This is a genomic window from Citrobacter sp. R-1.5.2 (assembly GCF_035064245.1).
Taxonomy (GTDB): Bacteria; Pseudomonadota; Gammaproteobacteria; order Enterobacterales; family Enterobacteriaceae; genus Citrobacter.
In genome coordinates, this window is the sequence record NZ_JASEYC010000001.1 from 687434 (window position 1) to 745104 (window position 57671).

Consider the following 57671-nt stretch of genomic DNA (forward strand, 5'->3'; position numbering starts at 1 on the left):
GACGTTGATTTTCACGAATAAACAGATCGACGCCAAGGTCCGCTTCAAGCTGGCGAATACGCGTGGTGAGGTTGGACGGCACGCGATGCACCTTCGCCGCTGCCTGCGTGATGCTGCCGGTCTCTGCGACGGCATTGAACATTTCCAGTTGCGTCAGGTCCATAATTTTCTCTATTCGTGAATGGTATGGTTAATATTATTCATTTTTCAGAAAGAGTAAACCTGCGCATGATATAACCATACCTTGCGAGAAAGAGAGGCACTTATGACCATCACAGCAGCAACACATGCTATTTCTGTTGACCCGACCTGTGGCGAAATGCTGACGGCAATGCCGTGGGCCAGCGCCGATGAGATTACCCACGCGCTGAATCTGGCGGCGACGGGATTCAATGAATGGAAACGCACGACCGTCGCCCATCGCGCACAGATGTTGCGTCGGGTCGGACAGGCGCTGCGTGGCCGCGCCGAAGAGATGGCGCAGTGTATCTCGCGTGAAATGGGTAAGCCTGTCAGGCAGGCTCGTGCGGAAGTGGCAAAGTCTGCGGCATTATGTGACTGGTACGCTGAACATGGGCCAGCGATGCTCAGTACCGAGGCAACGCAGGTTGAGAATAACCAGGCCGTGATTGAGTACCGTCCCCTGGGGACTATTCTGGCGATCATGCCGTGGAACTTCCCGCTCTGGCAGGTTATGCGCGGCGCCGTACCGATTTTGCTGGCCGGAAATGGTTATCTGTTAAAGCATGCACCAAATGTGACCGGCTGTGCCGCAATTATCGCCCAGGTGTTTAGCGATGCGGAAATACCGGCTGGGGTATATGGCTGGGTTAATGCCGATAACGCCGGGGTTAGCCAGATGATTAATGACCCGCGTATCGCCGCGATAACCGTGACGGGCAGCGTGCGGGCAGGGGCTGCGATTGGCGCTCAGGCCGGTGCTGCACTGAAGAAATGCGTGCTTGAGTTAGGAGGTTCCGATCCGTTTATCGTGCTTAGTGATGCAGACCTTGATTTAGCCGTCAAAGCAGCAGTGGCAGGGCGTTATCAGAATACCGGGCAGGTTTGTGCCGCAGCGAAGCGCTTTATTATTGAACAGGGTATTGCCGCAGAATTCACCCAACGTTTTGTGGCGGCAGCCAGCGCACTGAAAATGGGCGATCCGCTAAATGAAGAGAACGATCTCGGCCCAATGGCACGTTTTGATCTGCGGGATGAACTGCATCAGCAGGTTGAAGCCTCACTGGCGCAAGGGGCGCGCTTACTTCTCGGCGGGGAAAAGATCGCCGGTCAGGGTAATTACTATGCCGTGACGGTGCTGGGTGATGTTACGCCGGAAATGACGGCATTTCGTCAGGAGTTGTTTGGCCCGGTTGCGGCGATTACCGTCGCGAAGGATGCTGAGCACGCATTAGCACTGGCTAATGACAGCGAGTTCGGCTTGTCGGCCACGTTGTTTACCGCGGATGAGGCACTGGCACAAACTATGGCGGCCCGTCTGGAGTGTGGTGGCGTGTTTATTAATGGTTACAGTGCCAGTGATGCTCGTGTTGCTTTTGGCGGCGTGAAGAAAAGCGGTTTTGGCCGTGAACTTTCTCACTTTGGCCTGCATGAGTTTTGCAATGTGCAAACCGTCTGGAAAAACCGTCTCTGATAGCCAGGGTGCCTCAGCAGGGGCACCCGTCTTATTTCTGCCATAAATTTGTCATTTACTCTGCGTAAACTCGCGTCTAACGCTTTGATACAGAAGAGTAATATGAACATAACGCAAATTTTTCGTCGCCTGATCCCCCGTCAGTTTGGTCTGTTAACCGGTATTATTTGTATTATTGCGCTGTTCTCTGTTTTGCAGATTGCATCCTCGCTTATGCTCTCAACCTCTGTCAGGGACGCGCAGATAAATGAACAGCATAACCAGCAAGTGCTCTTGCAACAGTCGAAGATCGATCAAGCAAGGGTGGCGTTGTTATCGGCCAGCGACTTACTTAATCGTGCCGGCGTTTACTTTATGCAGGATGCGGCTACTGGCTCGGAAGGGAGCTGGCATCCGTTAATGGAAGAGGCTCAGCATGCGTTAACGCAGTCAAAAACGGCGTGGGATGCCTGGCTTGCAATGGGGCCGCATCAGGCTGCCGACTTGATGGAGAGCTATCAGCGTTTTTATAGCGGTATTCAGGAGCAGGCAGATGGATTAATGCAATCCAATAGTATTGATGCATTTTTTGCCGTACCTGTGCAGGCGTTTCAGACAGACTTTAATGAAAATTATGCACGCTTTCAGCAAGACAGTGGCCAGCAAGCGGAAAAAGGGCGAGAGCAGCTGTTGACCAGTCTTGAACGTTTACAGCAGCTCTTTTTATTTATTCCTCTTGTGCTGGTGGCGATTGCGGTACTGGTCTGGCGCAGTATGTCCCGCTGGGTCATCGCGCCACTGAGACGGCTGATCGATCATATTGATGTGTTAGCGGCTGGCGATCTTTCCCGTCCGGCCCCCCAGGTGAGCCAGTTTAATCGTGAAGTGACACAACTGAGTTCACGTATTGACGCGATGCAGCAGGGGCTACGTATGCTGGTACAGCAGGTGAATGACGCGACTACCTCAATGGTGGGGAATATCACTCAGCTTACGCAAAGCAATAAACAGTTGTATCAGCAATCCGCGAAACAAAGCGATGAGCTAAATACGGTGACATCACATATTTCGTTTCTGGAAACACATGTTGAGGATAACAGTGGGTTTGCTCAACTGGCGAATCAACGCGCCGTTCAGGCGCGGGATATTGCTGCGGGTGGCGACCGGATGATGGCAACGGTAAATGCGTCGATGCAGGCGATTGTTGCCCGTTCATCAGAGATGCGCGGGATCATCTCACTGATTGACAGCATCGCGTTTCAGACCAATATTCTGGCGTTAAATGCGGCGATTGAAGCTGCGCATGCTGGTGAACAAGGGCGTGGATTTGCGGTTGTTGCAAAAGAAGTTGGATTGTTAGCGAGAAAAAGCAGTCAGTCCACGCAGAATATTCAGGCGCTGATTCATCATTCCTTAGCGGGTATAGATGAGGGCTTTCATGCGGTGAACGGACTCGATGACAACCTACAACAGGTTATATCGCTGGTGGAAAATCTTGGTGCCTTATTGAATGACATTTCTGCTGCGACGATGAATCAAGGAACGCGTATTCACGAGTTGACCAGTCAGCTTCAGGCTCTGAATAACGAAGCCCGACAGACCAGCGATCTGGTGAACGCCGCATCTGATTCCTCCCTACAGTTACATCATGAATCTCATCAGCTTATGCAGGCCGTTGCCAGATTCCGTCTTCCGGCCTGACGCTGTGTATTCAGCTCTGTTATACTCGCAGGCCTTTCATACCTGCGAGCAAGGAGCATGTTGTGGCCAGGGCCATGGACAATTCAATTTTAGAGACCATTGTGCAGCAGGTTCGTCCGCTGATTGGTCAGGGAAAAGTCGCCGATTATATTCCTGCATTAGCCTCCGTCGATGGGTCAAAACTGGGTATTGCCATTTGCACCGTTGATGGTCAGCACTATCAGGCGGGGGATGCGCAAGAACGTTTTTCTATTCAGTCGATTTCAAAGGTACTTAGCCTGGTTGTCGCAATGCGTCATTACCAGGAAGACGAGATTTGGCAACGTGTTGGCAAAGATCCTTCCGGTCATCCGTTTAACTCGCTGGTACAGCTGGAAATGGAGCAGGGTATACCGCGTAATCCCTTTATCAATGCCGGGGCATTGGTGGTTTGCGATATGTTGCAAGGTCGGCTGAGTGCCCCACGGCAACGAATGCTGGAAGTGGTACGTGCATTAAGCGGCGTTTCAGATATCGCTTATGATGCGACGGTAGCTCGCTCTGAGTTTGAGCATTCCGCCCGCAACGCGGCAATTGCCTGGCTGATGAAGTCCTTTGGCAATTTTCATCACGATGTGACGACCGTTCTGCAAAATTACTTTCACTACTGCGCGCTGAAAATGAGCTGCGTGGAACTGGCGCGGACCTTCGTATTTCTGGCGAATCAAGGGAACGCTTTCCACCTCACCGAGCCGGTGGTGTCTCCGATGCAGGCGCGGCAGATTAACGCGCTAATGGCGACCAGCGGTATGTATCAAAATGCCGGGGAATTTGCCTGGCGGGTAGGTCTGCCGGCGAAATCGGGTGTCGGTGGTGGAATTGTGGCGATCGTGCCGCATGAGATGGCGATTGCGGTCTGGAGTCCGGAGCTGGATCCCGCAGGGAACTCGCTGGCGGGTATTGCGGTACTGGAACAATTAACTCAACAGTTAGGGCGCTCGGTTTACTGATGAACACGCTCGACCCGCTTTTTGCCCGGCTGGCGAAATCGACTTTTCGATCGCGGTTTCGTCTCGGTCAGAAAGAAAGACAATATTGTCTGGAAAAAGGTGCGCCGGTCATTGAACAACATGCGGCCGATTTTATTGCTAAGCGATTGGCACCCGCGTTTCCGTCCAATGATGGAAAGCAAACGCCGATGCGTGGACATCCGGTGTTTATCGCTCAACATGCCACGGCGACGTGCTGTAGGGGATGTCTGGCCAAATGGCATGATATACCACAGGGGCAACCGTTGAGCGAGCAACAGCAACGTTACGTTGTCACTGTTATCTACCACTGGTTAGTGCTGCAAATGAATAAGCCATAGATAACATAATCCTATGATTCGACTCCTTGTGTTATGTAATTGTTAATTGCAGTATGAAGGGGTCAATCTAAGGAGACCAAATGGCTACCAACACTCCCTGCTTTATACTGAGCGCGGAACAGATCCTGTCGAGAATCGACGAGCTTAGTGATGTCCTTGAACAGTGCGTGAACGATGGCGCATCTGTCAGTTTTATGCTTCCTTTTAACCGCGATAAGTCACGGCCTTTCTGGACGCGTGTTGCGCAAAGTGTCTCTTGTGGAGAACGCATTGTTCTGGGGGCTGAAAATGCGCAAGGGACGCTCATTGGGACCGTTCAGCTCATTATCGATCAACCCGAAAACCAGCCTCATCGTGCAGACGTTGCCAAACTCCTGGTTCATACCTCTGCACGGCGGTGTGGGATCGCCAGGGAATTGATGAATACACTGGAAATTTGTGCACGTCATGAAGGGAAAACCCTCCTGGTTCTTGATACGTCTACAGGCAGCGCCGCCGAGTTGTTCTACCACAATTGTGGATGGCAAAAAGCAGGGGTCATCCCTGGCTATGCAAAAATGCCCGATGGAACACTGGCCGGGACCACACTTTTTTATAAAACACTCTAATTTGTCACCGGGGATTGATCAAAACAGGGTTTCATTGTATTAAAGTTTGCTAACCTATTGGACCAATTCAATCAGGTTGTATGACTAATAAAAAAGGGAACCCATTGTGCAAACACTAAATCGTCGCGATTTTCCCGGTGCTCACTATCCTGAACGCATTATTCAGTTTGGTGAAGGAAACTTCCTGCGCGCCTTTGTTGACTGGCAAGTTGATCTGCTGAATGAACATACCGATCTGAACGCTGGTGTGGTCATTGTTCGTCCTATCGAAAGTACCTTCCCGCCGTCACTGAGTACCCAGGATGGTCTCTATACCACCATCATTCGTGGTTTGAATGAAAAGGGCGAGGCCGTCAGCGATGCCCGTTTAATTCGTTCGGTTAACCGCGAAATCAGCGTCTATAGCGAATACGATGAGTTCCTGAAGCTGGCGCATAATCCTGAAATGCGTTTTGTTTTCTCTAACACCACGGAAGCGGGTATCAGCTACCACGCGGGTGATAAGTTTGATGACGCGCCAGCGGTGAGTTATCCGGCTAAACTGACCCGACTGCTGTTCGAACGCTATAGCCATTTCAATGGTGCGCTTGATAAAGGCTGGATTATCATTCCTTGCGAGCTGATTGATTATAATGGTGAAGCGCTACATGAACTGGTTCTGCGTTATGCTCAGGAGTGGGCGTTGCCGGAAGTATTTGTACAGTGGCTGGACCAGGCAAACGCATTTTGCTCTACGCTGGTGGACCGTATTGTTACCGGCTACCCACGTGATGAAGTTGCGAAGCTTGAAGCTGAACTGGGTTATCATGATACGTTTCTTGATACCGCAGAACACTTCTATCTGTTTGTTATTCAGGGGCCAAAATCATTAGCCACCGAACTTCGCCTCGATAAATACCCGCTGAACGTTCTGATTGTCGATGACATCAAGCCGTATAAAGAGCGTAAAGTCGCCATTCTCAACGGTGCGCACACTGCACTGGTACCGGTCGCCTGGCAGGCAGGGCTTGATACCGTGGGTGAAGCAATGAATGATGCTGAAATTCGCGCCTTCGTTGAGAAAGCCATCTATGAAGAGATTATTCCGGTGTTGGATTTGCCGCGCGATGAATTGGCTTCATTTGCCAGTGCGGTAACCGGCCGATTCTGCAACCCGTACATTAAGCATCAACTATTGTCGATTGCGCTTAATGGCATGACCAAATTCCGCACCCGTATTCTGCCGCAGCTGTTGGCAGGGCAGAAGGTCAGCGGCCAACTGCCGCCGCGTCTGACATTCGCCCTGGCAGCCTTGATTGCCTTCTACCGAGGTGAGCGTAACGGTGAATCTTATCCAGTTCAGGATGATGCACACTGGATGGAGCGTTTCCAGGTGTTGTGGGCTCAGCATCGTGACCGCCAGATTACGACCGAAGTACTGGTCAACGCGGTATTGGCCGTAAAAGATCACTGGGAACAGGATCTGACACAGGTTTCCGGCCTGGTAGAACAGGTTTCTGCTGATCTGGATTCTATCCTGGCAAAAGGCATGCGCGAAGCTGTTAAGCCACTGTGCTAATACGTTAACCCGGCTCAGGCCGGGTTTTTTTATCGATCTCACTTAGTTACAACATACAAAGTGCTATTTTAAAATACCACTCATCTGTAGCTTCAGTGCAGAGTAGGGTCAGCAGGAAAAGATGTTGAGATAGTGTTGCTATAAGCTTGCAACATTGATCGCGATCACGTTTAATGTCCCGGCTTTCACATTTTCCGAAGATAACCATGATCGTTCGCCCCCAACAACACTGGCTACGCCTGATATTCGTCTGGCATGGCTCGGTATTATCCAAAATCTTTTCACGCTTGCTGCTGAATTTCCTGCTCTCCATTGCCGTTATCATCATGCTGCCATGGTATACGATGCTGGGTATCAAATTTACCCTGGCACCGTTCAGCATTCTCGGTGTCGCAATTGCAATTTTCTTAGGCTTTCGTAACAACGCCTGTTATTCACGCTATGTTGAAGCCCGACATTTGTGGGGGCAGTTGATGATTGCTTCCCGTTCACTTCTGCGCGAGGTGAAAACGACCTTACCAGATGATGCCGAACTGGGGCAGTTCGTTCGTTTGCAAATCGCATTTGCCCATTGCCTGCGTATGACGTTACGTCGACAACCGCAAGCGGAACCCCTGACGAAATACCTCAGCGAGAGCGATTTACAGACCGTCTTTGCGTCCCAATCTCCGGCAAACCGCATTCTGCTGCTGATGGGTGAATGGCTGGCCGTTCGCAGACGAAATGGGCAGCTATCTGATATATTATTTCACAGTTTAAACAACAGGTTAAATGATATGTCGGCAGTGCTGGCAGGTTGTGAGCGTATCGCGAACACGCCAGTCCCGTTTGCTTACACCTTAATCCTTCATCGCACGGTATATCTGTTTTGTATTATGTTGCCGTTCGCGTTAGTGGTGGATTTACACTATATGACACCATTCATCTCGGTGCTTATTTCCTATACCTTTATCTCGCTTGATACGCTAGCCGAAGAGCTCGAAGATCCGTTTGGTACAGAGAATAATGATCTACCACTCGATGCGATTTGTAATGCAATTGAAATCGATTTGCTGCAGATGAATGATGAAGCCGTTGTACCAGCGAAACATATGCCAGATAAGCATTACCAGCTGACATAACATCCGGTAGAGCTGGTCGCGCGACCAGCCCTCATTGTTTCACGGAAGGAACAGGTAAGACTTGATGCGCCGGGCAGTGCGGCTTTAGCCGAATTCTCTTTGCCACCACGCAGGCTGCATATCGGTAAATGAATGAAACTCGGGGGCCAGATCTTCATCATTGGGATCATCAAAAACGCCTGCTAATAGCGCAATTACCGGAGCGTCATCAATGGCACCAACTGAACTTCCACATTGAGGGCAAAAAGCACGACTGGAGGTTTCTGAAGAACGCCAGGTCGTCGGTTTACCCGCTTTTCCCGTCCATTCTACATTTTCAGCATTAAATTCAATCCAGACGACAGTCGGTGCACCGGTATGCTTGCGGCAAATATCACACGAGCAGGTATGCGAATTATTAGGGCTCGTCGCGGTAAAGCGAATAGAGCCACACAGACAACCGCCAATGTAGACTTTAGACATGACACCCCCCGTCAGTTAACGTTCTCAGACACTAGCAGATGACTGGCTTCATCACTAGATCCTCATCGTAAAAAGGCGAGGGCGCGCATGGGGAATTCACAATAATTATCAGCCCCTGGTATAAAGAGGCTGATAATTGACGGTCAGTGATTAAGAATTGTGTTTAGCAACGACAAACAACCGCGGAAACGCCAGCAGTATTTTCCCATTCTCTTGCAGCGGATATTGCTCCTGCAGCAATGCATGGTAGCGCGCCAGATAGCGATGCTGTTCGCTTTCACTCAGGTCCTGCAACCATGGACGCAACCCCGTCGAACTCACCCAGTCGATAATTGCCTGGTGTGAATCCATAACGTGATAGTAGGTTGTACGCCAGATATCAACATCACAGCCCACGTCAGTCAAAATATCATAATACGCATGCACTCCGGGAAGAGGTGCGCGGCCGCGATCGGGGTAACCCAGCTCATAGGCGACTTCACGCATCAGAACATGCGTTGGCTCCAGCCAGTTATCCGGCATTTGTACGGCCAGTACGCCATCTTTGCCCAGCAGAGAGACCAGGTGGGGAAACAGCTGATAGTGATCAGGAACCCATTGCAAAGATGCGTTTGCATACAGCAGATCGACAGGCGCTTCTGTCTGAACTGCGCTAATATCCGCTTCGATAAAATGACAGCCAGGCAACGCGTTACGCGCTTCGCTCAGCATTGCCGGTGAAGAATCCACGCCTGTTATTTTTGCTGATGGCCAACGTTGATGTAGCAATGCGGTGCTGTTACCCGGGCCGCAGCCGAGGTCGACGACTGAGCGGACATTCTCCAGCGCGACTCTGCTGAGCAATTCAGCTGCAGGTCTTGAACGTTCGGTCTCATATTGGAGATAAAGCGAAGGGTTCCAGTCAGCCATGTTTCTGTATCCTGTATGCGATGAAATAGTAGGATTCTGAGCCAGCAATTTCCATCACGCCCTCAGAATCAATGATTTTTGTTCCTTCCCAGCATAGTAAGTGTAGCTTTAAAGGGTAAAAATAGGACAAATCGCATTACAAAAGATAATAATTCATAATCTTTCTTATACTTCTTTTGCTTTCTCTTCAGGATCGCGATCTCTCGTTGGGCATTCAAAAAACTCCTGACATAACATTCGCCATCATTATGGTTGTCAATGAAGTCATCACCGTAGTTGCTCTCATAGAGGCTTATGCAGTATTTTATTTTTGTCTTAATAGACTCAATATCATCAAACTGAATCCAATATTCAGATAATAAGTATGCTATCAATTTTTCCTGGAAAGCAGACATGGTACTGTGTTTATCATTCAAAAATATGGCATCGAAATCTTCTAAGACTTCAATTTTATGTGTAGCTTCGTACCATTCGCTCCGACCAAAGCAATAAACTGGTTTGCCTAAAATCAAGGCTTCAATGCTTGTGCCAGAATTACATGCGATAACGGCAGAGCTCCCTTCAATTAATTCGTGGATATTTGCATCAACAGACATAACATTCTCGTTGCTTGCTAATAGATACGCAATCTTGGCATCAATACCTCTGGATTTACACATCGGGTGGCGTTTGATTACCAACGTTCGATTTGTCTTTTTAGCCAATGCCGCAACATAGTCTAATGCATCCATGGCGCTGATGTTCTCATGATCGGTAACCGAATCAGAGTTGACCTGCATGGGGAAAAACAGGTAATCCGAGGGGAGAACAACGTGGTTCTGCGGCTGTTGATGCTTGGAGAGTTTTGTCTCCCTAAAAAATTCCCGTTTCTCGCCAATGATATTTTTGGCACTATCACTGTCTATTTTATTTATTTTATCGACATATGAGCTAAAATTGACGCAAATATCTGCCCACCCCGAATATCCATTTTTATCTACAGAGTACAGTCCATATATAGGCGATTCTTTTATCGAGAAAACATTTTTGTCATTATTATATGAATGAAAAGAGAATGTGATGGAATTTTTAATTGCTAGTCTTTTAAGACCATAACAAGGGAAATTAGCTGGGTTCAGTATTACTTGTAATTGTTCATCATGGAGACAAGATATAAAGTTACCAATAAATTGTCGATGAATGCCTTCACTCTTACCTAGCCATTGTGGTAAGTCAAAGTAAAAACGGTTTAAATCATTCATCATAACCCCAAGTGATTATTGCAGATAAAACTTTTGATTTGGTTCAAGTTTTATCTGGCAGTCGACTATCCGCTACACAGTAACGATTATCATTAAAAATATGCAGATATTATATTATTTTCATAGGATCAATACAATCCGGTACTCTTGAATCGAAGTGGAGACAGAAGGGGACATCGATATCACAGAGGTCCTACTGGTGTTGGTGCCCGAGTCATATTCAGAAACAAGTATGCTGATTAATATATTTACCCACACCAACAACTTTATTTGTATTGGGGTCAACATTGAGTACTATAAACCGCATTTGTGGGCAGAACAGTTCCAGGCTTTTTTTACTGCATTCCGTTTGTAACCATTTATGATTGCCACTTTCGGTTTGCACCAGATTGAGGTTTGCATCCTTACTGCACACAAAACCGTCCACGATTGCTCTTTGTCTTGCAGCATCCAGATCCAAACCAATAACATTTAGTCTATCGACGTCTTTGTCATGTGAACTGGCAGAGACACGGGTCAACGCGCAGCCAGTCAGCGCGAATGAAAGAGTAAATAAAAAAGCGACGCGTAAGATAGAGTTGTCATTTTTATGAACATGGATAGTTCTTTGCATTGTGTTGTATGTTCCGTTGCTGTGAAAATCCAGGGGCACAGGTTTGTGTCGTACCTTGGTTGTACGCGAAAAGGAGTGAGTGAGCAATTGAAACGTCAATGATTTGACGTATGGGTAAAGTGTATGGTTTGAATGGTAGTCGGTGAACAGTATGAATCCAGAAACAGCGCTGTTAGACGTTATCAATGACCAGCACAATGATGAACCAAATACACCAGATTTTACCGCTCACTATGTTAGTGCGCATAATGTATATTATGTTAAATTCAATTAATGCATACCAAACCGAACGCCCTGGCCTTGCCATCAATGGCATATACCATGATGACCTTTCTACCCACTTGGTCCTCTAAGGTAGAAATGCGCACACAGCATCTTTGAACACCCATTGCTAACGGACTTGAATCAAGCACAACCCCAGAGAATAAAAAACCCGCCTGTTATGGCGGGTCTTATCATTTATCTCTAAAATCAGGGTGTTACGATATTAAACCAGAAATCAAAACTATCTAAATAGCTGAGGAATTCATCAACTTTAGCCTGGTTGCCGGTAATAGTCACTTCGCCCTTCTCTTTCGCCTGTTTCAGCGACTCTTCCTTAAGAATGATTTTGTTGAGGGTTGCACGGTTCAAAACAATGGAAGCATCTGCATCGCTGGCCTGTGCATTAGCGCTATGGTTAAGCACGCCATTTTCCAGCTCCAGCTTATATTTTCCGCCATCGCTCCCCAAATCAACGTTAAAGACTGCTTTCGCATTTGCCGCTTTTTCACCATTGATATGTACCGCCAGATAATCAAAGAACATCTCTGGCGACATAGCTTTAACCGTATCCGGACTGGCCGTATTGGGTGTCGCACCTTTCACTACACCATTACGTAATTCCTGTGCACCGGTCAGATAGAAATTGCGCCACGGGCCGGACTCGGCCTGGTACCCCATCTGTTCAAGTGCATCGGCTTCCAGGTTGCGCGCGTCTTTATTATGCGGATCGGCAAAGACTATCTTGTTAGTCACTTGCGCCACCCAGCGGTAATTCCCCTGAGCATAGTCAGCTTTTGCTTTTTGCATAATGGCATCCGCTCCCCCCATGTAGTCGACATACTTTTTCGCTGCATCAACAGGCGGCAGTTCATCGAGGGTTGCCGGGTTACCGTTAAACCAGCCTAAGTAAAAGACATATGTTGCTTTCACGTCATGACTCACTGAACCGTAATACCCTCGGCTGGCCCATGATTTTGCCAGACCGGATGGCAATTTGAAATTGGCGGCGATTTCATCGCGGGTCAGCCCTTGGTTTGCCATGCGCAAAGTTTGATCGTTAATATAGCGGTACATATCACGCTGACTCTTCATTAACTTCACCACATTGTCATTCCCCCAGGTTGGCCAGTGGTGCTGAGCAATAATAATGTTCGCTTTCCCCCCCCAGCGAGTAATGACGTCATTGATATATTTCGACCATGCCAGCGGATCGCGAATCTTCGCGCCGCGCAGTGAATAAGTGTTGTGCAAGGTATGTGTGACATCCTCCGCCGCTTCAATCATCCCCTTTTCTTCCACATACCACAGCATTTCTGACGGTGCCTCCGAACCCGGGGCCATCATAAAGTCATAAGTCAGACCATCGATAACTTCTTTCTGTCCGGTATGAGTGATGTAGTTAGTGGGTTCAATCAAGGTTACTGTGCCGGCGGAAGTCGTCGTACCAAGACCAGCGCCTACCTGACCTTTCGCATCGGGCTTCAGCAGGTTGCCATACATATAGCTGGCGCGGCGACTCATCGCATTCCCCGCCATAATGTTTTCCGACACGGCTTCTTTCATAAAGCCAGCCGGTGCATATACTTTTACTTTGCCGGATTTCACATCAGCTTCATCGACAACACCACGCACACCGCCGTAATGGTCAACATGGCTGTGGGTATAAATAACAGCAACAACAGGTCTTTTGCCCCGATTCTGGTAATAGAGATCCATTCCTACTTTAGCCGTTTCTGCCGAAACCAGCGGGTCAATAACGGTAATCCCTTCTTTACCTTCCATAATGGTCATGTTCGAAAGATCCAGATTGCGGATCTGATAAACGCCATCAGTGACTTCAAACAAACCGCCGATATTGATCAATTGTGACTGGCGCCACAGGCTCGGATTCACCGTATCCGGCGCTTTATCGCCCTCTTTAATGAAGGCGTACTGCTGCGGATTCCAGACGGTATTCCCTTGTTTCCCCTTAATCAATTCTTGTGGCAGTGGCGCAATAAAGCCTTTGTGAGCATTAGAAAAATCGGTTTTATCCGTGAACGGGAGTTGTCCGTACAACGCATCATTCGCACTTTTAGTCTGTGCCGTGGCCTCTTTCGCCACCTCTTGTGCCATCGCAGGAAGTGATATTAACGATGCAGAACACACACCCGCCATAACCATATAACCAACTACTTTATTAAGTTTCATAAATCCTCGGCTAATAATATATTAATGTGCAGAAAAGTGTTCTGCATATTTGATCGCTGATTGGTTTTAAAATCGTTGCATGCTGGCGATGAACATAATTCAATAATCAAAGGCTATCACGCTCATCTTCTAGCGAAAAACGAAACAGTGTTTAATTTTAAATTTTAACTTATTTATTTTTAAACATTATAGTTGTGGACGCACACCTGTTAAAAAAGATAATGGCAGGCATCCACTTACTGTCTATATAAAGCACATGCGCAAACTCTACTTTATCTTTTTCATTGGCACACTCTCTGCCTGTAATTCGGCACCACCGGCACCGGTGAGCAAAATTAACAACATGATTATTCCAGTTGTACAACAGGAAGCCACATCACCATCTGCTAATCCTGAACTGTACAGATCGTTATATCAAAAAAATAAACAGCAAATTGACAATGTTGCGATATCACTAAAAAGTGAATATCTTCAGGATGTTAAATCGCGTGATATTTTTGATGTTCACGGTGAGACTCACCAGGTATATACCTCTTTAACCAAGCTTGAGCAAATGCAACAGATGAATGACTACTATTATAGAGAGCAGAATAGAACTGGGCTGTTAAGCATCAATCAAACTGTTACCACATTATTTGAGTAATAAAAAAGCCTCCTCAATAATAATGAGGAGGCTTTTTCTACATTGCGTAATTAAAGCATTGTCCTGCGTTCTACTAATCTACTCAGTCATGCTGGCCAAAACGGTAAGATACCCCTGCCGTTACTGAACTGATATCGCTGCTGGCACCAATCTGGTTTTCGTTGCCCACGTTGCTTACCCATTGATATTCAAGGCGTCCAGCCCAGTTTTTATTGAACGCATACTCCGTACCCACCGCGACTACCGGACGTATACCCGTGTCAAAATGGTTACTTCCTTTAATATCAGATTCTGCGCGATATCCCATCGCCCCTGCCCGACCATAAATATCCCAGGCATCGGTCAGACCATAACTTGCTTTCATCGTTACTTGCAACCCCTGGCTTTTCATTTGCGAACCTGATGCACCATTCCTGCCATTGAATTGCATATTACCTAAGTAATCGTAGCCACCTTCGACGGCAAGCCACGGTGTAATTTGATAACCGGTAAATACACCGCCACCCACATTATTACTATCAAAACCCACATTGCCGTATTTATCCCCATGGTCATTGGTTTGTTGTGTCGTGCTGGAGTCAAAATAATGTGACCAACCAAATTTCCCCCCCGCATACCAGGTACCGACATCGGCAGCAGCAAAGGCGGTTGTTGCGGTAAAAGTGTTAGCAATAATGAGTGTAATAAGTGTCTTTTTCATAGCTTTCCTATCGTGGACATAGAGTTATGTTTGGAACAAATAAAGTGTCGCTACAATAGGATATTTAGACCATGTTGATAATTGGTTTTTAGTTTATTTTTGGACTTATTTAGAACCCCTCAGGTAATTTGTTGATTGACGTTAGGTACCCTCCCCGTTCAAAGTCAATATACCCCCCTTTTTTTAACGCAGAGACAACATTTAAAACACTACTGCGCGATAAATGTGTACGTTCCTGAATATAATCCAGAATAGAAACGCGCAGTCGGGTCTCTTGTGGTAACAGATTCATTTCCTCTAAATGATTTCGTATCACTGAATAGGTACGCTGTTGCACCACTAAATCGTCACGGTAAAATAAATAGCCGGTATGATAGGCAAGTAGCGCAGCGGCATCTTCCCACAATCCTTGTTGATGGAAGAGTTCCCTGGCTTTATGGGCATCAACACGTAATATTGTTGATTCCGCTTCAGCACGTAGCAAGTGAGCGTGCACGGGTTGGATCATCTCGGCAATACCAAACAAATGAGGCTCATAGACAGTCACAATCAGCAGACCATCGGAAGAACGTAAAATAGAGAGCTCGCCTTGCAAAAACAGATAGAGCTGAGGCTGGTTTTTGTATTTCCACATGATGCGCCGTCGCGGAACAACATTGAGTTTTTCCGCAATAGGTTCAAGAGATTGTGTCAAACGCTGTATGCTTTGCTCTGGGCGTACCGGGGGTAAAATTTGCATGAGAAAACCTGTATTCTTTTAATTTATTGAGTGGCGTGAATCAATGGTTATTCCATGAAGATAGTTCATAAGTCTATTAAAATCATATGTTGCCCAATACTTAAAGCAGAAATGAGTTTTTATTTAAATTAGAACAAATGGAAAAGGCCACCAGCAGATAGCCTGATATGGGTAAAAATGTAGCTATACCGCGCGTGCTAGACGAAAATATGACGGGAGATAGTTCAACGTGGTGATTATTGATAATGCGCGGAAAGCAACCAAATACTAGAACTGATAGCTGTAGTTAACACTGGCAAACCATAGCCACGGATTTTTGTATTCACCGGCAAACGGATCTGATTTTACGTTCGCCGACTGCATATGCAAATATTCGACTGCAAACCCGACATTGCTGGCCGGGGTAATTTGGTACTGCGCTCCGGTGGCAAAACGCCATTCATCGCCTGTTGGTAATGAAAGTGCGACATCGTTTTGCGTTTTGTACGGTGAGCTGTCAAATGCGACGCCTGCATTTATGCGCCACTGCTCATCGGGACGATATTGCACACCCAACGCGGTATGCCATGTGTCCTGAAGCCGGTTTGTTCGATCGCTTGTATGACCATTAACCTGTATCTGCGGGCTACCAAACTGGCTCCAGTCCTGCCAGCCAAGATCGCCCATCACCGACCACTGCTGATTAATATCGTGAACCAGGCTAAACATCACCTGTTGTGGTGCATGCACCTGGGTAGAGAACGGCACATCATACTCAAGATTGGGCTGGTTCGGGAATCGTACCTTACCATCAATATTGAAATGGTAGTCTGTCTTGCTGGTCCAGGTAATACCTGCACGGGTTTGATCGGTTAAATCCATTAATAAGCCAAGATGATAGTTCATCGCCCAGTCATGGTCGTGTTGTGTCTGATCATTGCCATCATTATTCCGGGTCAGAGATAGAAAACCGTAGTTGAGCCCGGCTGCGGCACCAACGGACACTCTATCACTCAGTTTCCATGCCACACCTGGACTTAGCGTCATCGCAACCATCGTACTTTTTTTAATGAGTCGATCGCCTGCCCAGTGACCAAAATCAATACCGAGGCCATAGTTGCTATACAATCCAATTCCCGCAGAAACGGTATCGTTCAGGTGTTGGGTGTAAAACAGACTGGCATTAGGGAATACCTTCATGGCATTGCCGGGACTTTGCTGTTCGACAGACGCGTTATTGAGTGTGTAAGGAATATCACCACCCATTGCCTGCAATCCTGTGGTCACCATATGATCGGGTAAACGTGTCATTCCGGCGGGATTAGTGAGCAAGGTTGCGGCATCCTGAGCGCGCGCGGCCTGACCTGCCCCCGCCAGTGCGGTATCCTCGGTGCCTGTTTCATAGAAATAGAGTGCGCTGGCATGCCCGACAGTCGAAAAGAGCATCCCGGAGATGAGAATGATATTTTTATTCATTGAGTTACCTGTTTGGAAGGGTAATCTTTATTGCCAGAGGAGCGTTGTTGTACCCCTGTAAAACGATAGAGCCGCCTCTCTGTTTCACAAAGATTGTTATATTGATTTCCGCAACATCATAATCATTAGCCAGGAATGGTGTCTTGTTGAATTTTATCCAATATTAAATTTTATATTTCACGCTACGACGTTACTATTATAAAACACGTTAGCATGGTAATAAATTTTAATGTAAAGAAATGAAAATTTATTCTTTTGATAGAAAAGTATGAGTGAAGTCGGCAAAGGAAAAACCATAGTTATGATCATAACAGAAATGTAATATGAGGTTACCCCCCCCTAACACGTTTAAGCATTGAGAGGACTCGTCCTTCTCAAAACCGTGCGCCATGAGTAAACCTTTTAATTCAATGGCCCACGGTACCAGCTATCCGCCCAAACCTTTATATAAATGAGGTGAGCACCTCATTGTGCGAAGTAAAGTTCAGGAGAACAACTCTAAATACGCTGTGGGTATCTTCTGTATTTTCGGAATGGAATCTAAGCATGTAATAACAATCAGGTATCTAATACTGCCTATTCTTCTGTCAGTTTTTGTAAATAGAAAATGGGTGATGATAGCTAATACAGGTAAAGATAGGGGTAATAACGTATGGCCTCACAATATGACTTTACTGTCACTCTCCACGATCTTGCTTTTATTCTTAAGCAGATAAAAATATCCGAAGCGGCGACTAACCCGGATGGTAGCATCAACGCTGATATGCTACGGGAATTAGTCTCCAGTCCACTGTTACCTTACGGACTGCGTACTGTAGATGGCTCATGGAATAATCTCCTCCCCGGCCAAGAATTATACGGTTCGGCCGATCAGACAATGCCGAGATTAACGGCACTGAACTGGCAGGATGCGGATGAGATGACCAGTTATATTCAGATTGGCGGGACGGTCATTGATGCCGACCCTCGTGTTATTAGTAACTTAATTTCTGACCAAACCGCCTCCAATCCGGCCGCGCTGGAGGTATTTAATGCCTTAAAAGATGCTCCCGGGGGGGGGACGACTACCGGAAATGGCAGTTTATCTATTCCCAACCAATCCCCTGACATTGGCCTTTCTCCGGCGTTTAATGGCTGGATGACTTTCTTTGGTCAGTTTTTTGACCATGGTCTGGACCTCATTCCTAAAGGAGGAAACGGCATCGTCTTCATTCCATTGCAACCCGACGATCCTTTATATGTTGAAGGTTCGTCGACCAACTTTATGTTATTAACCCGGGCAACGGTCGATGAGAATCGAGAAACCGTTAATCTTACAACCCCATTTATCGATCAGAACCAAACCTACACCTCTCATCCGTCGCATCAGATCTTTATCCGTGAATATGTATTAATTGACGGTAAACCTGAGCCGACGGGTAATTTATTAGGAGGGGCTAACGGTGGGCTGGCAACCTGGGCTGACGTCAAGAACCAGGCGGAAACGCTACTCGGCATCAAATTGACCGATCAGGATGTATTTAATGTGCCGCTTCTGGCGACTGATCGTTACGGTAATTTGATTTTAAGTGAAAATGGAAAAGTACAGATTGTTACCACGAGTGGGCTGGTTGAAGCCAATGGCGGCCTGTTACCTGAGGGCACCTTCCGAACCGGGCATGCTTTTCTCGATGATATTGCGCATACTGCCGCGCCAAAAGCGGGTTTACTGGCAGATGATGACGATGTTATTGGCGGGCAACAACCTGCGGGCACGTACGATGATGAACTCCTGGATCGCCACTTTATCACCGGTGACGGGCGCGGTAATGAAAACATTGGACTAACTGCCGTTCACGCCGTATTTCACAGTGAACATAACCGGCTGGTTGAGCAATACAAAACCACCCTGCTGGAAACCGGTGATATTGACCTTATCAACCAGTGGCTGATGCCCTCACATCAAATCACTGAGCTACCCGCTGACACCAGTACGCTGGTCTGGAACGGTGAATACCTCTTCCAGGCGGGGCGATTCTCCACAGAAATGCAGTACCAGCACCTCGTTTTCGAGGAGTTTGCTCGCACTGTACAACCTGCCGTCGATCCGTTTGTCTTTTCAAACACGGCAGATATCAACCCGCAGATCTTTGCTGAGTTTGCGCACGTGGTTTATCGCTTCGGGCATTCAATGCTCACAGAAACCGTAGCGCGTACCGACATTGACATGCAAAACGGTGATATCGGTCTGATTGCCGCATTTCTCAATCCAGTGGCATTTAATGAAATTAACGGTGCCACCGTGTCCGATGAACAGGCAATCGGTGCGATTGTTCGGGGCATGACGCGACAAGTCGGTAACGAGATTGATGAGTTTATTACTGACGCCTTGCGTAATAACCTGATTGGCCTGCCGCTTGATTTGGGGGCGCTTAACATTGCCCGTGGACGTGATACGGCTATGCCGTCGCTGAACCAGGCCCGTGAACAGTTCTTTGCATTAAGCGGAGATAGCCAGCTTCGGCCGTATACCAGTTGGGCCGATTTCACCACATACCTGAAAAACCCGGCCTCCATTATCAACTTTATGGCGGCCTATGGTCAGCACGAACTGATCCTCAATGCCACCAGCCTGGAAGGTAAACGCGCAGCGGTTAATTTCCTGTTATTTGGTGATACCAACAACGCTCCGCCAGCAGACGCAATGGATTTCTTCAACAGTACCGGCGCATGGGCCAGCAAAGAAACGGGTCTGAATAAGGTCGATTTCTGGATTGGAGGGCTTGCTGAACGCAAAAATGAATTTGGCGGCATGCTCGGATCAACCTTCAATTTTGTCTTCGAAACACAGATGGAAATGTTGCAGGACGGCGACCGTTTCTACTATTTGAGTCGGGTACAAGGATTGAATTTACTGAACGAACTGGAAGCCAACTCGTTTTCTGCTCTGGTTATGCGCAACAGTGATCTCGGTGAAGAAGGTTCCTCTCACCTGCCTGCTAACCTGTTTCAGACCCCTGACCATATATTCGAAGTAAACCGCGTGCTGCAAACGGAAATCGACCCTAAATGGGGGAATCCGCTGAAAGATCTGCTCTCGCCGTTGTTGGTACGACGCGATCCTGGGGCAGATGTGGACGGCGACGGTTTCGCTGATGGTGGTTATCTGAAATATACCGGCGATGGTCATGTGGTGCTTGGCGGTACCGCAGGGAACGATACGCTCATCGGAGGGAAAGGTATCGACAGCCTGTGGGGAGATGGCGGTGATGACCGTCTGGACGGCGGCGATGAAGCGGATGTGGTTCACGGTGGTGATGGCGATGACATCATTACGGACACCGGTACACCTGTAGGCGATGCTGACTTCCTCCATGGTGATGCCGGGCACGATGTCATCTTCTCCGGGAACGGAAACGATCTAGTCTTTGGCGGCACGGGCAGTGACTTCGTCGTGGTCGGTGAAGATGCCCAGGAGGTTTTCGCTGGGCAGGACAACGACTTTGCGCTTGGGGGATCGGGTGGCGATTTCCTGATGGGTAATGAGGGCGATGACTGGCTGGAAGGTGGTGATGGGTTTGACACTCTCGCGGGTGATAACTCTGAACTGTTCTTCAACAGCACCATTATTGGCCACGATGTCCTGAACGGTCAGGGTAACGATACGGACTACGATGGCGAAGCCGGTGATGACATCATGGTTCAGGGCGCGGGGATCCAGCGTAATAATGGTATGGCCGGTTTCGACTGGGCGATCCATAAAGGTGATCCTAATGGCGCTAACTCTGACCTGGGTATCCCGATTTTCGTCAACCAGCAGGAGTTTATTCTGCGCGACCGTTTTGACCTGGTCGAAGGTCTGTCTGGCTGGAAACACAATGATATCCTGACCGGTACGGAACAGCCGATCGGTACTGCACCGGTTCAGGGTATCCCCCTCTCTAATAATCTGACCCAGGAAGGTGCCGACAGAATCGACGGTCTGCAGGCTATTCTCGGTGTCGCGCGTTCAGCCAACCCGGATGCGGTGTTACTCAATCCGGACGATGGCAGTGACATTTTACTCGGCGGCGGCGGTAGCGACCGCATTACGGGTAAAGCCGGTAATGACATCATTGATGGCGACGCCTGGCTGAACGTGCGCATTGCTGTTTCAGGTATGCCAGGGCTCACCAGCGCCGAAAGCATGGCTGAGCTGAAATCGTACATGCTGGCAGGTACGCTGAAACCGAATCAGTTGTCGATTGTGCGCGAAATCTTGCATGAGGGAGATGGCACGGAAACTGACGTGGCAGTGTATCGCGATGTCAGTAGCAACTACGCCTTTACCCGAATGGCAGATGGTAGCCTCAGAGTCGATCACGCCCCCCCCAATGCCGCATTGAACCTGAATGATGGTGTTGACCGTCTGCTGAATATCGAAAAACTGGAGTTTGGCGACGGTCAACAGCTGTGGGTCACGGCGCAACACGCGACGGGCGACCTGGCAATCAGTAGTGCAAACCCGTCGGTGGGTGACCTGTTACGGGTTAACGTAGCAAACCTGCTCGATGGCAACGGTCTTGCGGCAGATGTCGCAATCACCATGACATGGCAGGCTTTAATTAACGGACAATGGCAGGATCAGGCAACCGGCGTGGAGTTCAGAGTTCCCGGCGCTATCCAGGGCGCTCCGCTGCGTGTTGTCGCCAGTTTCAATGACCGAATGGGCGATGCCGAGACCTTAGTGTCAGCACAAACTCAGGCCGTCTTGCCACGAAATCAGGCAACAACAGGTGCGCCGGTGATTAATGATCTCACGCCAACGGAAAGTCTGACGCTGACGGCGGTGGTTTCGGGTATCGCCGACGCGGATGGCCTGAGCGGCGGAAATTTCAGCTATCAATGGAGAATGAGTTCACCGACCGGATTCGTCAACATCAACGGCGCAACATCTGCCACCTTCACGCCAGGCCAGGCTATGGTCGGCCGCACGTTGCAGGTGGTCGTCACTGTCGTAGATGATGAGGGTAATCCCCCGGTTATCCTGACGTCGACAACCACGCAGCCTGTTGGCGATCTGATCGTGGGTAATAATGGTGCCAATACGCTCATCGGTACCGCATGGAGTGACATCCTGCGCGGTGAAAACGGCAATGACACCTTACTGGGTGGCGCGGGTGATGACCTGTTAGTCGGCGGTGCGGGTAATGACTCTCTCTCCGGCCAGGCGGGACAAGATACACTGCAAGGTGACGCGGGTAACGATACCCTGGACGGCGGTCTTGGCGCTGACAGTATGACCGGCGGCACAGGGAATGATACCTACATCGTTGATGATTTTGGTGATGTCGTGATCGAAGATCTCAACGGCGGGACAGATATTGTCCGCACTACTCTCAGCAGCTATGACCTGACCGATAACGTGGAAGAGTTGGTCTTTACCGGGAACGGTAGTTTTATCGGTACTGGTAATTCAATCGCCAATATCATCACGGGGGGTAGCGGCAATGACTATCTATTCGGTATGGGCGGCAATGACCAGTTGTTTGGCGGTATCGGAAATGACTTCCTGGATGGCGGAGAGGGTGCCGATAACCTGCAGGGTGGAAACGGTAACGACGTCATGATTGGCGGCGCGGGTGCCGATACCCTCTCTGGCGGTAATGGCGACGATATTCTCAACGGTCAGGAAGGAAACGATATTCTGGATGGCGGAACCGGAAGTGATATTTTCGCTTTCGGAGCCAACTTTGGACAGGACCGTATCACGGGTTTCGACAGTAACCCCAATGGCGGGCAAGACTTCCTTGACCTCGTTTTGCTAGGCATTAACGCGGAGAACTTTGCCAGCAGCGTCTCTATCACCGGAAATAACGGCAACACCATCGTGACCATCGGCACTGACACCATTACGTTAGTGGGCGTCAATTCGACCACCGTTAATATGGGTGATTTTTATCTGGAAATGCCGACTACCCTTGCCAGCAACAATGGCAATAGTTCATTGATCGTATAAGGAGAAGACTATGTCGCGCCAGCATACGCCAACAGAACTGAATGATGCATTAAAAGGAACGAAACCCACTTTTCTGATGCTGCTGTTTTTTAGTTGTGTGATTAATATGCTTATGCTGGCGCCGGCAATCTATATGTTGCAGGTTTACGATCGCGTACTGGTGAGTAAAAACACCACGACGCTGCTAATGCTCACCTTATTAATTGTCGGTTTGTACATTATTATTGCCATGATTGAATCTGCTCGCGCACAGGTCATGGTAAGACTGGGAAATAGGCTGGATATAAAGCTCAGCCAATTAGTTTTTAATGCGGCTTTTAGAAGAAAAATGTCCACCGGTGATAACAACCCGGCACAATCTTTAGCCGAGCTCGATCAGATCCGCCAGTTTCTCTCCGGGAACAGCTTGTTTTCATTGCTGGATATTCCGTGGACGCCGATTTATCTGTTTATTGCCTTTCTGGTACATCCCCTGTTGGGATACCTGTCTCTGGGTGGAATCACACTATTATTCATTCTGACACTGGTTTCAGAGTTCTCTACTAAGCGCCCTATTCAACAAGCCCATGCCTTAACCATCAATAATGCCAGCAAGCTGAATAAACAGCTGCAAAACTCCGATGCTATCGAGGCGATGGGCATGCTTTCCACCCTAAAAGTAAACTGGCAGGAACAGCATAATAAAGTGCTGGCATTGCAAACACAGATCGCCGATAAAACGGCGGGGTTAAGCAGCCTGAGCCGGTTTGTTCGCGTGTTGCTGCAATCTGTCGCACTGGGTGCCGGGGCGTTGCTGGTAATTGGTGGGCATATTACCCCAGGCCTGATGATCGCGGCCTCGATTATACTTGGACGCGTCCTGAACCCGGTGGAACAAGTCATCGGCAGTTGGAAGCAGTTTGTACAGTTTCGTAGCGCGTGGCATCAGTTATCGGAGCTGCTAAAGGAGTATCCAGCCCCGAAAGACGTGCTGACCCTGCCGCGTCCGCAAGGTAACATCAGCGTTGAAGGCGTGTTTGCGACAGCTCCCGGACAACACGCCCCGTTGCTGCGTAATATCTCCTTTCAACTCGAACAAGGTGAAGTGCTGGGGATTATCGGTCCTTCTGCATCCGGAAAAACATCACTGGCGAAAGTACTGGTCGGTGTCTGGAAGACGTTATCAGGAAAAGTCAGGTTGGACGGTGCAGATATTTGCCAGTGGGATAAAGCCCTGCTGGGGCCCTCGATAGGCTATCTGCCACAGGATGTTGAACTGTTTGACGGCACTATCGCACAGAACATTGCGCGTTTTACGAAAAATGACAGCGAACTGATCGTGGCGGCCGCACTTCTGGCGGGTGTACACGAGATGATCCTGCGCCTGCCGCAGGGGTACGATACACCGCTCGGCGTTGGTGGATACCAGTTGTCCGGTGGGCAGCGCCAGCGTATTGGGCTGGCTCGTGCTGTCTACAACAACCCTGCATTTATCGTCCTTGATGAACCGAATGCCAATCTTGATGATGCCGGGGAGTTTGCCCTCATTAAAGCCATCAACACGCTGCGAACACAGGGACAAACTACCGTGATTATATCGCACCGTCCGACTCTGCTCGGTGTGGTCAATAAAGTTTTACTGCTCAATGACGGTGCTATTCAGGAGTTCGGCACACGCGATCAGGTCTTCGCCCATCTGCGCCAGGCTAACGTGCTGAAACCAGTGGCAACACCCTCTTCATCCACCAATGAACAGCAGCGTGAGGCATGAAGATGAAAAAGAATCCCAATAACGCGGACGTCACCGGTGTGGATACCAACATCTGGTCCCCTATTGTTCGCGGTGTCGTTGTCATTGTGCTGGGGGTGGGTGGTTTCTTATTTTGGGCAGTGCAAGCCCCTTTAGATGCGGGCGTCGTTGCTGATGGTACGGTAACCGTATCCAGTAACCGAAAAACTATTCAGCATCTGAGCGGCGGTAGAGTGACGGATATTTTTATTAAAGAGGGTGACCTGGTTAAACGAAATCAGGTGCTTGTCCGCCTGGATAAGATGCAACTCGACATGCGCTACAGCGCGTTAAACGCACAGTATATTTCCGCCAAAAGCATTGAAGATCGTCTGTTAGCAGAAAGAGATGGCCTGGAGGCAATTGTATTTAATCCCATGCTGACGCAGCAGTTTTCCGGTAATAAACGGCTGGCAGAAGTCAGGAATCTACAGGCCAAACTGTTCGATACGCGACGCAAAACGATTCAGGATGAATTGTCCATGATTCAGGAGACGCTCGAAGGCCTGGTCGGGCAAACGGATAATCTTAATAAAATAAAAGGGTACCGAGATCACCAGTTCAACCTGATTAATCGGGAGTTGGGCGCGATTCGGGCGTTGAGTGAAAAAAACTATTACCCCAAGGCGCAATTACTGGTGCTGGAGCGCGAGGCGGCCGAAATATCCGGCAGTGTGTCCGAAGATATTTTGAACATTGCTAAACTCAAATCCCAGCAAAACGAATTAAAAATCAAAGCGTATCAGGTACGGCATCAGTATTTACGCGAAGTTGAGTCCGAACTAACTGAAAACCAAAAAGAAGTGGCGATGCTGGAGGATGAACTGGTTTCTACCCGCCATGAACTGGATAACACGGAGATTCGCTCCCCAATCAACGGTGTCGTTCTGGATGTCAAAGTCAGTACCGTCGGCGGTGTGATTCAGCCCGGTGAGCATCTCATGGATATCGTTGCCGCTGGACAGCCGATGCAAATCGACGCCAGGATACCGGTGCACGCCATTGATAAACTGGCCCCAGGTTTAACCGTTGACGTGCTGTTTCCTGCCCTGAACCATGCGCTGTTACCTTCCGTACCAGCCCGAGTTCTGACCATCTCAGCCGATCGTTTAATTGATGAAGCAACGCAACAGCCCTATTATCTCGCCGAAGTGCAAGTTTCCGAAGAAGGAGCGCGTTTGCTGGGCGATTACAAGATTAAAGCGGGCATGCCCGCGAGCGTTACCATCAAGACCGGCGAGCGAACGTTTTTAAGCTACCTGTTTAAACCGCTGATCGCCCGCCTGGAACTCGCCTTTAAGGAGTACTGAGCGCACATTGCTGGCATGGTGCTCATTCGCAGTGCTATGCCGGTTTATACCATTGCTGGTCGCCTTGCTTTCTTGTAACCTTTCGCTCGCGCGACTGACAAAATCTGGAACCACCGAACTGGACTTCATATGAATGCTCATATTTCTAAAGACCCCTTGCATGGTGTGACGCTTGAAATGCAGGTCAATGCCCTGGTTGATCGTTATGGTTGGGCTGAACTTGGCCAACGGATAAACATCAACTGTTTTAAAAATGAACCGAGCGTTAAATCCAGTTTGAAGTTTCTGCGTCGTACGCCGTGGGCGCGGGCAGAAGTTGAAGCACTGTATCTTGATTCTCTGCATGACGTTGCACCAGAACCCACCGCTCCTGCTATTGATCCCTGGGCTAACAGCCGCAACAAGAAAAAATAAGAGCAAAATCCGATGTCAGCATCCGGTTTTTTTTCAGGTCATTATCAGAAAAAACTGGCGACTCTCCTCGCCCGTTCCCGCAACACGCTACCGCTAACCAATGTGAAATGGTTTGCTGTACTGGTTGGCAGTATGCTGTTACTTGGCAGTTGCTCTTCACAACCGCCAGGACCGAAGGATACCCCTCATCCCCCGGTCACTACTCCGCAACAGAGTAAAGAGCCGGTTCGTGGTATCTGGCTGGCAACGGTTTCCCGTCTGGACTGGCCGCCAATCTCATCTGTAAACATCAGTTCACCCGCCATCCGCATCGGCCAGCAGCAGAAAGCGCTGACGGATAAGCTGGATAATCTGCAACGTCTTGGGATCAATACCGTCTTTTTCCAGGTAAAACCGGACGGCACTGCACTGTGGCAATCCAAAATTCTTCCCTGGTCAGACACTCTGACCGGCACCATCGGCCAGGATCCTGGTTACGATCCGTTGCAATTTATGCTCGACGAGGCGCACAAACGCGGGATGAAAGTTCATGCCTGGTTTAACCCCTACCGCGTCTCCGTCAATACGAAACCGTCAACGGTCGCAGAATTAAACAGCACGCTGTCGCAGACCCCGTCCAGCGTTTACGTGCTGCATCGCGACTGGATCCGCACATCGGGTGAACGTTTTGTACTGGACCCGGGTATTCCTGACGCGCGCGACTGGATAACCAGCATCGTGGCGGAGGTCGTTGAGAATTATCCGGTGGATGGCGTGCAGTTTGACGACTACTTCTATACCGAATCGCCGGGTTCGACGCTAAACGACAGCCAGACTTTCAGAAAGTATGGTCAGGGTTTTGATTCAAAAGCAGACTGGCGACGTCATAACACGCAACGGCTGATCGAACAGGTTTCACAGGCCATCAAAAAGATTAAGCCTGACGTGGAGTTTGGTGTTAGCCCCGCAGGCGTGTGGCGTAATCGCTCCCACGATCCGGCAGGCTCCGACACCCGAGGGGCAGCAGCGTATGATGAATCGTATGCCGATACCCGGCGCTGGGTGCAATTAGGTCTGTTGGATTACATCGCACCACAACTGTACTGGCCTTTCGCCCGTGATGCGGCGCGTTATGATGTACTGGCAAAATGGTGGGCTGGCGTGGTGAAATCCACCAATACCCGCCTGTATATTGGCGTTGCGCTGTATAAAGTAGGTGAGCCGTCACGAAAAGAACCGGACTGGACGGTACAAGGCGGTGTGCCGGAGTTGAAAAAGCAACTCGATCTGAACGAGTCCGAACCGAATATTAATGGCACTATCTTGTTTCGGGAGAACTATCTTAACCAACCGCAAACCCAGGAAGCCGTGACCTATATTCGTGATCGTTGGGGGCGCTAAGTGTTGCCGGGAGCTGGTGACCGGAGATAAACGCTGACGTAACGGATAAATTTCCCGATAAATACACCGGCAAACACGCCACCGGTAATGATTGCCAACGCGCTCATTACCGGCTGGCGTAAAATATCGGGAGCGATAGCATTCAATACACCTTGTACATATTTGATGCCAAAGGCCAACATCATGAACGGTAATGCAGAGTAATCTGCCGGGCGATGAATGCTGCGTGGCGCGGTACTGCGTGCCAGACGGCCGGGGTTTATCAACATATAGCCCACAATCACGCCGCTAATAATACCAACCATCCACTGTAGATACGTGCTGATGGACTGATCGCGGTAAGTGACCAGATCGTAAACATCCCAGAAAAGAAAGAGAGCCGGGATCAGTGCCAGCTTTTCCAGCGTAACGGTTGCGGGTATCCTGGCTTTAATCCCCCGAAATAACAGGAAGACCAACAAGACATATACCCACACCGGGGTGTGCACCAGCATCGCTACGACAAACTCAGCCATACTCTGGCTCCTGACGTGTTAACCACGTTAAGTGTAGCCTGGTGTTATCCGGGCGCAGACGATGCACCCGGATACTTTACGTGGGGTCAGGCCGCTGAAGGCTCCGGCAATTTGAATGAGGAAACCAGTAACGCTAATTGTTCCGCCTCTTCTTTCAGCACCTGGGTTCGTGTGGCGGCATCATCAATCAACGATGCGTTTTGCTGCACGGTGCTGTCCATTTCGGTAACGGCGAGTGTGACTTCGGAAACGCCCTTACGCTGCTCGTCACCCGCGACACGGATTTCCCCCATCAGTTGGCTAACCTGCCGCACGTTGTTGACCAGCTCTTCCAGGCGCTCACCTGCATTGTGGATTTGCTGGCTGCTGCTGCCAACATGTGAAACGGACTCATCAATCAACGCTTTGATTTCCTGGGCAGCAGTGGCACTGCGCTGTGCCAGGGTACGAACTTCAGATGCGACAACCGCAAATCCTCTGCCTGCATCCCCCGCTCTGGCGGCTTCAACGGCGGCATTCAGCGCCAGAATATTGGTCTGGAATGCAATGCTGTCGATGACGGCGACAATTTCCACCATTCTGCCAGACGAGGCACTGACGTTATCCATTGTCGAAATCACACCCTGCATCACGTCGCCACAGCGATTCGCCGTTTGCGCAGTGTTGTCGGAAAGTTCATCTGCCAGTTGCGTGTTGCTCGCATTTTGATGAACGGTCGCATTTAACTGTTCCATCGCCGCCGAACTCTCTTCCAGCGCGGCCGCCTGCTGAGTAACCCGTGAAGACAGCTCCATGTTACTGTCGGCCAGACTGACGGCGTTATTGGCTACCACTACGCTACTGCTTCTGACGGTGATCAGAATGGCGGATATTTTATCGACGAACAGGTTAAAGGCTTCCGCGATATCTGAAATCTCATCTTTACCTCGAACATCCAGACGTCGGGTAAGATCGCCTTCACCCTGTGCGATATCATCGAGCGCGCGACGAGTATCATCGAGACGAGAGATCAAGCGACGCACCACCAGCCATGATCCGACAAGCAACACGGTCATAATCGGGATCAGCACTTCCAGCACATCCTGCATCATGACTTTAGCGAGACCAACGATGCGCGTTTCCGGTGTCACCAGCCCTACGACCCAGCCAGTATCCGCCATCGGGAACAACATGACGCGTGACGGGGCATTCAGTACGTTGTCGCTTTCCAGCGTGATGGTTTTTACGCCATCAGTCGCGCGAAGCGATTTCAGCCCGGCTTCCACCGGGGCCAGCCAGTGTGCGCTTTGCGCCAGATCGCTAAAGGTTTTGTATTTTGTCTGATCGGCCTGGGGGAAATAGAGGATCTGACCCTGTTTATCAACCACAAATGCGTAGCCACCGGTACTGTTGCCCTGCTGCTGCATAAAGGTTGCAACGTTATCCAGACGAATATCGGTGGTGGCCACACCGGCAAACTTGCCGGCTAATTGATACGGAATACTGCAGGTCACCATGTTCACGCCGGAACTGGCATCCTGGTAAACATCAGACCACAGGCAACTGTTCTGTGAGTGACCTTTAGCATGCTGATACCAACTTTCATTGTGATAACCGGCGGATCCTTCGGCATTATAATCATTCGAAAAATCAAGCTTACCCTCAGCATTACGCGCCCAGAAAAAGCTACGTTTCTCTACTCCCGGGGTGAACGCGTTTGGCTCTGGCCAGATCCCGCCGCCGGTAATAATTGAGTGGCTGTCTTCGCCAATCAGGTGTGGAACCACGTTCTGATACAAAGATTCATCATTAGGCAGTACTTCGGCCAGTCGTGACAGACTGACGGTTTCGCCCTCGATACGAGAGAGCACAGTACTCAGTTGACGGGTTAAACCTTGCCCTGTTTCTTCTATCAGGGCGGTATTGATTTCAACGACGCGTGGCTGACCACGCCAGAGCATAATTGCAACAATAACAAGGGTGGTCACCGCAAGCAGCAGGATGCCGCCAATGGTTAACCGCGTTGAAATACGAGTAGGATACCAGGCCATACAAACTCCTTCTGCAAAAGGCTAACTTTTACCCAGTATCGGCACAGGAGTTTATATCTTTATAAAGTTTTCTTAAGTATTACAAAACAAATAAGTGACATTGTCACAAATAGCAAAACCCAGCACTTTGGCTGGGTTTTAATACATGCTTAATCTTATTTGGATAATTCTTTTTTGATTTCTTCTTTTATTTTGCTTAATTCACTTTGCGGATGTTTTTTGCAAAGTTCAACGGTCAGAGGCACAGCTGTAGTGATGGTTTCGTTATAGTCTACGAAGTCACCGCCTTTGAAGTCTTCGTCTTCATTCAGCACCCAGAAAGCAACCGGAGCCATAGTTTGCGGGTTCAAATCAATAAACTCCTGGCAGCTCATGCCTTTCGGAGTGACTTCAGTTTTAGCGTTATCAGTTGCTGCATTGACGCTTACACTGGTTAACAGCGCTGCGACCAGGATGCCTGCTGTAGAAAGGGAGAATTTATTCATTGTAGTACTCCATTTATAATCCAGATAATATCTACACTTGCGCTTTAAACCGTTAATGTAGTTCGCAAAAAATAATACTCCCACCGTCAGAAGAATAAAGATTACGGTCATCGATATGGCTGAAATTTATATTTCACATTACTGATTCTGATGTCTGATAAGAAATGTTGCACACAATGTGATCGTTACGACGAAATCAGCAGATTCATCCCTCACTTACCCTACCGTTGCACCAAAACTGAACTACGCTGCACAAATGTTGATCATTAGTTAATGAAAATTGATGCTTTTTAACAAAGAGCCCCGACGCAGCGCTGTCGCTGACCTGGCACGCGTCCTGCATTGTTAATCTGGTAACAGTGAAGCGGTATCTGACAAACAACTAACAGCGAGATGGTAATGACATCAAAACCTGAGTTATTTGCCCGCATAGAACAGACCTTTAGCCAGCTAACGCCCAGCGAAAAGCGCGTTGCCGGTTGGTTGTTAGCGCACGCTGCACAGATCCCTTTTGAAACGGCAGACGGCATCGCAAAAGCAGCAGGAACCAGTGGCATTACCGTCGGGCGTTACCTGCGTAAACTCGGGTTTCGTAACCTGGAAGATGCGAAAGCCAGCCTGCGTGAAATACCCGCTATTCCCTATCAGCCCTGGGGAATGAACGAGCGCCTGGACTCCTGGCACCAGCAGCAAAATCTACCTGACCGCGCACAACAATCGCTGCTGCTGGAAATTGACGCTATCACCCACGTCTATCAACTGGCACAAAGCGAAACATTTTTACGTATTGCGCAGCAATTAGCGCAGGCCGAAGCTGTTTATATTCTTGGGATCCAGTCCACCCGCGGGATCGCCAACGCCTTTTTTAGCCATCTGGAATATCTGCGACCGAAAGTGAGTTACTCCGAAGGACTTTCCGGTAGCTGGGTTGAGTCGCTGAACTCGGGATTTAATCAACCTTATGTCGTGATCACCGATACGCGCGCTTACTCGGCAACATCCCGACAATATTGCCGCATTGCCAGTGAGCGTGGCATTCCTCTCGCGTTAATCACGGATGTATGGTGCCCCTGGGCCAGAGACTATGCCATTGATTTACTTCAGGTGAAAACGGACACCGGGCACTTCTGGGATTCGCTTGCTCCGGTGAGTTGCCTGTTCAACTTATTACTCTCCGGGGTGGTCGCGCAACTGGGCGACTCCCTCGCGGGACGCCTGCAAACCAATCGCCAGTTACAACAACAATTTGGTCAATTCGAACAATAAACAGGAAACGTGCTATGTCAGATACCCCACAACTGGTCGATTTGTCGGTGATATTCCCGTCACTGCATATCGATCTGAAATACGCTACAGCCGATAACATTACCGGCGCGCCTATCTACCAGGAAGCGCGCTGTCTGCTGCATTCCGAGGCCGTCACTGCGCTGGCCAAAAGCATCAGCATCGCGCAGCTGGCGGGTTTGTCATTGGTGGTATATGACGCGTACCGCCCACAGCAGGCGCAGGCGATACTGTGGAATGCCTGTCCGGATCCGCAGTATGTGGTGGATGTGGCGATCGGTTCGAATCACAGCCGGGGTACGGCCATTGACGTCACGCTGATGGACACTCGCGGTAATGTGCTCGATATGGGGGCCGGTTTTGATGAAATGCATGACCGTTCCCATGCCTGGCACCCTTCAGTTCCTCCGGCTGCGCAGCGTAATCGACTGCTGCTCAATGCCATCATGTTCGGCGGCGGTTTTGTCGGCATCAACAGCGAGTGGTGGCATTTCGAACTGCCAAATGCCGCGCGTTACCCGCTGCTTGACGATCAAATAGCTTGTTACACTGTCACGTCTATAACAACACAACATCCCCTTTAATTCTGGAGCCTGGTTATGAAGACTACACCTGCGTTAACCTCGTTTTTTCGCCCCGCTCTGTTAGCCGTTGCGCTGGCGGTCGCCTTGCCTGCCGCGCAGGCTGCCGTCCCTAAAGACATGCTGGTTATCGGTAAAGCCGCCGATCCACAAACGCTCGACCCTGCTGTAACAATCGATAACAACGACTGGACGGTGACTTATCCCTCATATCAGCGTTTGGTTCAGTACAAAACTGAGGGCGGCAAAGGCTCCACGGAAGTTGAAGGTGATTTGGCCAGCGGCTGGAAAGCGTCTGATGACCAAAAAGAATGGACCTTTACCCTGAAAAGCGATGCTAAATTCGCCGACGGCACGCCAGTGACCGCTGATGCAGTAAAACAATCTTTTGAGCGCCTGCTCAAGATCGGTCAAGGGCCGGCTGAGGCATTTCCGAAAGATCTGAAAATTGATGCCATCGACAACAACACGGTGAAATTTACCCTTAGCCAACCATTCGCGCCGTTCTTATATACGCTGGCCAATGACGGTGCCTCAATTATCAACCCGGCGATCTTAAAAGAGCATGCCGCGGATGATGCTCGTGGATTCCTGGCACAAAATACGGCTGGGTCTGGTCCCTTTATGTTGAAGAGCTGGCAAAAAGGACAACAACTGGTGCTGGTACCCAACCCACATTATTCCGGTCCTAAACCCACGTTTAAACGCGTTTCGGTCAAAATCATCGGGGAAAGCGCTTCCCGTCGTTTGCAACTGTCTCGTGGCGATATTGATATCGCCGATGCACTCCCTGTCGACCAGCTTGCTGCCCTCAAACAGGAAGGTAAAGTCAACGTGGCGGATTACCCATCCTTGCGGGTGACCTATTTATACCTGAACAACAGCAAGGCGCCGCTCAATCAGGTGGATTTGCGCCGCGCCATCTCATGGGCCACGGATTATAAGGGGATGGTGAAAGGGATCCTGAGCGGTAACGGCAAGCAGATGCGTGGTCCTATTCCTGAAGGGATGTGGGGTTTTGATGACAAGGCCATGCAGTACAGCTTTGATGAAGCGAAAGCAAAAGAAGCATTAGGTAACGTTGCCAACAAACCCGAAACCCTGAGCTTCCTGTATTCCGATAACGATCCTAACTGGGAGCCGATTGCACTCTCCACTCAGGCCAGCCTCGGCAAGTTAGGCATTAAGGTGAAACTGGAAAAACTGGCGAATGCCACCATGCGCGATCGCGTCGGTAAAGGTGACTATGACATTGCCATCGGTAACTGGAGCCCGGACTTTGCTGACCCGTACATGTTCATGAACTACTGGTTCGAGTCGGACAAGAAAGGCTTGCCGGGCAACCGTTCATTCTATGAAAACAGTGAGGTCGATAAGTTGCTGCGCAGCGCGCTGGCCACCACCGACCAGGTTGCCAGAACCAATGATTACCAGCAGGCGCAAACCATCGTCATTGATGAAGCAGCTTACGTCTATTTATTCCAGAAAAACTACCAGTTGGCGATGAATAAAGACGTCAAAGGTTTTGTCTTCAACCCCATGCTGGAACAGGTCTTCAACATCGCCACCATGAGTAAATAAGCCACGTTAATGCGGAGCCAATCTGGCTCCGCAAGGGGAAGCCAATGACGTTCTGGAGCATTTTACGCCAGCGATGCTGGGGACTTATCCTGGTGGTTGCCGGTGTCTGTGTAATCACTTTTATTATTTCGCACCTGATCCCGGGCGACCCCGCACGGCTGCTGGCCGGCGATCGCGCCAGCGATGAAATTGTCGAAAATATTCGCCAACAGCTGGGACTGAATCAGCCGCTGTATATTCAGTTTTTCCGTTACGTCAGCGATATTTTTCAGGGTGATTTAGGCACCTCCATTCGCACCGGCCGGCCGGTGCTGGATGAATTGCGCGTATTCTTCCCTGCCACGCTTGAATTGGCCTTCTGCTCTCTGCTGCTGGCGCTGATCATCGGTATCCCGTTGGGTATTCTGTCTGCAGTCTGGCGCAACCGTTGGCTCGACCACCTTGTCCGCCTGATGGCTATTACCGGTATTTCGACCCCGGCATTCTGGTTGGGCCTCGGCGTTATCGTGCTGTTTTATGGCCATTTGCAGATTTTACCCGGCGGCGGACGGCTTGATGACTGGCTCGATCCCCCCACGCACGTCACCGGTTTCTATCTGGTTGATGCGCTGCTGGAAGGCAACGCTGAGGTCTTTTTCAATGCGCTGCAGCACCTGATCCTGCCGTCGCTGACGCTGGCCTTCGTGCACTTAGGGATCGTTGCCCGACAGATTCGTTCCGCCATGCTGGAACAACTGAGCGAAGATTATATCCGCACCGCGCGGGCCAGTGGTTTACCGGGTTGGTACATCATTTTGTGTTATGCACTGCCGAATGCGTTGATTCCGTCGATAACCGTGCTGGGTCTGGCCCTGGGCGATCTGCTCTATGGTGCAGTACTGACCGAAACGGTCTTTGCCTGGCCGGGCATGGGTGCCTGGGTTGTGACCTCCATTCAGGCACTCGATTTCCCGGCAGTCATGGGATTTGCCGTGGTGGTCTCTTTTGCGTATGTGCTGGTCAACCTGGTGGTGGATCTCCTTTACCTGTGGATTGACCCGCGAATCGGACGTGGAGGTGCACAGTGATGCTCACACAAGAAACACCCGCCCCATCACCAGCGACCCGCCGCCGTGTTGACTGGGCAAAGCTATTCTGGATGATGAAGAGCAGTCCGCTGACGCTGATTGGCGGCGTCATTATTGTACTGATGCTATTGTTAATGGTGCTCTCTCCGTGGATCACCCCTTACGATCCTAACGCCATTGATCTGACCGCACGCCTGTTGCCACCGTCGGCCATCCACTGGTTTGGCACCGATGAAGTGGGTCGTGATCTGTTCAGCCGCGTCCTGGTCGGAAGTCAGCAGTCAATTGTCGCCGGTCTGGTGGTGGTTGGTATCGCTGGCGGGCTGGGCTCGCTGTTGGGATGCCTGTCTGGCGTGATGGGCGGACGTGCGGATGCGATCATCATGCGTATGATGGATGTTATGCTGTCCATTCCTTCGCTGGTACTGACAATGGCACTGGCCGCCGCATTAGGGCCAAGCCTGTTCAACGCCATGCTGGCGATTGCGATTGTACGTATACCTTTCTATGTACGCCTCGCGCGCGGTCAAACGTTGGTCGTTCGTCAGTTTACTTATGTACAGGCCGCGCGAACCTATGGTGCATCACGCTGGCATCTGATCAGTTGGCATATTTTACGCAATTCACTTCCCCCGCTGATTGTGCAGGCATCACTGGATATTGGCAGTGCGATCCTGATGGCCGCCACGCTCGGATTTATCGGGCTCGGCGCCCAACAACCCAGCGCTGAATGGGGCGCAATGGTGGCGATTGGTAGAAACTACGTACTTGACCAGTGGTGGTATTGCGCATTTCCTGGTGCCGCCATTCTGATTACCGCCGTGGGCTTTAATCTCTTTGGTGATGGTATTCGCGATCTGCTGGATCCGAAAGCCGGAGGAAAACAGTCATGACACAACCAGTCCTGGAGATCGAGAATTTGCACCTGAGCTTCCCCGGTTATAAAACGGATGTGCATGCGCTGAATCATGTGTCGCTGCATATCAACCGGGGGGAAATTGTCGGCGTGGTCGGTGAGTCTGGCTCAGGGAAATCCGTCACGGCCATGCTCGCCATGCGTCTGTTACCCGAAGGAAGCTATCGCATCCATCAGGGGCGCGTTACGCTGCTGGGTGAAGATGTTTTAACTGCCAGCGAAAAACAAATGCGCCAGTGGCGCGGCCAACGCGTGGCGATGATTTTCCAGGAGCCGATGACGGCGTTGAATCCAACACGACGAATCGGCCAACAAATGGTGGAGGTCATCCGTCACCATCAGGCATTGAGCCGCACGGATGCCCGGCAGAAAGCCATCGCGTTACTGGAAGAAATGCAAATCCCGGATGCCCCGGAAGTGATGTCCCGCTTCCCGTTTGAGCTTTCTGGGGGGATGCGTCAGCGCGTGATGATTGCGCTCGCGTTTTCCTGCGAGCCAGACCTGATCATTGCCGATGAACCCACCACCGCGCTGGATGTCACAGTACAGCTTCAGGTACTGCGATTACTGAAGCTTAAAGCACGGGCCAGCGGTACCGCCGTGTTGTTTATCAGCCATGATATGGCCGTCGTCTCGCAATTGTGTGACCGGTTATACGTTATGTATGCCGGGAGCGTGATTGAAAGTGGTCCAACACAAACCGTTATTCAGCACCCCACGCATCCCTACTCTATTGGTCTCCTGAAATGTGCGCCTGAGCACGGTGAACCGCGTGCATTGCTCCCCGCGATTCCGGGTACCGTACCGAATTTAACCTGTTTACCTGTCGGATGCGCATTCCGCGAGCGCTGCTTTGCCGCGGGGCCTCGCTGTGAAGAAACACCTGATTTATGCAGCCAGGGCGGTGCGGATCAACAATCCGCCTGCTGGTACCCACAACTGGAGACGACACATGTCTGATATTTTACTGGACCTGCAGGATGTTCATATCAACTTCCCCGCGCGAAAAAACTGGCTCGGCAAAGTAACAGAGCGGGTGCATGCACTCAACGGTCTGGATTTACAAATCCGCCAGGGGGAAACGCTGGGGATTGTTGGTGAATCCGGTTGCGGTAAAAGTACGCTGGCACAACTGCTGATGGGGATGATCAAACCGAGCCAGGGGTACTATTCTTGCAGGGGGGGCAACAATGGTATGCAGATGGTCTTTCAGGACCCGCTTTCATCCCTGGACCCGCGCTTGCCGGTATGGCGAATAATCACTGAGCCGGTATGGATCCAAAAGCGTAGCGCTGAACGCGAGCGCCGCACCCTGGCCGAGGATTTGGCTCGACAGGTAGGGATTCGTCCGGAATATCTCGATCGCCTGCCGCATGCCTTTTCCGGCGGGCAGCGCCAGCGTATTGCCATCGCCCGCGCGCTGTCATCGGAGCCGGATGTAATCGTCCTTGATGAGCCGACGTCGGCACTGGATATTTCGGTACAGGCGCAAATCCTCAATCTGCTGGTTGCATTGCAGGCACGCCGGAATCTGACTTTTGTGCTGATATCGCATAACGTATCGGTCGTCCGGCATATGAGTGATCGTGTGGCGGTGATGTATCTTGGGCAAATTGTCGAACTGGGCGATGCGCAGCAGGTTCTCTCGCATCCGGCACATCCTTACACCCGTCTGTTGCTGGATTCGGTGCCTAAAACGGGTACGCCACTGGCTGAGGATTTGGTCCTGCGTAAAACCGAACTCCCTGGCAACAGAACACTACCGCAAGGCTGTTTTTTTCGCGACAGATGTCCGCTGGCAACCCACGGATGTGAAAAAAAACAGGCATTACTGAAAAATGAAGCCGGACGGGAAGTTCGCTGTTGGCGGGCCATTGATATCTGTTGACTGCGCATTTTCAGGCGAGATACGCCTTTTTCAGCGCGTCCACCAGCATTCCCGACGCGGTTGATAATTTATGGTGTGCCGAACGCAGCACCCCGATCCGCCGCTGGATCACGGGACCGTCAAGCTCTATACAGGTTGCGCCAAGTTCTGTCATTTGTGTTCGACACAGTGCGGGAACTGCGCTGCCGCCCAATCCGTTTGCCACCATACGGCCAACGGTCACCAGTTGATGGCTTTCCAGCGCCACGTCCAGCGTATGTCCGCTTTGCACCAGTTGTTCTTCCAGCATCAGGCGCACGGCAGATGGGCGTTGCAGCGTAATAAAATCCAGCGTCAGCAATTCGCGCCACGCAATACGCTCTCGCCCCGCCAGCCTGGATGTTGGCGGGACGATCGCCACAAAACGATCGACACCGAGTGGCGTGAAGTGCAGTTGCCCTGAATAATCAGGCTCGAAGGCGATCCCCATCTCCACCCGTCCTTCACTCACCATTTCAATGACCTGTTCGTTTATGACATCGTGAACCGTCACGTTAATACCAGAATAGCAATCCCGAAAGGTTTTCAGTACCTGTGGCAAGACGTTTGCCGCAAACGAGGGCATGGCAGCAATGGAGATTTTACCGCGTTGTAACGTAAAGCGCTGACGCATCGCTTCTTCAGTATTCTCCCAGTCAGCAAGCAGTTGTCGCCCCATATTCAGCAACGTTTCGCCTTCCTGTGTCAGGGTGACTTTGCGCGTCGTGCGCAGCAGTAAGGCCCCACCCAGCGAGTCCTCAAGCCCTTTAATCGCCAGGCTTAACGCAGGCTGCGACATATTCAGTCGTTCACTGGCATGAGCAAAATTCAGAGTGTGAGCTACCGCTAAAAACGCGCGTAACTGTTTGATGCTCATTCCCATTTCGCATTCCTTTAACCTATTGAATACCTTTAATTAACATTAAATTGATAAAAAAACCCAATGAGTGAGTCACAAATTTAAAATTAACAAATCATTTTTCACCCCCAATGATGTCGACAAGGACAACTGGAGGGACAAGTGTATGGCTGGACTGGATAAACGTGTCGCCACGTATCAAGAGGCGCTGGCTGGACTGACCGACAACATGACGCTGCTGGCAGGCGGTTTTGGTTTATGCGGCATTCCTGAAAACCTGATTGCCGAAGTACGCCGTCGGGAGGTTCAGGGACTGACTGTCGTCTCAAACAACTGCGGTGTGGATGGTTTTGGCCTCGGTGTGCTGCTGGAAACACGTCAGGTACGTAAAGTGGTGGCGTCCTATGTTGGCGAAAATGCGCTGTTTGAAAAGCAGGTATTGAGCGGTGAACTGGAAGCCATTCTGACCCCACAGGGCACGCTGGCTGAGCAGTTACGGGCCGGCGGCGCAGGGATCCCGGCGTTTTTCACCGCCACGGGATACGGTACCCCCGTCGCTGAAGGCAAAGAGGTACGTGAATTTGACGGCCGGCCTTACATCATGGAACAGGCGATTACGGGTGATTTTGCGCTGGTCAAAGGCTGGAAAGCCGACTGGTACGGCAACGTTATCTACCGCCACACTGCCCAGAACTTTAATCCGCTGATGGCCGCCGCCGGGCGCATTACCGTCGTGGAAGTTGAAGAAATTGTTCCTCCCGGTGAACTGGACCCTGCGGCGATTCATACCCCGGGAATTTTCGTAAACCGCATCATTCAGGGGCAGTTTGAAAAACGCATTGAACAACGCACCCTGCGCCAGAAAGGAGCCTGACCATGTTAACGCGTGAACAAATGGCGATGCGTGTCGCCCGGGAACTGCGCGACGGTTATTACGTCAACCTCGGGATCGGTATTCCAACCTTAGTGGCCAACTATATCCCCGAGGGTATGGACGTGATGCTGCAGTCGGAGAACGGTCTGTTGGGGATGGGGCCGTTTCCGACCGAAGACGAACTGGATGCCGACATGATCAACGCCGGGAAACAGACCGTGACGGCACGTAAAGGCGCGGCAATTTTCGATTCAGCACAGTCTTTCGCCATGATCCGCGGTGGTCACGTTGACCTGACGGTGCTTGGCGCATTTGAGGTGGACACCAATGGCAACATTGCGTCGTGGATGATCCCCGGAAAGATGGTGAAAGGCATGGGCGGCGCAATGGACCTGGTGGCCGGGGCTGAAAACATCATTGTGGTGATGACGCATGCGTCCAAAAACGGTGAGTCCAAGCTGCTCCCCGCCTGCACCCTGCCATTAACCGGCGTGGCCTGCATTAAACGCGTGCTTACCGACCTGGCGCTACTGGAGATCGCCAACGGCGCATTCATCCTGCGCGAACGTGCGCCGGGCATCAGCGTCGAGGAGATTGTTGCCAGGACTGCTGGAAAACTGATCGTTCCCGACACCGTGCCCGAAATGCAATTCAACTGAGGAGCTGACCATGCAGGATGTTGTTATTGTCGCGGCAACGCGCACACCCATTGGCAGTTTCCACGGGGCGCTGGCACCGCTCAGTGCCGTGGAACTGGGGGCGGTAGTGATCCGCTCTTTGTTGGAAAAAACCGCCGTAGCACCGGAGCACATTGACGAGGTGATCCTGGGACAGGTTCTGACGGCGGGCAGCGGGCAGAATCCGGCCAGACAGACAGCATTACGGGCAGGTTTGCCGGTGACGGTCCCTGCGCTAACCATCAACCTGGTATGTGGTTCAGGCCTGAAAGCGGTGCAACAGGCGGTGCAGGCTATCCGCTGTGGTGATGCGGACATCGTCATTGCCGGAGGCCAGGAAAGCATGAGCAATGCGCCCTATTTTCTCGACGGCGCACGCTCGGGCCTGCGCTTGGGGCATGCCAGTCTGAAAGACAGTGTGGTGCACGACGGACTGTGGGATGCGTTTAACGACTACCACATGGGCATTACTGCTGAAAACCTGGCAGATAAGTTTGTTATCAGCCGCGAACAACAGGATGCCTTTGCACTGCAGTCTCAGCAGAAAGCCGCAGCGGCAATTGAAGCCGGTCGATTCAATGCAGAAATCACGCCGGTCAGCGTTCCACAAGGGAAAAAACCACCACGTTTGGTTGAGCGTGATGAACAGCCACGCCCGGATACTCAGGCGGAGAAACTGGCACAACTGAAACCGGCTTTTCGCCCTGGCAATGGCACGGTCACCGCAGGGAATGCCTCATCAATCAACGATGGCGCGGCGGCGGTGATGCTGATGAGCGCCACCAAAGCCGCAACGCTCAACCTGCCGGTACTCGCCCGGGTCGCGGGTTACGCCGTTTCCGGTGTCGACCCGGCTTTCATGGGGATTGGCCCGGTAGAAGCCTCGCTCCAGTGTCTGAAACGCGCCGGGTGGACACTCAATGATGTTGATCTTATCGAAGCTAACGAAGCATTTGCCGCACAGGCGCTGGCGGTGGGTGAAGCTCTGAACTGGGACAGCAACAGAGTTAACGTCAACGGCGGCGCGATTGCACTGGGTCATCCGATTGGCGCCTCTGGCTGCCGCATTCTGGTGACCCTGTTACATGAAATGGCACGCCGCAACGTCACCAAAGGACTGGCCACATTGTGCGTAGGGGGTGGTCAGGGTGTCGCACTGGCGGTTGAGCGTTCAACAGGAGAACAGCATGCAAAATAATCACTTTAGCGTCCTCGGCGCGGGGTTAATGGGCGTCGGCATTGCCACCCATTTTGCCCGTTTCGGCCATAATATCTGGCTATTTGATACCGATAGCGACCGGATTGCTGAAATTACCGCCGTCGCCGGTAGCATTCTCGATGAGCTGATCGCGACTGACCAGTTTCATGCAGAGGAAAAAAAATCGGTTCTCGCGCGACTACACGGCACAACCTCGCTGGCCGATATCGCCGCATCGGGATTACTGATTGAAGCGATCCCGGAACGACTCGAGCTTAAGCACGCACTGTATGCACAACTGGAAGCATTAATCGCCCCAGATGCGGTGATTGCCAGTAATACCAGCGGCCTGCCGCCGGATGCGCTGGCAGAAAAACTCACCCACCCCGAACGGTTGCTGATCGCCCATTTCTGGCATCCACCGCACTTTATTCCGCTGGTTGAAATTGTGCCGGGCACGGCAACCAAACCTGAATATCTCAGCGAATTGCAGCAATTGCTGGTCGCGATGCAACTGGAGGCGGTGGTGCTCGATCGTGCCGCACCGGGTTTTGTCGGCAACCGCTTGCAATTCGCACTGCTGCGTGAAGCGCTGCATATCGTCAAAAGCGGGATCGCCAGCGCGGAAGTGGTGGATCAGGTGATGCGCGCCTCCCTCGGACGTCGCTATGCCATGGTCGGCCCGCTGGAAGCGGCAGACATGACCGGACTGTCCACCGTGCAGGACATTTGCCGCCATCTGCTCCCAACACTCGCCACCGGCAGTGACATGATGTCACTTGTTGCTGACAAGGTTGCCAACGGCGACACCGGCTTGCGCAGTGGCCAGGGCTTTTATCGCTGGGATGATTCGCGCAAGGAATACATTCAGCAACGCCGTGAACATCAACTGCGCTTTGCCCTGAAGCCATAACGTCTCTTTCTGTACCCCACTATAATAATAAGGAGTCATGATGAGTGTATTAATCGCCCTGGCAGCGCTGGGCTTGCTGATGCTGGCAGCCTATCGCGGATACAGCGTTATCCTGTTTGCCCCCATCGCGGCATTAGGTGCTGTTCTGCTTACGGAACCGAGCGCCGTCGGCCCCGCTTTCACCGGTCTGTTTATGGAAAAAATGGTCGGTTTTGTAAAGCTTTACTTCCCGGTGTTCTTGCTGGGAGCTGTGTTTGGCAAGTTAATCGAGTTATCCGGTTTTTCCCGTTCAATCGTTGCTGCTGCTATTAATATTCTCGGGCGACGCCATGCAATCCCGGTCATTGTGCTGGTATGTGCTCTCCTGACCTACGGCGGCGTGTCATTGTTCGTGGTCACCTTTGCGGTGTATCCGTTCGCGGCTGAACTGTTCCGCCAAAGTAATATTCCCAAACGTCTGATCCCGGCAACCGTCGCGCTGGGGGCATTCTCCTTTACGATGGATGCCCTGCCGGGGACGCCGCAGATCCAGAACATCATTCCAACCAGTTTCTTTGGGACTAACGCCTGGGCCGCGCCGTGGCTGGGGCTGATAGGTTCGCTATTTATTATCTTTGTTGGTCTGGTGTATCTCGAACGCCAGCGCCGGAAAGCGCAGGCTAAAAATGAGGGCTATGGCACTGAACTGTTAAATGAACCGGAAACACCGGATAACATTAATCTGCCAAACCCGATTATTGCTATTTCTCCGCTGATCCTGGTGGGGGTATTTAACCTGCTGTTTACCCGCTGGATCCCGCAGTGGTATGGCGCGACGCATCAATTGGAACTCCCGGGACTTGCCAAACCTATTACCACTGAAGTGGGAAAAATTACGGCTATTTGGGCCGTAGAAGCAGCATTGATATCGGGGATCCTGCTGGTGGTGCTATTCGGCTATCGCAATATCAAAGGTCGCCTGGCTGAAGGCAGCAGAACGGCGGTTGGCGGCGCTATCCTCGCGGCGATGAATACCGCATCAGAATACGGTTTTGGCGCGGTTATCGCCGCCCTGCCGGGATTCCTGGTGTTGTCAAAAGCACTGGCGGCCATTCCCGATCCGTTGCTTAATGAAGCGATCAGCATTACCACTCTGGCCGGGATCACCGGCTCGGCATCCGGCGGGATGAGTATTGCGCTTGCGGCAATGTCCGATACGTTTATTGCTGCCGCACATGCCGCCAATATTCCACTCGAAGTCTTCCACCGCGTCGCATCGATGGCGAGCGGCGGCATGGACACTCTGCCACATAACGGCGCGGTCATTACCCTGCTGGCGATTACTGGCCTCAGCCACCGTCAGGCGTACGGCGGGATTTTTGCCATCACCGTAATCAAAAGCCTGGCCGTGCTGTTTGTTATCGGCGTCTTCTACACCACAGGAATCGTTTAAGGAGAATCATCATGAACTTAACGGGTAAAACCGCTCTGGTTACCGGCTCGACCAGCGGTATCGGTTTAGGCATCGCTCAGGTACTGGCACAAGCAGGAGCCACCCTGATTCTTAACGGTTTCGGTGATGTGGAGGCCGCGAAAGACGCGGTTGCGCAGTACGGTAAAACCCCAGGTTTCCATGGGGCGGATCTGAGCGATGAAGCGCAAATCGCCGATATGATGCGTTACGCTGAAAATGAGTTTGGCGGTGTGGATATTCTGGTTAACAACGCCGGGATCCAACATGTTTCACCAGTAGAAACGTTTCCGGTAGCCAAATGGAACGCGATTATCGCCATCAACCTGTCCTCCGTTTTTCACACTACGCGCCTGGCCCTGCCCGGGATGCGCAAGCGTAACTGGGGTCGCATTATTAATATCGCTTCGGTACACGGGCTGGTTGCGTCAAAAGACAAATCGGCGTATGTCGCAGCCAAGCATGGCGTGGTGGGTTTAACCAAGACGATTGCGCTGGAAACTGCACAGACCGGTGTCACCTGTAATGCACTGTGTCCCGGCTGGGTGTTGACCCCGCTGGTCCAGCAGCAGATTGACAAGCGTATTGCTGAGGGTGCTGAGCCCGCTGCGGCACGCGATGCCTTATTGGCAGAAAAGCAGCCGTCACGCGAATTTGTCACACCGACACAGTTGGGTGAGCTGGCGCTATTTCTGTGCTCAGACGGCGCGGCGCAGGTGCGCGGCGTGGCGTGGAATATGGATGGCGGCTGGGTAGCGCAATAACATCATCTGGTGCCGGATAAGACCGACTTACATCCAGCACTGTCGTAGGCCGGATAAGACGTAGTCGCATCCGGCACGCCACGATTAAGACTTCAACTGATAATCCAGCGTAATTTCCGCTTTCAGAACCTGCGACACCGGGCATCCGGCTTTCGCTTTCTGAATAATCCCGTCAAACGTAGCGGCGTCTATCCCCGGCACGCTCACCTGGCTGTGTAACGCCACTTTGGTGATCGCAAAACCGGCATCCACCTTATCCAGAGAAACATCGGCAGTCGTATCAATAGCATCGGGTGTAAAACCGGCTTCGCCCAACATCAACGACAGTGCCATCGAGAAGCAGGCAGCATGTGCTGCGCCAATCAACTCTTCAGGGTTAGTGCCTTTGACGCCTTCAAAACGCGTATTAAATCCATACGGTTGCTGGTTAAGTACGCCACTTTCTGTCGACACGGTCCCTTTGCCGCGTTTAATGTCGCCTTCCCAGTGGGCCTGACCTTTCTTATGGATAGTCATTACCGCTCTCCTGTGTTGTCATTGGAGTAACAAGTATAGGCTTCATGGGAAAATGCATGACCCATAATGGAAAGTTCTGCATTTCCTGCTTAAGCATTGACCTTTCAGATAAAATGACCGACCATCCAGAGAGCCGTTAATTGACTCATCGGCTTTTTGTCAGGTTGTATTTCGTCCGTTCTTACGCGGGCTCGCCCTTGAAACCAGTAACAGGATTAAGGAGTTAGAATGAAATCGAACCGTCAGGCCCGTCATATTCTTGGACTGGACCACAAAATCTCCAATCAACGTAAAGTCGTGACCGAAGGCGACAAATCCAGCGTGGTCAACAATCCTACCGGAAGAAAGCGCCGCGCTGACAGCAAGTAGTTCCCCGCACGACATACTGATTAACGAGATAAACACCATTGCAACCGCAGTGGTGTTTTTGCTTATAAAACCCCTTAACCCATTCACAATGCTTTATACTTCGCCCGTTTCCCTGGCAGACAGGCTACATACGATCATAAAGAGTGCCAGGGACGGTTATTCAAAAAAGAGTGAGTGACATGGAAAACGAAACTAAAAAACTGCGTTCCCTTTACATCCCTTACGCTGGCCCGGTACTGCTTGAGTTTCCCCTACTGAACAAAGGGAGTGCCTTCAGCATCGAAGAACGCCGTAACTTCAACCTGCTGGGGTTACTGCCGGAAGTTGTCGAGTCGATTGAAGAACAGGCTGAACGTGCCTGGATCCAATATCAGGGATTCAAAACAGAAATCGATAAACATATCTACCTGCGCAACATCCAGGACACCAACGAAACCCTGTTCTATCGACTGGTACATAATCATCTTGATGAGATGATGCCGGTTATCTACACCCCAACGGTGGGTGCGGCCTGTGAGCGTTTCTCCGAGATCTACCGTCGTGCACGCGGTGTGTTTATCTCGTATCAGAACCGTCACAACATGGACGATATTCTGCAAAACGTCCCGAACCACAATATCAAAGTCATCGTTGTCACCGACGGTGAACGCATCCTTGGTCTTGGCGATCAGGGTATCGGCGGCATGGGTATTCCGATCGGCAAGCTGTCTCTGTACACCGCCTGCGGTGGAATTAGTCCGGCGTACACGCTGCCCGTGGTGCTGGATGTGGGGACCAACAACCAGCAATTGCTCAACGATCCTCTGTATATGGGTTGGCGTAACCCGCGCATTACTGATGATGAATACTACGAATTCGTCGATGAGTTCATCCAGGCCGTGAAGCATCGCTGGCCGGACGTACTGCTGCAATTCGAAGACTTCGCGCAGAAAAACGCGATGCCGCTGCTCAACCGCTATCGCGACGAAATTTGCTCGTTCAACGATGATATTCAGGGTACCGCGGCGGTCACTGTGGGCACGTTGATTGCAGCCAGCCGTGCGGCCGGCAGCCAGTTGAGCGAGCAGAACATTGTTTTCCTTGGGGCCGGTTCCGCAGGTTGCGGGATCGCCGAGCAGATCATCGCGCAAATCCAACGTGAAGGATTGAGCGAAGAAGCCGCGCGTCAACGCGTGTTTATGGTCGATCGCTTTGGCCTGTTAACCGATAAAATGCCAAACCTGCTCTCCTTCCAGACTAAGCTGGTGCAAAAGCGCGAGAACCTGCAACACTGGGATACACAGGAAGATGTGCTGTCACTGCTCGATGTTGTTCGCAACGTCAAGCCAGACATTCTGATCGGCGTTTCCGGCCAGACGGGGCTGTTTACCGAAGAAATTATTCGTGAGATGCACAAGCACTGTCCGCGTCCGATCGTCATGCCGTTGTCTAACCCGACCTCGCGCGTTGAAGCGACGCCACAGGATATCATTGCCTGGACCGAAGGTAATGCACTGGTTGCCACCGGCAGTCCGTTCGCCTCGGTCGCCTGGAAAGATAAAATCTACCCGATTGCCCAGTGTAATAATGCCTATATCTTCCCGGGTATCGGCCTTGGCGTCATTGCCTCAGGCGCCAAACGCATCACCGATGAAATGCTGATGTCGGCCAGCGAAACCCTGGCGCAGTATTCACCGCTGGTACTCAACGGCGAAGGGCTGGTGTTACCGGAGCTGAAAGACATCCAGACCGTTTCCCGCGCTATTGCCTTTGCCGTCGGTAAAATGGCGCAGCAGCAAGGTGTGGCGGTGAAAACCTCCGCCGAAGCCCTGCAACAGGCAATCGACGAGAATTTCTGGCAGGCGGAATACCGCGACTACCGTCGTACTTCTATTTGACGGTTTGCCCGGTGGCGATCCTGTCGCCGGGCGCTCAACACTTGCACAACGGTGTCAGTTGCGATTACACTTTCACCATTGATTAACATTCGAAAATATAAAAGGAGGATACTTATGCTGTACTGTGAACGTTTCATCGTTTCACATGCTTTTGGCGATCGCCAGTGCTCAAGCGTTATCGGTATCGTGCTGCGATAACTTCTGCTTGAGCGAAGCTAACTTCTAAATCCCCTTCTCTCGGGCTTACCGGGTTATCGTCAGCGATGTTTGACGAGGCGTTTTTACGCCTGTAACTCTTGAGTAAGCAACAATGAGCACATTACTAACCGCACAATCCTTACACGTTGATACGGCATTCGGCACCCTGTTCGACTCTCTCTCTTTTACCCTGAAAAAAGGCGACCGTATTGGGCTAATCGGCTACAACGGCTGCGGAAAAAGCACGCTGTTAAAACTGCTTGATGGCACAATCGCCCCCACCAGTGGAACCATTGCGCAAGCGAATCACTGCCACCTCGCCCGCGTGGAGCAGCACTTGCCGGACGATATACTGCCACTTACGTTGCAGGAGGCTGTACTTGCTCAGCTTCCCGAACATGAGCGCGCCAGCCAGCAGTGGCGCGTTGAAGCGTTGCTCGCCGAAATGGGCTTTACACCGGAAAATTTGCATCTCACTGCGCAAACGCTGAGTGGTGGACAGCATACTCGCCTGCTGCTGGCGCGTGCGCTAATGCGAAACCCTGACCTGATGCTACTGGACGAACCTGGCAACCACCTGGATTTGCCGACATTGCTGTGGCTGGAGCAGTTCTTACAGAACTGGTCTGGCAGCTTCGTCGTGGTGTCCCATGATCCACAACTGCTTGATGCCGTCACGCAGGGAACATGGATCCTGCGCGATCGCACACTGCACGCTTTTGATCTTCCCTGCAGCGCCGCCCGTCAGGCGCTGGTTGAGAGAGATGCCAGCGATGCACTGCGCTATAAGGCGGAACAAAAGGAAATTGACCGCGTTACCGCCAGTGCCAAACGACTGGCAACCTGGGGGCGTGTCTACGACAACGAAGATTTGTCCCGCAAAGCGAAGCAGATGGAAAAGCAGGTGCAGCGCCTGAAGGATGTTCAGACGGAAGTGACTGCAGGAAGTCAGTGGACACTAACATTGCAGGGTGATGCTCTGCGTGCCGATCGCCTGCTGGAAATGACAAACCTGTCTGTCGCGCCAGCCCCTGACGCCGCGACGTTATTTTCCATCGCCGGTATCAGGATAAAAAGTGGTGACCGGGTGGCAATTGTTGGGCGTAACGGCTGTGGGAAATCATCGCTGCTACGGCTTATCTGGCAGCAGTTTCAGTCGGAAATAACATCGCATTCACTGGTGTTGCACCCTCGCGTCACACTGGGGTATTACGATCAGACGCTACACCAGCTCGCAGATGATGACACGTTGTTTGATGCGCTCGAACCGTTTGCTCCGCAGCCTGATGTTCGCAAGATGGCGCTGATCAGTGCGGGATTCCCGTGGGTTCGCCATCAGCAGCGGGTCAATACCTTAAGCGGTGGAGAGCGCTCGAGGCTACTTTTTGTCGGGCTTACGCTGGCGCGTTATAGCCTGCTAATGCTCGATGAACCGACCAACCATCTGGACATGGAAGGTAAAGAAGCGCTAGCGCAGACGCTACAAAGTTTCAGCGGCGGCGTGCTGCTGGTCAGCCATGACCGTCAGCTTATCAGCCAAAGCTGTAATCGGTTCTGGTTTATCGATAATGGCGAACTTAGCGAATGGCACGATCTGGACGCGATTAACGATCGTATTCGGGAAACGTCTGAGGAGATGAGCGTTCCCAAAACGGTGGTCGAAGCGAGAGCCGAAATACGCGGTGACAGCGATAGATTGCTGGAACAACTCCTTGAGCTGGAGCAGCGTTTGGCCGACGATCTCGCCCGCAAGCCGAAACATCAAAAGCCGTTGTTGCAGGCGCAATGGCGTAAGGAGATTGAGCGTCTGAACTCACAACTGGAGTAATCTCTATTGCCGGATGGCGCAAGCCTGTCCGGCCTACATCAGCAAAATGCGCGTGTAGGCCTGCCATCCGGCGATTCTTGCGTGGCGCTTTCCAGATATGCCCCTTCTCCCTTTTCCTTTTTGTGCATTCGCCGCACAATTTTAAATATCGCAATCCTGGTGTTGCGCTAAAAGGAACATTAATGGTAGTGTTCCTCTTGAAGGAACAAGGATGATACGGATGATCATGAACTTCAGGCACAAGGGATTGCGCGATTTGTTTCTTCATGGACGAACATCAGGCGTTATGGCGAAACATGTCCGACGATTACGACACAGACTTGCCGTTATTGATGCGGCAAGCAAGGTTACAGATATCAATATGCCCGGTTATCAGCTACATCCTCTGGCGGGCGAGCGTGACGGCAGATGGGCAATTTCTGTTTCAGGTAACTGGCGTATTACGTTTGAATTCGTCAATGGCGACGCGTACATACTGGACTACGAGGACTATCATTGATGAAGATGGCAAATCATCCCCGTCCTGGGGATATCATTCAGGAAGCGCTGGACGAACTCACTGTCAGCCTGCGCGAGTTTGCCAGAGCGATGGAGATTGCACCTTCAACGGCAAGCCGGCTATTAACCGGGAAAGCGGCCCTGACGCCTGAGATGGCAATTAAACTCTCCGTGGTGATTGGCAGTTCCCCCGAAATGTGGTTAAACCTGCAAAATGCCTGGAGCCTGGCAGAGGCCAAAAAAAACGTGGATATTTCACGCCTGCGTAAGCTGGCAGCACAGTAACGGGTATTGTAGGCCGGATAAGCTTGCGCCATCCGGCACTTTTATTATTTCTGCGGTGATTTCGCCTTCCAGGCATCCCATGCCTGCTTGATCTCTTGTTTCGCGGTGGCCGCATCGTTAAAGCCATTTAACTCTACTTTCTTACGTCCTTCCGGCAACGCTTTGTATACGCGGAAAAATGACTCCAGTCGTTGCACTTCGATCTTCGGCAAATCGCTCAACTCTTTGATGTCGTCATAGGTGGGGTCAATTTTGCTGGCCGGCACGGCGACAATTTTATCGTCCTTTTCCCCGCCATCGATCATCTTCAGCACGCCAATCGCGCGCAACTTGATCAGCGTTCCCGGGGCCAGCGGTGCCCGGGTATAAAAAATCACATCCAGCGGGTCACCGTCACCTGCCAGGGACTGGGTCAATGAGCCGTAGTTTGCCGGATAGGCAACCGGCATAGACTGGAAGCGATCGGCGACGATAAAGCCGGTTTTCGCATCGGTTTCATATTTGATGATCCCGCCTGCCGGGATTTCGGTCACGGCATAAAACTCTTCCGGGTTATTCTCCGGCTGCGGAAATTCGAGGATATTCTGCGCCTGAGCGGACGCACAGAGAAATACGCTGACTGCGAGTAATTTTTTCACCAGATGCATTGTCTTTTAACTCTTCTCTTATTGGAAAGACAACACCTTACGTTTACCAGATGACAGAAACATGACGTTTTTTTGGCAAAAAAAATGGCGCTACATCTGCAGCGCCATTGTTGTCAGAAAGCGTCAGGTTTACTTAACCCCTTCTTCACTCTCTTTCTTCGCTTCCAGCTTTTCAACATCGCGATACCAGCGTGGGTGATGTTTCTTCGCCCAGCGACGGCTCACTTTCCCTTCAACCATGCCTTTAATTGATCCTTTCACCCAAAATGCCATATACATATGGATGAGGATAGCGTGCATCAGAATGATGCCCGCCGCAGCGTGGATTAGCAGGCTGTAACGCACTACCTGCATCGGGAAATACTGCGCAAAGTATGGACGCCAGATAATAACGCCCGTGACCAGCAGCACAAAAATCATGCTCATGATCGACCAGAACATCATTTTCTGTCCGGCGTTGTATTTGCCCACATCTGCCACTTTGTGTTCATTGCCCTTCAGCACTTCCACAATGTTTTTCAGCCACGGGATGTCTTTCTTATCCGGGATGTTGTGGTGAACAAAGCGCACAAACATGAACATCAGCGCAACGAAGATCAGCAAACCAAAGAAGGGGTGCAGAATACGCCCCATCTGCGGCGTACCGAAGGTTTGCGTCAGCCATTGTAGGGTCGGGAAGAAAAACGAAATCCCCGACAGCGCCACCAGGAAGAAGCAGATCACCACCGTCCAGTGACAGGCGCGATCGATAAATTTCGTGCGCACAATCATTTTCGACTTACTCATGATGATCCTCCTCGTCGTCGTCCACTTCCTTATTCGGGCCGATGCCAATGTAGTGGTAAATCAATCCGGCGAAGGTGGCGATAAATCCGGCGGCTGCCAACGGTTTCAGTGCCCCTTTCCACAGGTTGATAGAGGTATCGATCTGTGGATCTTTCGGCAAACCGTGGTACAGCTCCGGCTGGTTGGCATGATGCAGAACGTACATGACGTGCGTACCACCCACTCCCTCCGGGTTGTAGAGTCCGGCATGTTCGAAACCGCGTGCTTTTAGTTTTGCCACACGCTGTTCGCCCATTTCCAACATTTCCTGCTTGGTGCCGAAATGTATTGCCCCGGTCGGACACGTTTTCACGCAGGCAGGTTCTTGCCCAACGCTGACGCGATCCACACACAGCGTACATTTATACACGCGGTTATCCTCTTTATTGAGGCGCGGAATATTAAATGGACACCCGGCAATACAGTACCCGCAACCAATGCAATGCTCTGACTGGAAATCAACAATCCCGTTCGCGTACTGGATGATGGCCCCGGCAGACGGGCATGCCTTCAGGCAGCCCGGATCTTCACAGTGCATACAGCCGTCTTTACGGATCAGCCATTCCAGCTTGCCGTTCTGTTCGGTTTCGGTAAACCGCATGACCGTCCAGGACTTGGCGCTGAGATCGGCGGGGTTGTCATACACCCCGACGCAATGCCCCACTTCATCACGGATATCGTTCCACTCTGAGCAAGCCACCTGACAGGCTTTACAGCCTATACAGGTGGAAACGTCGATCAGTTTCGCGACTTCGGCTTTGTAATCACGAGCCTGCGGTGGCGGCGTGATGGAGTTTGTTGCGGACCTTTTGATGATGTCCTGCGTTTCCATAGACATATATTCGCCCCCTTACGCCTTCTCGATGTTAACTAAAAACGCTTTGTATTCCGGCGTTTGCGAGTTTGCATCACCGACGTTCGGCGTCAGGGTGTTGGCGATAAAGCCTTTACGCGCGACTCCTTCAAAGCCCCAGTGGATCGGGATCCCTACGGTTTCGACCTTCTGGCCGTTGACGTTCAGGGTTTGCAGACGGCGGGTGACCACCGCAACTGCACGAATAAATCCACGTTTGCTGCTGACTTTCACGTAGTCGCCGTTGCCGATACCTTTTGCTGACGCCAGCGTTTCGCTGATTTCCACAAACTGCTCTGGCTGGGCAATCGCATTCAACAATGCGTGTTTGGTCCAGGTGTGGAAATGTTCGGTCAGACGATAGGTGGTTCCGACGTATGGGAAGTCCTGCTTCGTCCCCATGCGCAATGCATCCGCCTCGTACAGACGCGCTGCCGGGTTGGAGATCACGTTCGGGTGCAGCGGGTTAGTACCCAGCGGCGTTTCCATCGGCTCGTAATGTTCCGGGAACGGCCCTTCCGCCAGCTTATCGATGGCAAACAGACGCCCCAGCCCTTCCGGCTGCATGATAAACGGATTGGTGCCACTGCCCGGCGCAGCGTTGTTGAAGTCAGGGATATCGTTACCGGTCCACTTAGTACCGTTCCACTGGATCAACATTCGTTTCGGATCCCACGGTTTACCCTGTGGATCTGCCGAAGCGCGGTTGTACAGTACACGGCGGTTTAGTGGCCATGCCCATGCCCAACCCAGCGTATTACCAAGACCTGATGGGTCGGCATTATCGCGGTTGGCCATCTGGTTGCCCTGCTCGGTCCAGCTACCGGTATAAATCCAGCAGGAGGATGACGTTGTACCGTCATCACGCAGGAGCGCAAAGCTGTTGAGCAACTGACCTTTTTTCGCCACCAGTACGCCATTGGCATCATAGAGATCTTCCAGCGCATAGCCGTTGTTCTCTTTGGCCACTTCCTCGGAATGCGGTTCGTCCGGTAGCTTATAGTTCCAGCTCATTTTCAGCACAGGCTCTACAGCTTTACCGCCTTCGGTGCGATACATTTCGCGCAGACGATGGTAAATACCGGCCAGAATTTCGCCGTCATTACGTGCTTCACCCGGTGCATCCTGACCTTTCCAGTGCCACTGCAGCCAACGGCCAGAGTTAGCAATCGAGCCGTCTTCTTCTGCAAAACAGGTGGATGGCAGACGGAAAACTTCAGTCTGAATCGACGCCGGATCGACATCGTTGGATTCGCCGTGGTTTTGCCAGAATGTGGACGTTTCTGTGACCAGCGGATCAATAACCACCAGATACTTCAGTTTGCTAAGGCTCTGCACCACTTTGTTTTTGTCCGGGAAGGACGCAACCGGGTTAAAGCCCTGACAGATGTAGCCGGTGACTTTCCCGCTATCCATCATGTTGAAATATTTGATGACGTCGTAGGACTGATCCCACTTCGGCAGCCATTCAAAGCCCCAGTCGTTTTCTTTCTGCGCCGCATCGCCGTAGAAAGATTTCATCAAACTGACGAAGAACTTCGGATAGTTGCCCCAATAGTTAACCTGGGAGGCCAGCGTCGCTTTGGGTGTATTGGCGGCCAGATAGGTTTGCAGATCAGTCTGCTTTTCTGACGGTAGCGTCAGATACCCGGGCAGGCTGGTCGATAACAGACCCAGGTCAGTTAAGCCCTGAATGTTGGAGTGACCGCGTAATGCGTTTACGCCGCCACCGGCCATCCCCATGTTACCGAGCAGCAACTGGATCATTGCCATGGTGCGGATGTTCTGCGCACCAACGGTATGCTGCGTCCATCCCAGCGCGTACAGGAAGGTCGTGGTACGATCGGCCGCACTGGTTGAGGCCAGCACTTCACACACTTTCAGGAAGTCGGCTTTCGGCGTACCGCAGATGTTTTCCACCACATCCGGCGTATAACGGGAAACGTGCTGTTTGAGCAGGTTCCAGACACAACGGGGATGACTTAAGGTTTCATCGCGTTTTGCGTAGCCATTTTCATCGAACTGGTAGTTCCAGGACGACTTATCGTATTGACGTTTTTTAGCGTCGTAACCGCTGAACAGACCGTCTTCAAAAGCAAAATCATCCCGCACCAGCAGGCTGGCGTTGGTGTAGTGCTTAACGTATTCAGCATTGATTTTGTTATTTTCAATCAGATACAGCAATACGCCGGATAGGAACGTAATGTCCGTGCCGGAGCGAATCGGCGCATAGATATCCGCAACCGACGCTGTACGTGTAAAACGGGGATCGACAACAATCAGCGTAGCATCATTGTTGTTTTTAGCTTCCATCGCCCAGCGGAATCCCACCGGATGTGCTTCAGCGGCGTTACCGCCCATTACCATCACGACGTTAGCGTTTTTGATATCAACCCAGTGGTTGGTCATCGCACCGCGACCAAATGTTGGAGCAAGACTTGCTACCGTTGGTCCGTGTCAGACGCGTGCCTGGTTGTCTACTGCCAGCATGCCGAGTGAGCGCACGAATTTTTGCGTCAGCATGCCGGTTTCATTACTCGCCGCAGATGCACACAGCATCCCGGTTGAAAGCCAGCGGTTTACCGTAACGCCCTGCTCATTCTTCTCAATAAAGTTGGCATCACGGTCTGCTTTCATCAGTTTTGCAATGCGGGAGAACGCTTCATCCCAGCTGATGCGTTGCCATTTGTCGGAACCAGGAGCGCGATATTCCGGGTAGCGTAAACGGCTTTCGCTGTGCACGTAATCCAGTAATCCTGCGCCCTTAGGACAAAGTGCCCCACGGCTCACCGGATGATCGGGATCCCCCTCGATATGATAAATCGACTCTTTGGCGTTTTTTGCTCCATCACCAAGGCTATACATTAATAGCCCGCAACCTACGGAACAGTATGTGCAGGTGTTTCGGATCTCTTTCGCGCGTAACAGTTTGTAGTTTCGCGCCTGAGCCAGTGCCATTTTGGGTGCAAAACCCAGTGCAGCCACTGTTGTTCCCGCCATACCGCCCGCGCAGATTTTAAAGAATTGTCTGCGGCTGACGTCCATTGCTTTCCTCTTTTTTACAGGGGTTCGTACAAGACATCTTTCACCTTGCGCCAGCGCGGCAGTCTGAAAGATGACATGTACAACTTCGCGTCGAAACTAACAGCTATATCCATATTTTTTTTGCGTCAAATCAATAACGAAACGGTTCCGCTACTAAATAGTGCAGTTTGTGTAACCTTTGTACCCACAAGGAGTTAGCTAAAAGCTAATTAGTTAGCCCGTACTGACGTAAAAGTGCTATAAATTTCAGCTTCATTTTTGCCAGGACGACGGACAGACAAACAGCATGACAAAACAAAAAGCAACGTTAATCGGACTCATCGCCATCGTGCTGTGGAGCACGATGGTGGGGTTGATTCGTGGGGTAAGCGAAGGTCTCGGGCCAGCGGGCGGCGCAGCGATGATCTTCTCGCTAAGCGGCCTGCTGTTGATATTTACCGTCGGATTCCCAAACATTAGAAAAATACCTGTTCGTTATTTAATCGCCGGTAGCGTGCTTTTTGTCAGCTATGAAATTTGCCTGGCTTTGGCATTAGGTTATGCCGCTACCCGACACCAGGCAATAGAAGTAGGAATGGTCAATTATCTCTGGCCAAGTCTGACGATTTTGTTTGCTATATTATTTAATGGTCAAAAAACAAACTGGATGATTATTCCAGGATTAATTCTCGCATTGACCGGAGTCTGCTGGGTTTTAGGTGGCGAGAACGGTCTAAATCCAGGTGAAATTATCAGCAACATTGCCAGTAGTCCGCTGAGTTATTTTCTCGCATTTTTTGGTGCTTTTATCTGGGCAACATATTGCACCGTCACGAATAAATTTGCGAAAGGGTTTAATGGCATTACCGTTTTTGTTTTACTGACCGCGACAAGTTTGTGGGTCTACTATTTTATGACGCCCCAACCAGAAATGGTTTTTAGCACACCGGTGACCATTAAGATGTTCACGGCTGCATTAACGCTAGGATTTGCCTACGCAGCATGGAATATCGGAATTTTACACGGTAATGTCACTGTCATGGCGGTAGGGTCTTATTTCACCCCTGTGCTTTCTTCTGCACTGGCTGCCGTATTGCTCAGCGCCCCGCTGTCGTTCTCGTTCTGGCAAGGCGCACTGATGGTCTGTGCTGGCTCACTACTTTGCTGGCTGGCAACACGTCGGGCATAGAAATCAGGCCGGGTTTCTGGCGTAGAGATAGAACCCGGCTACACTCTGGTCAGTTAACGGATAATAATTGTACATTTCGCTTGTGTTTTATGTTTTTATTTGTTTAATTAAATGTTAAATGACTGGTAGTTAATAAACACCCGAAAATATTATATGTTCACCTATAACCCTCCGTTTGTATATATTTTACATAGGTTACTAACGATTAGTAAACCATAATCAGCACAATAGTTCCCGTCGAAAATATATCCCAACAAAAGGTCACATATTAAGATTAATATAATCAGCTGTATTATGTAGATCTGGATCACACAAATTCAAATATTCCGCAATATTATGAAACTTATTATTGAACTAATACCACATCGTCATTTAAAAATAGTTCGTCATTGATGAACGGCCTCGTTTAGCAATGGTTTAGGAAACAC

The 57671-nt window shown here is 50.9% G+C and carries 50 protein-coding genes (1 of these 50 cut by a window edge); 32 read left to right on the forward strand and 18 right to left on the reverse strand.

The features are described 5' to 3' along the window. A protein-coding gene (ptrR, locus tag QMN38_RS03350) for a putrescine utilization regulator PtrR (RefSeq protein ID WP_061067887.1) crosses the window boundary here: on the reverse strand, positions 1 to 163 show its 5' portion. The gene continues 713 nt to the left of window position 1, outside the view; only the first 163 of its 876 coding nucleotides appear in the window; the start codon lies at positions 161 to 163; its stop codon lies beyond the left edge, outside the window. A 102-nt stretch (positions 164 to 265) separates the two neighbouring features. On the opposite strand from ptrR, the gene sad reads away from it, so the two are divergent. The 7 genes from sad (at position 266) to QMN38_RS03385 (ending at position 7969) form a co-directional block, all read left to right on the forward strand. Further along, positions 266 to 1654: a succinate-semialdehyde dehydrogenase gene (gene sad / locus QMN38_RS03355; RefSeq protein WP_323604478.1), complete on the forward strand. Its 1389-nt coding sequence runs from the start codon at positions 266 to 268 to the stop codon at positions 1652 to 1654. A 102-nt stretch (positions 1655 to 1756) separates the two neighbouring features. Continuing rightward, positions 1757 to 3334: a methyl-accepting chemotaxis protein gene (locus tag QMN38_RS03360; protein WP_323604479.1), complete on the forward strand. Its 1578-nt coding sequence runs from the start codon at positions 1757 to 1759 to the stop codon at positions 3332 to 3334. 62 nt (positions 3335 to 3396) lie between these two features. Further along, the gene (gene glsB, locus QMN38_RS03365) at positions 3397 to 4323 is read left to right on the forward strand and encodes a glutaminase B (RefSeq protein ID WP_202038661.1); all 927 of its coding nucleotides are present in this window, start codon (positions 3397 to 3399) and stop codon (positions 4321 to 4323) included. Then, the gene (locus tag QMN38_RS03370; RefSeq protein WP_137383083.1) at positions 4323 to 4682 is read left to right on the forward strand and encodes a DUF4186 domain-containing protein; all 360 of its coding nucleotides are present in this window, start codon (positions 4323 to 4325) and stop codon (positions 4680 to 4682) included. The genes glsB and QMN38_RS03370 overlap by 1 nt, the downstream gene beginning before the upstream one ends. Positions 4683 to 4762: 80 nt before the next feature. Continuing rightward, positions 4763 to 5290, forward strand: a complete 528-nt coding sequence (locus QMN38_RS03375; protein ID WP_271457454.1) for a GNAT family N-acetyltransferase — start codon at positions 4763 to 4765, stop codon at positions 5288 to 5290. Between the two features lie 106 nt (positions 5291 to 5396). Beyond that, positions 5397 to 6848: a tagaturonate reductase gene (locus tag QMN38_RS03380; RefSeq protein WP_323604480.1), complete on the forward strand. Its 1452-nt coding sequence runs from the start codon at positions 5397 to 5399 to the stop codon at positions 6846 to 6848. 206 nt (positions 6849 to 7054) lie between these two features. Beyond that, a complete protein-coding gene (locus QMN38_RS03385) occupies positions 7055 to 7969 on the forward strand; it encodes a bestrophin family protein (protein WP_323604481.1) in 915 nt (304 codons plus the stop codon). Between the two features lie 84 nt (positions 7970 to 8053). Here the strand turns inward: QMN38_RS03385 and QMN38_RS03390 are convergent, their stop codons facing one another. The 5 genes from QMN38_RS03390 to QMN38_RS03410 all read right to left on the reverse strand — a co-directional run bounded on the left by QMN38_RS03390 (position 8054) and on the right by QMN38_RS03410 (position 13621). Continuing rightward, positions 8054 to 8431, reverse strand: coding sequence for a GFA family protein (locus QMN38_RS03390; protein WP_271442120.1), 378 nt, complete (start codon positions 8429 to 8431; stop codon positions 8054 to 8056). A gap of 150 nt (positions 8432 to 8581) precedes the next feature. Beyond that, positions 8582 to 9340: a trans-aconitate 2-methyltransferase gene (gene tam, locus QMN38_RS03395; protein WP_323604482.1), complete on the reverse strand. Its 759-nt coding sequence runs from the start codon at positions 9338 to 9340 to the stop codon at positions 8582 to 8584. A 68-nt stretch (positions 9341 to 9408) separates the two neighbouring features. Next, positions 9409 to 10581: a capsular polysaccharide export protein, LipB/KpsS family gene (locus tag QMN38_RS03400; RefSeq protein ID WP_323604483.1), complete on the reverse strand. Its 1173-nt coding sequence runs from the start codon at positions 10579 to 10581 to the stop codon at positions 9409 to 9411. Positions 10582 to 10801: 220 nt separating this feature from the next. Next, entirely contained in the window at positions 10802 to 11194 is a 393-nt protein-coding gene (locus QMN38_RS03405) for a hypothetical protein (RefSeq protein ID WP_323604484.1), read from the reverse strand. A gap of 471 nt (positions 11195 to 11665) precedes the next feature. Beyond that, complete coding sequence (locus QMN38_RS03410) at positions 11666 to 13621, reverse strand: alkyl/aryl-sulfatase (RefSeq protein ID WP_416348251.1); 1956 nt, start codon at positions 13619 to 13621, stop codon at positions 11666 to 11668. A gap of 283 nt (positions 13622 to 13904) precedes the next feature. Between QMN38_RS03410 and QMN38_RS03415 the strand changes: the two genes are divergently transcribed. After that, positions 13905 to 14291 carry a hypothetical protein gene (locus QMN38_RS03415; RefSeq protein WP_323604486.1) on the forward strand — a complete coding sequence of 129 codons (387 nt, stop codon included), beginning with the start codon at positions 13905 to 13907 and terminating at the stop codon, positions 14289 to 14291. An 82-nt stretch (positions 14292 to 14373) separates the two neighbouring features. Here the strand turns inward: QMN38_RS03415 and QMN38_RS03420 are convergent, their stop codons facing one another. The 3 genes from QMN38_RS03420 to QMN38_RS03430 all read right to left on the reverse strand — a co-directional run bounded on the left by QMN38_RS03420 (position 14374) and on the right by QMN38_RS03430 (position 17185). Further along, positions 14374 to 14991: an outer membrane beta-barrel protein gene (locus QMN38_RS03420; RefSeq protein ID WP_323604487.1), complete on the reverse strand. Its 618-nt coding sequence runs from the start codon at positions 14989 to 14991 to the stop codon at positions 14374 to 14376. Positions 14992 to 15100: 109 nt separating this feature from the next. Then, complete coding sequence (locus tag QMN38_RS03425; protein ID WP_323604488.1) at positions 15101 to 15730, reverse strand: winged helix-turn-helix transcriptional regulator; 630 nt, start codon at positions 15728 to 15730, stop codon at positions 15101 to 15103. 267 nt (positions 15731 to 15997) lie between these two features. After that, positions 15998 to 17185 carry an OmpP1/FadL family transporter gene (locus tag QMN38_RS03430; RefSeq protein ID WP_271448857.1) on the reverse strand — a complete coding sequence of 396 codons (1188 nt, stop codon included), beginning with the start codon at positions 17183 to 17185 and terminating at the stop codon, positions 15998 to 16000. A gap of 652 nt (positions 17186 to 17837) precedes the next feature. Here QMN38_RS03430 and QMN38_RS03435 point away from each other — a divergent pair. From QMN38_RS03435 to QMN38_RS03455, 5 genes are all read left to right on the forward strand, one after another. Continuing rightward, entirely contained in the window at positions 17838 to 23162 is a 5325-nt protein-coding gene (locus QMN38_RS03435; RefSeq protein WP_323604489.1) for a peroxidase family protein, read from the forward strand. A gap of 10 nt (positions 23163 to 23172) precedes the next feature. Continuing rightward, a complete protein-coding gene (locus QMN38_RS03440; RefSeq protein ID WP_323604490.1) occupies positions 23173 to 24912 on the forward strand; it encodes a type I secretion system permease/ATPase in 1740 nt (579 codons plus the stop codon). Positions 24913 to 24914: 2 nt separating this feature from the next. Then, entirely contained in the window at positions 24915 to 26240 is a 1326-nt protein-coding gene (locus QMN38_RS03445; RefSeq protein ID WP_323604491.1) for an HlyD family type I secretion periplasmic adaptor subunit, read from the forward strand. Between the two features lie 129 nt (positions 26241 to 26369). Continuing rightward, positions 26370 to 26654, forward strand: coding sequence for a VF530 family protein (locus QMN38_RS03450; protein ID WP_137383067.1), 285 nt, complete (start codon positions 26370 to 26372; stop codon positions 26652 to 26654). A 12-nt stretch (positions 26655 to 26666) separates the two neighbouring features. Then, positions 26667 to 28034 carry a glycoside hydrolase family 10-like protein gene (locus tag QMN38_RS03455; protein WP_323604492.1) on the forward strand — a complete coding sequence of 456 codons (1368 nt, stop codon included), beginning with the start codon at positions 26667 to 26669 and terminating at the stop codon, positions 28032 to 28034. Here the strand turns inward: QMN38_RS03455 and QMN38_RS03460 are convergent. The 3 genes from QMN38_RS03460 to hdeB form a co-directional block, all read right to left on the reverse strand. Beyond that, the gene (locus tag QMN38_RS03460; RefSeq protein ID WP_271442666.1) at positions 28031 to 28549 is read right to left on the reverse strand and encodes a hypothetical protein; all 519 of its coding nucleotides are present in this window, start codon (positions 28547 to 28549) and stop codon (positions 28031 to 28033) included. The two genes, QMN38_RS03455 and QMN38_RS03460, sit on opposite strands and share 4 nt — an antisense overlap. A gap of 86 nt (positions 28550 to 28635) precedes the next feature. Next, positions 28636 to 30579, reverse strand: coding sequence for a methyl-accepting chemotaxis protein (locus QMN38_RS03465; protein WP_271442667.1), 1944 nt, complete (start codon positions 30577 to 30579; stop codon positions 28636 to 28638). 155 nt (positions 30580 to 30734) lie between these two features. After that, entirely contained in the window at positions 30735 to 31064 is a 330-nt protein-coding gene (gene hdeB, locus QMN38_RS03470) for an acid-activated periplasmic chaperone HdeB (RefSeq protein WP_005122660.1), read from the reverse strand. A gap of 399 nt (positions 31065 to 31463) precedes the next feature. On the opposite strand from hdeB, the gene QMN38_RS03475 reads away from it, so the two are divergent. Genes QMN38_RS03475 through QMN38_RS03505 form a run of 7 tightly spaced genes read left to right on the forward strand, consistent with a single transcriptional unit; the run spans position 31464 to position 38381 of the window. Beyond that, positions 31464 to 32330 (forward strand): MurR/RpiR family transcriptional regulator, encoded by an 867-nt coding sequence (locus QMN38_RS03475; RefSeq protein WP_323604493.1) that lies wholly within the window; start codon positions 31464 to 31466, stop codon positions 32328 to 32330. A 14-nt stretch (positions 32331 to 32344) separates the two neighbouring features. After that, positions 32345 to 32932 (forward strand): D-alanyl-D-alanine dipeptidase, encoded by a 588-nt coding sequence (ddpX, locus tag QMN38_RS03480; RefSeq protein WP_271442384.1) that lies wholly within the window; start codon positions 32345 to 32347, stop codon positions 32930 to 32932. A gap of 15 nt (positions 32933 to 32947) precedes the next feature. Next, entirely contained in the window at positions 32948 to 34510 is a 1563-nt protein-coding gene (locus QMN38_RS03485) for an ABC transporter substrate-binding protein (RefSeq protein WP_271457350.1), read from the forward strand. A 44-nt stretch (positions 34511 to 34554) separates the two neighbouring features. Beyond that, positions 34555 to 35577: an ABC transporter permease gene (locus tag QMN38_RS03490; protein ID WP_137383060.1), complete on the forward strand. Its 1023-nt coding sequence runs from the start codon at positions 34555 to 34557 to the stop codon at positions 35575 to 35577. Beyond that, positions 35574 to 36470 (forward strand): D,D-dipeptide ABC transporter permease, encoded by an 897-nt coding sequence (gene ddpC / locus QMN38_RS03495; protein WP_271457349.1) that lies wholly within the window; start codon positions 35574 to 35576, stop codon positions 36468 to 36470. The genes QMN38_RS03490 and ddpC overlap by 4 nt, the downstream gene beginning before the upstream one ends. Then, the gene (locus tag QMN38_RS03500) at positions 36467 to 37453 is read left to right on the forward strand and encodes an ABC transporter ATP-binding protein (RefSeq protein ID WP_323604494.1); all 987 of its coding nucleotides are present in this window, start codon (positions 36467 to 36469) and stop codon (positions 37451 to 37453) included. The genes ddpC and QMN38_RS03500 overlap by 4 nt, the downstream gene beginning before the upstream one ends. Beyond that, the gene (locus tag QMN38_RS03505) at positions 37446 to 38381 is read left to right on the forward strand and encodes an ABC transporter ATP-binding protein (protein WP_323604495.1); all 936 of its coding nucleotides are present in this window, start codon (positions 37446 to 37448) and stop codon (positions 38379 to 38381) included. Before QMN38_RS03500 ends, QMN38_RS03505 begins: the two co-directional genes overlap by 8 nt. A 10-nt stretch (positions 38382 to 38391) precedes the next feature. On the opposite strand, the gene QMN38_RS03510 is transcribed toward QMN38_RS03505, so the two are convergent. Beyond that, positions 38392 to 39282: a LysR family transcriptional regulator gene (locus QMN38_RS03510; RefSeq protein ID WP_061067901.1), complete on the reverse strand. Its 891-nt coding sequence runs from the start codon at positions 39280 to 39282 to the stop codon at positions 38392 to 38394. A gap of 142 nt (positions 39283 to 39424) precedes the next feature. On the opposite strand from QMN38_RS03510, the gene QMN38_RS03515 reads away from it, so the two are divergent. Genes QMN38_RS03515 through QMN38_RS03540 form a run of 6 tightly spaced genes read left to right on the forward strand, consistent with a single transcriptional unit; the run spans position 39425 to position 45134 of the window. After that, positions 39425 to 40132 carry a CoA transferase subunit A gene (locus QMN38_RS03515; protein ID WP_048211658.1) on the forward strand — a complete coding sequence of 236 codons (708 nt, stop codon included), beginning with the start codon at positions 39425 to 39427 and terminating at the stop codon, positions 40130 to 40132. Positions 40133 to 40134: 2 nt separating this feature from the next. Then, on the forward strand, positions 40135 to 40791 hold the full coding sequence (locus QMN38_RS03520) for a CoA transferase subunit B (RefSeq protein WP_137383055.1): 657 nt from the start codon (positions 40135 to 40137) through the stop codon (positions 40789 to 40791). 10 nt (positions 40792 to 40801) lie between these two features. Next, positions 40802 to 42007 carry an acetyl-CoA C-acetyltransferase gene (locus QMN38_RS03525; RefSeq protein WP_323604496.1) on the forward strand — a complete coding sequence of 402 codons (1206 nt, stop codon included), beginning with the start codon at positions 40802 to 40804 and terminating at the stop codon, positions 42005 to 42007. Next, complete coding sequence (locus QMN38_RS03530; protein WP_323604497.1) at positions 41997 to 42920, forward strand: 3-hydroxyacyl-CoA dehydrogenase family protein; 924 nt, start codon at positions 41997 to 41999, stop codon at positions 42918 to 42920. The genes QMN38_RS03525 and QMN38_RS03530 overlap by 11 nt, the downstream gene beginning before the upstream one ends. Before the next feature lie 37 nt (positions 42921 to 42957). Next, positions 42958 to 44352, forward strand: coding sequence for a GntP family permease (locus QMN38_RS03535; RefSeq protein ID WP_323604498.1), 1395 nt, complete (start codon positions 42958 to 42960; stop codon positions 44350 to 44352). 11 nt (positions 44353 to 44363) lie between these two features. Beyond that, positions 44364 to 45134, forward strand: a complete 771-nt coding sequence (locus QMN38_RS03540; protein WP_323604499.1) for a 3-hydroxybutyrate dehydrogenase — start codon at positions 44364 to 44366, stop codon at positions 45132 to 45134. An 84-nt stretch (positions 45135 to 45218) separates the two neighbouring features. Here the strand turns inward: QMN38_RS03540 and osmC are convergent, their stop codons facing one another. Further along, the gene (gene osmC / locus QMN38_RS03545; RefSeq protein ID WP_048211652.1) at positions 45219 to 45650 is read right to left on the reverse strand and encodes a peroxiredoxin OsmC; all 432 of its coding nucleotides are present in this window, start codon (positions 45648 to 45650) and stop codon (positions 45219 to 45221) included. Positions 45651 to 45878: 228 nt separating this feature from the next. Here osmC and sra point away from each other — a divergent pair, with 228 nt between their 5' ends. The 5 genes from sra to QMN38_RS03570 all read left to right on the forward strand — a co-directional run bounded on the left by sra (position 45879) and on the right by QMN38_RS03570 (position 50705). Then, a complete protein-coding gene (gene sra / locus QMN38_RS03550) occupies positions 45879 to 46019 on the forward strand; it encodes a stationary-phase-induced ribosome-associated protein (protein ID WP_005126806.1) in 141 nt (46 codons plus the stop codon). A gap of 179 nt (positions 46020 to 46198) precedes the next feature. After that, positions 46199 to 47896 carry a malate dehydrogenase gene (gene maeA, locus QMN38_RS03555; RefSeq protein WP_323604500.1) on the forward strand — a complete coding sequence of 566 codons (1698 nt, stop codon included), beginning with the start codon at positions 46199 to 46201 and terminating at the stop codon, positions 47894 to 47896. A 310-nt stretch (positions 47897 to 48206) separates the two neighbouring features. Then, a complete protein-coding gene (locus tag QMN38_RS03560; protein ID WP_323604501.1) occupies positions 48207 to 49922 on the forward strand; it encodes an ABC-F family ATP-binding cassette domain-containing protein in 1716 nt (571 codons plus the stop codon). A 220-nt stretch (positions 49923 to 50142) separates the two neighbouring features. Next, positions 50143 to 50421 carry a type II toxin-antitoxin system RelE/ParE family toxin gene (locus tag QMN38_RS03565; RefSeq protein WP_202039701.1) on the forward strand — a complete coding sequence of 93 codons (279 nt, stop codon included), beginning with the start codon at positions 50143 to 50145 and terminating at the stop codon, positions 50419 to 50421. Beyond that, entirely contained in the window at positions 50421 to 50705 is a 285-nt protein-coding gene (locus QMN38_RS03570; RefSeq protein WP_048211649.1) for a HigA family addiction module antitoxin, read from the forward strand. The genes QMN38_RS03565 and QMN38_RS03570 overlap by 1 nt, the downstream gene beginning before the upstream one ends. A 44-nt stretch (positions 50706 to 50749) precedes the next feature. On the opposite strand, the gene QMN38_RS03575 is transcribed toward QMN38_RS03570, so the two are convergent. The 4 genes from QMN38_RS03575 to fdnG form a co-directional block, all read right to left on the reverse strand. Further along, a complete protein-coding gene (locus QMN38_RS03575) occupies positions 50750 to 51352 on the reverse strand; it encodes an inorganic diphosphatase (RefSeq protein WP_137381855.1) in 603 nt (200 codons plus the stop codon). Positions 51353 to 51481: 129 nt separating this feature from the next. Continuing rightward, positions 51482 to 52138: a formate dehydrogenase-N subunit gamma gene (gene fdnI / locus QMN38_RS03580; RefSeq protein ID WP_048211647.1), complete on the reverse strand. Its 657-nt coding sequence runs from the start codon at positions 52136 to 52138 to the stop codon at positions 51482 to 51484. Further along, positions 52131 to 53015, reverse strand: a complete 885-nt coding sequence (gene fdnH, locus QMN38_RS03585) for a formate dehydrogenase N subunit beta (RefSeq protein WP_003833024.1) — start codon at positions 53013 to 53015, stop codon at positions 52131 to 52133. The genes fdnI and fdnH overlap by 8 nt, the downstream gene beginning before the upstream one ends. 12 nt (positions 53016 to 53027) lie before the next feature. After that, positions 53028 to 56075, reverse strand: a complete 3048-nt coding sequence (gene fdnG, locus QMN38_RS03590) for a formate dehydrogenase-N subunit alpha (RefSeq protein WP_271442370.1) — start codon at positions 56073 to 56075, stop codon at positions 53028 to 53030. Positions 56076 to 56361: 286 nt separating this feature from the next. Between fdnG and yddG the strand changes: the two genes are divergently transcribed. Then, positions 56362 to 57243, forward strand: a complete 882-nt coding sequence (yddG, locus tag QMN38_RS03595; RefSeq protein WP_323604502.1) for an aromatic amino acid efflux DMT transporter YddG — start codon at positions 56362 to 56364, stop codon at positions 57241 to 57243. Positions 57244 to 57671 lie beyond the last annotated feature (428 nt).

Excerpts from the sequence above, each read along its gene's own strand:
- tam (WP_323604482.1), bottom strand. The coding sequence starts at position 9,340 with ATGGCTGACTGGAACCCTTCGCTTTATCTCCAATATGAGACCGAACGT.
- QMN38_RS03475 (WP_323604493.1), top strand. The coding sequence starts at position 31,464 with ATGACATCAAAACCTGAGTTATTTGCCCGCATAGAACAGACCTTTAGC.
- sad (WP_323604478.1), top strand. The coding sequence starts at position 266 with ATGACCATCACAGCAGCAACACATGCTATTTCTGTTGACCCGACCTGT.
- QMN38_RS03430 (WP_271448857.1), bottom strand. The coding sequence starts at position 17,185 with ATGAATAAAAATATCATTCTCATCTCCGGGATGCTCTTTTCGACTGTC.
- QMN38_RS03385 (WP_323604481.1), top strand. The coding sequence starts at position 7,055 with ATGATCGTTCGCCCCCAACAACACTGGCTACGCCTGATATTCGTCTGG.
- QMN38_RS03560 (WP_323604501.1), top strand. The coding sequence starts at position 48,207 with ATGAGCACATTACTAACCGCACAATCCTTACACGTTGATACGGCATTC.
- fdnI (WP_048211647.1), bottom strand. The coding sequence starts at position 52,138 with ATGAGTAAGTCGAAAATGATTGTGCGCACGAAATTTATCGATCGCGCC.
- sra (WP_005126806.1), top strand. The coding sequence starts at position 45,879 with ATGAAATCGAACCGTCAGGCCCGTCATATTCTTGGACTGGACCACAAA.
- QMN38_RS03515 (WP_048211658.1), top strand. The coding sequence starts at position 39,425 with ATGGCTGGACTGGATAAACGTGTCGCCACGTATCAAGAGGCGCTGGCT.
- QMN38_RS03440 (WP_323604490.1), top strand. The coding sequence starts at position 23,173 with ATGTCGCGCCAGCATACGCCAACAGAACTGAATGATGCATTAAAAGGA.
- maeA (WP_323604500.1), top strand. The coding sequence starts at position 46,199 with ATGGAAAACGAAACTAAAAAACTGCGTTCCCTTTACATCCCTTACGCT.
- QMN38_RS03465 (WP_271442667.1), bottom strand. The coding sequence starts at position 30,579 with ATGGCCTGGTATCCTACTCGTATTTCAACGCGGTTAACCATTGGCGGC.
- QMN38_RS03500 (WP_323604494.1), top strand. The coding sequence starts at position 36,467 with ATGACACAACCAGTCCTGGAGATCGAGAATTTGCACCTGAGCTTCCCC.
- QMN38_RS03575 (WP_137381855.1), bottom strand. The coding sequence starts at position 51,352 with ATGCATCTGGTGAAAAAATTACTCGCAGTCAGCGTATTTCTCTGTGCG.
- QMN38_RS03565 (WP_202039701.1), top strand. The coding sequence starts at position 50,143 with ATGATCATGAACTTCAGGCACAAGGGATTGCGCGATTTGTTTCTTCAT.
- QMN38_RS03425 (WP_323604488.1), bottom strand. The coding sequence starts at position 15,730 with ATGCAAATTTTACCCCCGGTACGCCCAGAGCAAAGCATACAGCGTTTG.
- fdnH (WP_003833024.1), bottom strand. The coding sequence starts at position 53,015 with ATGTCTATGGAAACGCAGGACATCATCAAAAGGTCCGCAACAAACTCC.
- QMN38_RS03450 (WP_137383067.1), top strand. The coding sequence starts at position 26,370 with ATGAATGCTCATATTTCTAAAGACCCCTTGCATGGTGTGACGCTTGAA.
- QMN38_RS03535 (WP_323604498.1), top strand. The coding sequence starts at position 42,958 with ATGATGAGTGTATTAATCGCCCTGGCAGCGCTGGGCTTGCTGATGCTG.
- QMN38_RS03455 (WP_323604492.1), top strand. The coding sequence starts at position 26,667 with ATGTCAGCATCCGGTTTTTTTTCAGGTCATTATCAGAAAAAACTGGCG.
- hdeB (WP_005122660.1), bottom strand. The coding sequence starts at position 31,064 with ATGAATAAATTCTCCCTTTCTACAGCAGGCATCCTGGTCGCAGCGCTG.
- QMN38_RS03490 (WP_137383060.1), top strand. The coding sequence starts at position 34,555 with ATGACGTTCTGGAGCATTTTACGCCAGCGATGCTGGGGACTTATCCTG.
- QMN38_RS03410 (WP_416348251.1), bottom strand. The coding sequence starts at position 13,621 with ATGGTTATGGCGGGTGTGTGTTCTGCATCGTTAATATCACTTCCTGCG.
- QMN38_RS03530 (WP_323604497.1), top strand. The coding sequence starts at position 41,997 with ATGCAAAATAATCACTTTAGCGTCCTCGGCGCGGGGTTAATGGGCGTC.
- QMN38_RS03520 (WP_137383055.1), top strand. The coding sequence starts at position 40,135 with ATGTTAACGCGTGAACAAATGGCGATGCGTGTCGCCCGGGAACTGCGC.
- osmC (WP_048211652.1), bottom strand. The coding sequence starts at position 45,650 with ATGACTATCCATAAGAAAGGTCAGGCCCACTGGGAAGGCGACATTAAA.
- QMN38_RS03390 (WP_271442120.1), bottom strand. The coding sequence starts at position 8,431 with ATGTCTAAAGTCTACATTGGCGGTTGTCTGTGTGGCTCTATTCGCTTT.
- QMN38_RS03485 (WP_271457350.1), top strand. The coding sequence starts at position 32,948 with ATGAAGACTACACCTGCGTTAACCTCGTTTTTTCGCCCCGCTCTGTTA.
- QMN38_RS03360 (WP_323604479.1), top strand. The coding sequence starts at position 1,757 with ATGAACATAACGCAAATTTTTCGTCGCCTGATCCCCCGTCAGTTTGGT.
- QMN38_RS03445 (WP_323604491.1), top strand. The coding sequence starts at position 24,915 with ATGAAAAAGAATCCCAATAACGCGGACGTCACCGGTGTGGATACCAAC.
- QMN38_RS03415 (WP_323604486.1), top strand. The coding sequence starts at position 13,905 with ATGCGCAAACTCTACTTTATCTTTTTCATTGGCACACTCTCTGCCTGT.
- QMN38_RS03370 (WP_137383083.1), top strand. The coding sequence starts at position 4,323 with ATGAACACGCTCGACCCGCTTTTTGCCCGGCTGGCGAAATCGACTTTT.
- QMN38_RS03420 (WP_323604487.1), bottom strand. The coding sequence starts at position 14,991 with ATGAAAAAGACACTTATTACACTCATTATTGCTAACACTTTTACCGCA.
- QMN38_RS03460 (WP_271442666.1), bottom strand. The coding sequence starts at position 28,549 with ATGGCTGAGTTTGTCGTAGCGATGCTGGTGCACACCCCGGTGTGGGTA.
- QMN38_RS03525 (WP_323604496.1), top strand. The coding sequence starts at position 40,802 with ATGCAGGATGTTGTTATTGTCGCGGCAACGCGCACACCCATTGGCAGT.
- yddG (WP_323604502.1), top strand. The coding sequence starts at position 56,362 with ATGACAAAACAAAAAGCAACGTTAATCGGACTCATCGCCATCGTGCTG.
- QMN38_RS03400 (WP_323604483.1), bottom strand. The coding sequence starts at position 10,581 with ATGAATGATTTAAACCGTTTTTACTTTGACTTACCACAATGGCTAGGT.
- QMN38_RS03505 (WP_323604495.1), top strand. The coding sequence starts at position 37,446 with ATGTCTGATATTTTACTGGACCTGCAGGATGTTCATATCAACTTCCCC.
- QMN38_RS03375 (WP_271457454.1), top strand. The coding sequence starts at position 4,763 with ATGGCTACCAACACTCCCTGCTTTATACTGAGCGCGGAACAGATCCTG.
- QMN38_RS03510 (WP_061067901.1), bottom strand. The coding sequence starts at position 39,282 with ATGGGAATGAGCATCAAACAGTTACGCGCGTTTTTAGCGGTAGCTCAC.
- QMN38_RS03570 (WP_048211649.1), top strand. The coding sequence starts at position 50,421 with ATGAAGATGGCAAATCATCCCCGTCCTGGGGATATCATTCAGGAAGCG.
- QMN38_RS03405 (WP_323604484.1), bottom strand. The coding sequence starts at position 11,194 with ATGCAAAGAACTATCCATGTTCATAAAAATGACAACTCTATCTTACGC.
- QMN38_RS03435 (WP_323604489.1), top strand. The coding sequence starts at position 17,838 with ATGGCCTCACAATATGACTTTACTGTCACTCTCCACGATCTTGCTTTT.
- ddpX (WP_271442384.1), top strand. The coding sequence starts at position 32,345 with ATGTCAGATACCCCACAACTGGTCGATTTGTCGGTGATATTCCCGTCA.
- QMN38_RS03540 (WP_323604499.1), top strand. The coding sequence starts at position 44,364 with ATGAACTTAACGGGTAAAACCGCTCTGGTTACCGGCTCGACCAGCGGT.